The sequence below is a fragment of the Lacticaseibacillus parakribbianus genome, assembly GCF_025490915.1.
GTDB classification, from domain to species: Bacteria; Bacillota; Bacilli; order Lactobacillales; family Lactobacillaceae; genus Lacticaseibacillus; species Lacticaseibacillus parakribbianus.
Genome location: NZ_JANQBA010000001.1, coordinates 114,537 through 171,841 on the forward strand (window position 1 = coordinate 114,537; position 57,305 = coordinate 171,841).

Below are 57,305 nucleotides of genomic sequence, written 5' to 3' on the forward strand. Positions count from 1 at the left end.
GCCGTGCGAACCTGTTCTGCGGGGTTGCCGAATCCGTAGTAGGCGGCGAGTGGCCGGTTCGGCTGGGCGACTAGCGTGTATGGGGTGGTTCCAGACAGAACGCGAATTTCCGGCGGCAGACCATCTTTGATCAGCGGCCAAAACTTCTCGCACTCAACCTGGAGTTGCTGATTGCAGACTTGATGATAGATAGTGCCTGCCCAGTACTTGGTTTCGAGTATGAACACCCCACGGTGACTGGTGATGAGGTGATCGACCTGGCGGACAGTTGCTTGGCCGACTGGATTGAAGAAAAGATTGGCAAAAATGGTGAGCTTGTCTTCGGGATGGGTGAGCGACAGCTGCTTGAGGCACTGATAGGTGAGGTATTCACCGCGGTTCGTGTAGGGACGTTCCGCCATCAACCTTGACCTCCTTTCGCGTTGCAGTGCTGGCAACGCTGACCCTATTCAGCCTTCAGCTTGGCAGGTCCCTGACCGTCGCCGTACCAGGTGACGCTGGCCGTGTCTGGTGTCAGATCAGCCAGCTTTTGGGCAAGCGAGTCGAAGTCGACAGTGACCGTATCCCCTGCGCGGAAATCCAGCTTCTCGCGCCGGACGTCCCACAGCGCGTTCACATCACCTGGCCTGACGGTTGTGCCAATCAGGCTGGAAATCTTTGCCGAGGTTTCCTGATCGATGTAGACACCCTTAATCGTATCTTCCGTGTTCTCCCAGCCGGTCATGTGTACGTAGAGGTGGTCCTTGAGCAGCGCTTTGACGTTCAGTTCTTGTGCTTTGGGCATGCTATCGAAGTTCTTTTCGAGTGTGACGCCGAATCCGGTTTCATCGGTAACTACTAAGTCGACTTGGTATCCGTCCTCGCTATACCCGAGGTCTTGTTTGCTCGCCGCCGACGAGTCCACGGTGAGATTATCTAGGTCGTTGGCGACCTGGTCCAAGGCTCCTTTTTGTTCACCACTCAGTGAGACTCCCGAGTCGTAGTACTTGGCAAACATATCCGGAAAGTGCAACTCTCGGAAAGAGGGCTCCATCTCTGTCATTTTTTCGTTAGGAATTTTCTGGGCGGTCACTTTCACGTTGATGACCTTCAGAACCGTCGCAGGGTCAGCGCCGGACTGAGTTGAAAGGTAGGTCGCGATGTTAGTGAGAAGCTGCTGTTTGTTCCAGCCTGCCATAGGGCGGCTCTCTGTTCCTGTGATTGAAAGGGTAATGCCTTTGAAGATGGCCTCTTTTTTCTTTTTTCTTGCCTCTTCTTCAGCGGTTAGCTTTTTAGGCTTTTCACTCACCGTTTTGGCTTTCTTTGAATGTGATTTTGCCTTGATGCTGCTTGCCTTGACGCTAGTGCTGGATTTTGATGCAGTGCTGGTCTTGTCCTTGCTTGCGCAGCCGCTCATTAGCAAGGCGACGACGAGGCACGCCACCGCGCCGATGATTCGACGCCAACTGTTGCGTTTCATAGAGTTTCTCGCTTTCTGAGACGTGATGGGATCAGATGATTGATGTGGGGACTTGGGTAGTCAAACAAACAGTGATGCCACCGAGCCAATCTGCGAATCGGCAAGCTGGCGTCAAGCCTGACCGCCTACTGCACGTCGCTCATGTCCTCGTCGTTAAGCCGCTTCATGTACAGGCTGTTGTCGGTCTTGTCCGCATTGGCCTCAAGCGCCTGCTCGATGACCTGTTGAACTGCGATGATATCGGCTTTGTTGAAGAACGGAACGCTCAAGGCGTACGCCGTGCCGCTTTTTTCGATGAATAGCTTGGTCAAAATGCCGTTGGCGAACATGACGGCGCCGACGACGGCGAGGATGATGCCGAGCAGGGGCGAAGACGGCAGCGTGAACAGGCCGACCAGGGCGATGATGAAGCCCCAAAAGAAGCGGCTGGCCTTGTAGGCGGTGGAGATTGAGGCGCCTGAGATGTTGTTCAGCGGAATGGTCTGCTTGTTTTGCCCGGCGGGGATGACCCCGAGCATGGTGTTTTGCTCCGTGATGTGAACCCCGCGGTAGTCCACGGAAATGTGTCCCTTGATGAAGAACAGGAACACGCTGGCGGCAAAATCCTTATCGATCCATGAGCCTTTGCGACTCTTCTTGACGTTAACGACGGTCTCGCCGTTCTGGTTGATTTCTGGCATGATTGCTTCCTCCAAGTAGGTATGAGTGATGAAAATTAGGCAACAAAAAACCGGCCGATTAACAAGATTCCTAGAGGTCGAACAGGCGTCCGTTACGAATATGCAACTCCTGCTTGAATCTATTTATCTTAGTAGCCGGCCGGCTATCTTTTTTTAAAGGTATATAAACCTATTGATATATCGTGCTAATCTTACTACATAACGGCGGCCAGCGGAAGCCCTTTACAAAAGACTTTTTTCAATAATCTGAAGCCGCAATTGTTGCCAAGTTGCTGACGCGGTGGGGGTGGGACGCGGTCGAATGGCGGGTGCAGGCGACCGAGTCGCGAGTACCGACTCGGCGTGGCGGCTTGCCGAGGCATCAGGCCACAACCGTTGCACGAGCATGCTCTGGCTGCGCGTTAGGTGGAACAATGCCCATACCCCAAGCGAGTCGAACCGCCGCGTTGACCTGTTGCGCGGCAACCATCGCCAACTGCCGACGGCTGCAGCCGAAGTTCATGCCAGGCTCGCCTCAGGCCACGCTGTTGCGGCACCGCATCGCGGCCCTGCAGGTCGTTGCGGCACTGGTTGGCGAGGGCGAACCCGAACTGCCTGCGTCCCGACTTGAGGCCAGTCTGGCGCTGATTCAATCGCTTATTCACCAAACCACGGTGGCGTGGGCGAAGCATACAACAGACTCCGCCATGTATCGGCGGCTCACCCCGATGATTGACGCGATGACCCTTGGCCTGAACACGCTGCAAGCGGCAATCGATGCAGACGCCAGGCGAGCGCGGTCGAAGAGGGGCGATGGCCAAGCCTCAAGTCCTCGGCGGCATTGGCATCTCGGCAGTGTCTACGTTATAATGGGACCATGCACAGCGCCGCGAGTCGGCGCTGTTTTCATGAGCGTTGCCAGGCGCGATCGGCGCCTTGGCAAGTAACGAGCCGCATTAGGAACACGCTGCGGCCGTCTTATCTGCACACCCAGCGAAAGGAATACATTATGTCAACTATCAATTGGTTTCCCGGCCACATGGCAAAGGCCCGCAACCAAGTCCAGAAAAAACTCAAGCAGGTCGACCTCGTACTTGAAATCGTCGACGCCCGAATTCCAGAGGCCAGCCGCAACCCGATGATGAATCAGATTATCGGCCAAAAGCCGCGCATTATGGTTCTCAACAAGCAGGACCTGGCTGATCCCCAAGCGACCGCGCGGTGGCTGCGTTACTACCAAGACCTCGGCTTTGCCGCGCTTGCGATCGACGCGCAACACGCCAAGCGGCTGACCCAGATTTCGGCCCTGGCGCGGCAGCTGATGGCGGCCAAGCTGGCCAAGCAAAAGGCGCGGGGCATCCGCAACCCAAGCCTTCGCGCGATGTGCATCGGCATCCCCAACGTCGGCAAGTCCACGGTGCTCAATCGCCTGGTCAAAAAAAACATCGCGGTGGTCGGCAATCGCCCCGGGGTCACTAAGAACCAGCAGTGGCTCAAGGTTGATGACAGCCTGGCACTGCTGGACACCCCCGGCATCTTGTGGCCGAAGTTCGATGACCAGCTGATTGGCCAAAAGCTCGCGCTGACCGGCGCCATCGCCGACTCGGTTTTCCAAGAGGACACGGTGGGGTTGTACGGCCTTGAGTTCTTCCAGTCGCATTACCCGGCCCAGCTGCGTCGCGCCTACCAACTGACGGCGGACGACATGACGCTGGCGGCGCCTGATCTGATGGTGCTTTTGGCCAAGAAGCTGGGCTTTGGCGAGAACTACAACCGCGCGGCCGAACGGGTGATTTTCGACGCGCGACAGGGCAAGTTCGGTCCGTTCACGCTGGAGGTGCCCGATGACAACGCTGAAGGCCTATAAGGACCTGCTGGCGGCAACGCCGGTTGACGACGCGGTGCTGGCGGCACTGGCCGCGGATCCGCGAGCCGGTGCCCAGCAGCTGTTGGTCCAGTACCACAGGCGGCAAGCCAAGGCGCAAGAGCAGGCGCAGGCCTTGCACAATCGCAGTCGCTTTGAGCGCGAACTTTGGCCGCGCTACCCGCACATCGCCGGCATCGACGAGGTCGGCCGCGGCCCCTTGGCTGGGCCGGTGGTCACCGCCGCGGTGATTCTGCCGCACGATTTTGCGCTGCCGGTCAACGACTCCAAGCAGCTGACCGCGCATGAACGCGCCGTGCTTTTTCCGCAAATTGTCTCGCAGGCGGTGGCCGTGAGCCTCGGCGTGGCGGATGCCCCGCGCATTGACCGCGAAAACATTTACCACGCCACTGAGCTCATCATGGGCGAGGCGGCGGCCAGCCTGCGGGTGCGACCGGATTACCTGCTAGTCGACGCGATGACCGTGCCGGGCGGCTGGCGTCAGCGCAAGTTGATCAAGGGGGATGCCAACTCCATCAGCATTGCCGCCGCCAGCATCGTCGCCAAGGTGGTGCGAGACCGCCTGATGCACATGTACGACGCCATCTACCCCGGCTACGACCTGATTCACAACGACGGTTACGGCACTGCCAAGCACCTCGCCGCGCTGGCGACGCTCGGCGTAACGCCGATTCACCGGCGCAGCTTCGCCCCGGTTCGCGACCAGGTCAAACGCCTTGGACTGCTGTAGCCGAACCGTTGCAAGCATGACTTGAACCGCCGCTTACCGGCGGTTTTTTCGCGTTTTGGCGTAATCTCCCGGTAAAGGGGGAAGGACGATGAACATTCGAGAACTGCTGGTTCACTGGCACCTGGCGATGCACACCAAGGCGTGGGCCAGCGAGCAGGTACTGTGGGAGGCCATTGCGGACAGGGGACTGACCGCGCTTGACGATGCGCGACAGCTGGCGGATGTGGCGGCGCTGGCGCCGCTGCAGCAGGCCTGGGCGGATCACGCGTGGCGTAACCAGGCCGCCACGCTCTACCGCACCCAACCGATGGTCACGCGCCTGGATGCGGCCTACCCGCCGCGACTGGCCGAAAGCAATCAGCCGCCTGCGGTCTTGTTTTACCAAGGCGACTGGGCGGTGCTGGCGCGGCTGAGCCTGGCGGTGGTCGGCTCCCGCCAGGCCGGCCGCTACACCCGCCAGGCCCTAGTTGAGCTGGGCCGGGAGCTGCCGGCGTTGACCGTTATCTCGGGCTTGGCCGCCGGGGCCGACAGCTTCGCTCACGAGTACGCTTTGAGCCGCGGCTGGCCGACGGTAGCGGTGGTAGCTAACGGGCTGGATCAGGTTTACCCGGCGGCCAATCGCAGCCTGCAGGCCGCGATCGCCCAGGCGGGACTTCTGGTCTCCGAATACCCGCTTGGCGTGTTGCCGGCGCCGTTTCGCTTCGTCGCGCGTAATCGCATCATTGCCGGGCTGGCCCATGGGGTGCTGGTCACCGAGGCGGCCGCCCATTCCGGCAGCCTGATCACTGCCAATTACGCGCTGCAAAACAATCGCGAGGTCTTTGCACTGCCCAACCGCGTCGGCGAGGCGCAAGGCGTGGGTACCAATGCGCTGATTCAGGCCGGGGCGAAGCTGGTTCAAACCGGCGCCGATTTGCTCGAGGAGTTGCAATTTTACCCTTAACATAGGTAGAAAAGCGGCCAATTGATTTGACAAAGTCCGAACGGATAGAATATGATAGCCTGTGTTTTTGAGCGGTCGAAAGCCGCGGGTGTTCAAACACGCCGGGTGCGAAAGCGCCGAAGCCTTGAGCAGTTTGCGAGCAGCTCGCTCACTGAAAGGAGGGCACACATGGCCACCAAGAATTTGGTCATTGTGGAATCGCCAGCAAAAGCTAAGACGATCGAGAAGTACCTCGGTCGCAATTACAAGGTCGTCGCCTCACTCGGGCACATTCGGGACCTGCCGAAAAGCCAGATGGGCATCGATTTTGATCACGACTACGAACCCAAATACATCTCCATTCGCGGCAAGGGTGATGTGATTAAGAACCTCAAGAAAGCCGCCAAGGGCGCCGACCACGTCTACCTCGCGGCCGATCCGGACCGTGAAGGTGAGGCCATCGCCTGGCACGTCAGCCACATTTTGGGGCTTGATCCGGCCGGCAACAACCGCGTGGTCTTCAACGAAATCACTAAGGACGCGGTCAAAAACGCATTCAAAACGCCGCGGGCCATCGACATGAACCTGGTCGACGCCCAGCAGGCGCGGCGCGTCTTGGATCGGTTGGTCGGCTACTCGATCAGCCCGCTTCTGTGGAAGAAGGTCAAGAAGGGCCTGAGCGCCGGTCGGGTGCAATCCGTCGCGCTGAAGCTGATCATCGATCGCGAAAACGAGATTCGCGCCTTCACCCCAGAGGAGTACTGGAGCCTCGATGCCGAGTTCAAGAAGGGTGCTAGCAAGAAGTTCGCCGCCAGCTTTTACGGCCTGAACGGCAAGAAGACGGCCCTGCCGAACAACGCTGCGGTGCAAGACGTACTGCAACAGATCGACAAGGCCAAGCCTTTTGCCATCACCAACGTGGTCAAGAAGGAACGCAAGCGCTTTCCGGCGCCGCCGTTCACCACCAGCTCGCTGCAGCAGGAGGCCAACCGCAAGCTGGGCTTCCCGGCGCGTAAGACCATGATGCTGGCCCAGCAGCTGTACGAAGGGATTAACCTCGGCGGCAAGCTCGGCACGGTCGGGCTCATCACCTACATGCGTACCGACTCGACGCGGGTCTCAAGCGTCGCCAAGACCGAGACCTCGCACTTCATCCACGAGCAGTACGGTGAGGCCTACGCGGCGGTCAAAATCCGCCAGGGCAAACTGCAAGAAGGCGCCCAAGACGCCCACGAGGCGATTCGCCCGACCAGCACCAACCGGACGCCTAAGAGCCTCGAGCCGGTGCTCGACAAGGACCAGATGCGGCTTTACAGCCTGATTTGGAGCCGCTTTGTCGCAAGCGAAATGACCCCGGCGGTGATCGACACCGTTCAAGTCACGCTGCAGCAAGGCGCCGCCACCTTCCGCGCCAACGGCAGCCAGACCAAGTTCGAGGGCTTCACCAAACTGTACGTCTCCAGCCGCGACGCCGACACCAAGGACAACCTGCTGCCGGAGCTTGAGGTGGGGGATGCGGCGACGTTGGTCAAAACCGACCCGGCGCAGCACTTCACCCAGCCGCCAGCGCGGTTCTCCGAGGCCAACCTGGTCAAGGCGCTTGAAGAAAACGGCGTCGGGCGGCCGAGTACCTACGCCCCGACCATCGAAACCATCAAGAAGCGCTACTACGTCAAGATCACGGCCAAGCGCTTCGAGCCGACCGAGCTTGGCGAAATCGTCAACGACCTGATCACCAAGTTCTTCCCGGACATCGTCGACATCAAGTTCACCGCCAAGGTCGAAGGCGAGCTCGACAGCATCGAAACCGGCAAGGTCGCCTGGGTCCCGGTCATCGACCAGTTCTACAAGCCATTCGCCAAGGAAGTTGCCCATGCCGAGGAAGGCATCAAGAAGATTCAGATCAAAGACGAACCCGCCGGTTTTGACTGCGACATCTGCGGGGCCCCGATGGTGATCAAGCTCGGTCGCTTCGGCAAGTTCTACGCCTGCTCCCGCTTCCCGGATTGCCGCAACACCAAGGCCATCGTCAAGGAAATCGGCGTGGTCTGCCCGAAGTGCGGCAAGGGTCAGATCGTCGAGCGCAAGTCCAAGCGCAACCGCGTCTTTTACGGCTGTGACCGCTACCCGGACTGCGACTTCGTGTCCTGGGACAAGCCGGCCGGGCGCGATTGCCCGGTTTGCGGCCACTACCTGGTCGAAAAGAAGCTGCGCGGCGGCCGCCAGATCGTCTGCCCGAACAACGACTACAAAGAAGCCGTTCAAAAGTAGGCCGCACCGGCCATCACAGCGACTCGCCTGACGAGTCGATTGGAGGAAATCATGCCAAAAGTCAACGTCATCGGCGCCGGGCTTGCCGGCAGTGAGGCCGCGTGGCAAATCGCCAACGCCGGCGTCGACGTCACGCTTTACGAGATGCGCCCGGTCAAGTCGACGCCGGCGCATCACACCGCCAACTTTGCGGAGCTGGTTTGCACCAACTCCCTACGCGCCAACGGCCTGGAAAACGCCGTCGGGTTGCTCAAAGAGGAGATGCGGCGCCTGAATTCCGTCATCATGCAGGCCGCCGATGCGACCGCGGTGCCGGCCGGCGGCGCTTTGGCCGTCGACCGCGAGCCGTTTGCCGAGTTGGTGACGGCCAAGCTGCGGCAGCATCCCCGCATCACCGTGGTGGCCGAAGAGCTCACGGATTTTCCGGCCGGCATCACGGTGGTCGCGACCGGACCGCTGACGGCCGACGCTTTGGCCGAGCGCATTCAGGCACTGAACGGGGCGGAGGGGCTGCACTTCTTCGACGCCGCGGCGCCGATTCTTGACGCCAACTCGATTGACATGACCAAGGTCTACAAGAAGTCGCGCTACGATCGCGGCGAGGCGGCTTACCTGAACTGCCCGATGACGCGCGACGAGTTCTACGCCTTCCAGGAGGCCTTGGTCACCGCCGAGGCCGCCACTGGCCACGGCTTCGAGGACCTCACCGTGTTTGAGGGGTGCATGCCCATCGAGGTGATGGCCCAGCGTGGGCCTCGGACCATGCTCTTTGGGCCGCTCAAGCCGGTGGGGCTCGCCGATCCCAAGACCGGGCGCGATCCCTATGCCGTGGTGCAGCTGCGCCAGGACAACGCGGCGGCCAGCCTGTACAACATCGTGGGCTTTCAGACGCACCTCAAGTGGGGCGAGCAAAAGCGTGTGTTTCGCATGATTCCGGGACTTGAAAACGCCGAGATCGTGCGGTACGGCGTCATGCACCGCAACACGTACATGAACTCGCCTGAGGTGCTACGCGCGACCTACGAAAGCACTAAGCAGGCCGGACTGTTCTTTGCCGGCCAGATGACCGGGGTTGAAGGCTACGTCGAATCCGCCGCGAGCGGTCTGTTGGCCGGCCAAAACGCGGCGCGGCTGGCGCTTGGCCTGACTCCGCGGGTGTTCCCCGAAACCACGGCGATCGGTTCGATGGCCCATTACATCACCCACACAAGCGCCGCTCACTTCCAGCCGATGAACGCGAACTTCGGCATCATGCCGCCGCTTGCCACGCGCATCAAGGACAAGCGTGAGCGCAACCGGACGCTGGCCAACCGCGCGTTGGCCGACTTGGCCGCGTTCACGGAATAACGGATTGACGGGGCCAAGCAACTGCTTGGTCCCGTCGTTGCGTTGACCCGATTGTTGCGTTGACCTGAAAGGAGGGGTTCGATGGATCAGATCAAGCAATTCATGCAGTACCTTTTGGTCGAGCGACAGTACTCCGCGGAGACCAAGAAGGCCTACGAGGAAGACATCACCGATTTTCAAGAATTTCTGCAGGCTAACGGCGGCTTCACCAACTTCAACGCCGTCGACGAGCTGGATGTGCAGACCTACCTCGGCAGCCTCGCCGAGCGCGACTTGGCCCGGGCCAGCGTGGCCCGGAAGCTGTCATCCCTGCGCAGTTTTTACCGCTACTTGATTCGGGTGGGTGAGGCCAAGGTCGACCCCTTCGAGGCGGTGGAAACGCGCAAGAGCCACCACCACCTGCCCGATTTCTTCTACGAGGCGGAGATTCAGGAGCTGTTCGCCGCGGTAGCCGGGCCGACGCCGCTGGATCAGCGCAATCAGGCGCTGCTCGAGGTGCTGTACGGCACCGGCATCCGGGTCAGCGAATGCGCCAACCTCACGCTGGATCAGCTGGACTTTGACCTTGAGCTGATGCTGGTTCACGGCAAGGGGAACAAGGACCGCTACGTGCCCTTCGGCGGCTACTGCAAAAAGGCCTTGCTGCGCTACCTGGACGACGGCCGGCCGACGCTCATGGCCAAGCTCGACCGGGTTCACGACCGCGTGTTCGTCAGCCAGCACGGCCGCCCGATCACGTCTCGGGGCATCGAGTACGTGCTGGATCAGGTGGTCCAAAAAACCAGCCTGACCGGCGGCATTCACCCGCACATGCTGCGGCACAGTTTTGCCACCCACATGCTCGACCACGGCGCCGACCTGCGAACCGTCCAGGAGCTTTTGGGTCACGCCAGCCTTTCCACCACGCAGATTTACACGCACATGACCACTGCCCACCTCAAGGCGGATTACCTGAAGCACTTTACCGAGCATAATTAGGGCCAGGGGCTGAGGTACAACCCGTGCCGGCCTGCTAAACTAGGCATTAGTCAAATTTGGTCAAAAAGGAGTCTAAACATGACAACAATCGCAGCAGTACGCAAGAACGGCCACACCGCCATCGCCGGTGATGGTCAGGTCACCCTCGGCGAGAAGGTGATTATGAAGGGCAACGCGCAGAAGGTTCGGCGCATTTATGACGGCAAAGTTGTGATTGGGTTTGCCGGCGGCGTCGCCGATGCCTTCACCCTGCAGGAGTGGTTCGAAAAAAAGCTGGAGAACCACGCCGGCAACCTGCGCCGCGCGGCAGTCGCTCTGGCCCAGGACTGGCGCAAGGACCCGACGCTTCAAAAGCTTGAGGCGATGATGATCGTGATGGATGAGTCCGACCTGCTTTTGGTCTCCGGCTCCGGCGAGGTGATCGATCCCGATGATGACGTCGTCGCAATCGGCTCCGGTGGTAACTACGCCCAGGCCGCGGCGATGGCCATGATTCAGCACACCGACATGGCCGCCGCCGACATCGCCAAGGCCGCCATCGACATCGCGGGGTCGATTGACATTTTCACCAACCACAACATCCGCGTCGAATCCTTCTAGGAGGCCCTTATGACTAAAACACCCAAGCAGATTGTCGAAGCACTCGATCAGTACGTCATCGGGCAAAGCGAGGCCAAACGCGCCGTCGCCGTGGCGCTGTACAACCGCTACCGGCGCATGCAGCTTTCGGCCCAGATGCAACAAGACATCACCCCGAAGAACCTGCTGATGATCGGCCCCACCGGGGTCGGTAAAACCGAAATCGCCCGGCGGTTGGCCAAAATTGTCAACGCGCCGTTCGTCAAGGTCGAGGCCACCAAGTTCACCGAGGTCGGCTACGTCGGCCGCGACGTGGAGTCGATGGTGCGTGACCTCGCCGATGTCGCGGTGGCGATGCAGGAGCAGGCCGCCTTCAGCAAGGTTCGCGGCCGCGCCGAGCGCGAGGCAAACAAGCGGCTGGTGCGGCTGTTGGTGCCGGCCATCAAGAAGGAAAAGAAGTCGACCAACCCGATGGCCGACATGATGAGCATGCTCCAAAACCTTCAAAGCGGCGCGGATCCACAGCCGCAGGCGCCGCAAGAGGAGCTAACCGACGAGATTCGCAACCAGCGCCTGACCGTCGCCGAGCAGCTCGACCGGGGGCTGCTTGAAGACCGCGAGCTGACCGTCGCCGTCGCCGATGAGAAAAAACCCAACGGCGGCAACGACATGTACGGCCAGATGGGTATCGACCTCAGCGAGACGCTGGGCGCGATGATGCCCAAAAAGCGCGTCGAACGCACGATGACCGTCAAGGAGGCGCGTGAGGTCTTCATCCGCGAGGAAAGCGATAAGCTGGTTAACCACGCAGACATTTACCACGACGCGATTGAGGCGGCGGAGAACAACGGCATCATCTTCATCGACGAAATCGATAAGATCGCCGCCGGCGACAAGCACAACTCCGGTGAGGTCTCGCGCGAAGGCGTTCAGCGCGACATTTTGCCGATTGTCGAAGGCTCTCAGGTGTCGACCAAGTACGGTCCGCTGAACACGGACCACGTGCTGTTCATCGGCTCCGGGGCCTTTGCCACCGCCAAGCCTTCCGACCTGATTGCCGAGCTGCAGGGCCGCTTTCCAATTCGCGTCGAGCTCAAGGACCTGACGCAAGACGATTTTGTTCGCATTCTCACCGAGCCGGACAACGCCTTGGTCAAGCAGTACATCGCGTTGATTCGCACCGATGGGGTGAAGCTGACCTTCACCAAGGAGGCGATCGAGCGCATCGCCGCCATTGCGATTCGCGTCAACCACGACACTGACAACATCGGGGCCCGGCGGCTGGCCACCATCCTCGAGAAGCTGCTCGAAGACGTGCTGTACGAGGGTCCGGACATGCAGATGGGGGACATCACCGTGACGGAGAAGTACGTCAACGACAAGGTCGGCAACATTGCGGCCGACAAGGACATGACCCGCTTCATCCTGTAAGCCAGAACCGTCGCCTTCGGGTGGCGGTTTTTTGGTGCCTGAGGCCGCCCGGTTGAATGAAAAGCGCTGTCATGGTATAAAAGAGAGGCACGGCCGCCCGGTTCGCCTGGAGGCTTAGACCTACACACAAAGGAAGATATCATCATGGTAACCTTAACGAACGATTTTTTGACCGCTACGCTTGATCCGCACGGGGCGGAGCTGGTGAGCCTGGTCGATAACCACGCCAAGCACGAGTACATCTGGCAGGCCGACCCGGCCGTGTGGCAGCGCCACGCCCCGGTGCTTTTTCCCATTGTCGGGGCCTTGAAGGACAAGACCTATCGCTACGCCGGCCAGGAATACCACATGGGGCAGCACGGCTTTGCGCGTGATCTGACCTTCGCCGTCGTGGCCCAGACCGAAACAAGGGTCACCTTTGAGCTGACCGACACGGCAACGACACGCGCCATCTACCCGTTTGCCTTCAAGTTTCAGATCACCTTCACGCTTGAAAACAACACGCTGAGCGTGGCCTATCACGTCCAAAACCCGGCCCAAGACGCACCGCTGTACTTCTCCGTCGGCGGTCACCCGGGTTTTGTGGTGCCGATGACCGAAGACACCGCCTTCACCGATTACTACCTGTCCTTTGCCCCACGCAAGTCCCGGGTTCAGATTCCGCTGGCCGGCGGCGCCATCGATTACGCCCACCGGACGCTGGCTGCCACGGACACCAACCTGCAGCTGGACCGCGAGTTCTTCAAGAACGACGCGGCGATTTACCAGCTGACCGGTAAGAACACCTTCTCGATTCGCTCCGAGAAAACCACGCGCGGGGTTGACCTGACCGTCACCGACGCCCAGTTCATGGGGGTGTGGAGCCCGTACACCGACGCCGCAACCTTTGTGTGTCTCGAGCCTTGGTGGGGCATTGCTGACACCACCGACACGAATCAGGAGCTGACCGACAAGCTGGGCATCAACCGCCTGGCGCCGGGCGAGACCTTCGACCACGGCTACGACATCACGATTCACTGAACAAAAAAATCACCCCGCGGGGTGATTTTTTAGTGGCTGGGTTATTTGGCCTGACGCCTGCGTCGCAGGATCTGACCGAGGCCGAAGGGCACCATGTTCTCCTTGCCGGCCTTGATTCGCGCGAAATTGTCCTTGTGACGAATCATGAACAGCACCCAGATGCCAAAGCAGACCACCGTCAGCGGCCAGTCATGCATGAACAAGGAGCCGATGGTGACGATGGCCATACCCAGCGTCGAGGCGATGCTGACCATCGAGGTGAGCAGCACCAGTGAGATGAACACGACGCAGGCAAAGGCGAAAAACAGCGGCGAGTAGGCCAGGCAGATGCCGGCTGAGGTGGCCACGGCTTTGCCGCCCTTGAAGCCGATGAAAATCGAAAACGCGTGGCCGAATACCGCGGCCAGCCCGACGAGCAGCACCCACCAATGCGGTGTGATGCCAAACAGCGCCGGTAGGCTGGCCCCAAGCGTCCCCTTCAGGATGTCCATTGCCAAGACCACCGTCCCCCCGATTGGTCCAAGCACTCGGTAGGCGTTAGTGGTGCCGATGTTGTGCGACCCGCTGGCGCGAATATCCTTGTGGAAGAAGCCGCGCCCAATCCACACGCCGCTTGGAATCGAGCCAATCAGGTAGGCGAGGACAAAACAGATTGCAAGTTTCATGATTCAGGTCCTTTCTGGTGGAACACGGCCGCGTCAAGCCGCATTGTGATGCTGGCCCGGGGGTGGCCATCGAGCATCAGGTCGCCTTCGATGCGCCCGGTGTCGACAAAGCCCAGCTTGTGGTAGACGTGCTGGGCTCGGGGGTTGAAGTCAAAGGCGTCAAGCGTCAGAGCGGCCAACCCAAGCGGTCCAAAGGCGTAAGCACAGGCCAGGTGCAGCGCCTCATAGCCACTGCCTTGTCCGGTGGCGTCATCGGCGATCAGCACACGCAGGTTGCAGCTGTTGGCCGCCGCGTCGTACTGGTTAAGGACCACCTCACCGATCACTTGCGCGTCAAGGACGACCGCCCAGTCGAGGCGACCGTCTGCCTGGCTGCGGGTGGCGTACCAGTCGGTGATGCGCCGCCGCTCCTCGGTACTCGCCACGAAGCGTTCGGCGGCTTTGGGCCAGTGACTCAAGGCGCCGGTGTAAAGGTTGACCATGGGCTGGCTCAGAATCTCAAGCATTCGCGGTGCATCGGCCGCGGTGAAGGCTCGAAGCGAGAGCCGCGGTCCCCCAAGTGTCGGTTTGATGAGGAAGTTAGCCATCGGGGTACTCCTTTCGTCTCAGTTCCTCCAGTTTACCATTTTTTGACGGATGGCGAAATGACGCGTAGAATAGATGCCTTGAACAGGCGTTCGGGTTACGACCACCGGCCACTGGCGGCAAAAAAGCTTTCATTCCGGCGGTTGGCTGGTGTATTGTAGTGAGAGTTAGATTCAAAAAGGAGCACATCATGGCGAAAGCAAGTGACACTTACACAGATTCATCGATCCAGGTGCTGCACGGCCTGGAAGCCGTGCGTAAGCGGCCGGGGATGTACATCGGCTCAACCGACGCACGGGGCCTTCACCACCTGGTATACGAAATCGTCGACAATGCCGTCGACGAGGCGCTGGCAGGCTTTGGGGACATCATCAAGGTCACCATCCACCAAGACAATTCGATTACCGTCGTCGACCACGGGCGGGGCATGCCGACGGGGATGCACGCATCGGGCAAGCCGACTATTGAGGTGATCTTGACGGTGCTGCACGCCGGTGGGAAGTTCGATCAGAATTCCTACAAGACCTCCGGTGGCCTGCACGGGGTCGGTTCAAGCGTGGTTAACGCGCTGAGCGAGCGGCTGACTGTGCGGGTGGTCCGCGACAAGCAGGCCTTTGTCGAGCACTTCATCAACGGCGGCCATCCCGACGGTGGGTTGGAGAAGCTAGGGAAGGTCAACGAGCCCAACGGCACGACCGTCACCTTCAAGCCCGACCCGACCATTTTCACCACCACGACCTACTCGTTCGACACGCTGGCAGAGCGGCTGCGCGAGTCGGCCTTTTTGCTCAAAAATATTGCGATTACGCTGGCCGATGAACGCACCGGTCGCGTCGAGACCTACCACTACCCGGACGGGCTGGTCAGCTTCGTCAAGTACCTCAACGAGGACCGCGACACCGTCTCGCCGGTGTTCAACTTCGAGGGCGAAAAAGACGGTGTGGTGGTCGATTTTGCCGGCCAGTATAACGACGGCTACTCGGAAAACACCATCAGCTTCGTCAACAACGTGCGAACCGGCGACGGCGGCACCCATGAGGCGGGGATGCGCAGCGCCTTGACCAAGGCCTTCAATGACTTCGCGCGGAAGGTGAACCTGCTCAAGGACAAGGACAAAAACCTCGAGGGCTCCGACGTGCGAGAGGGGCTGGCCGCGGTGCTGGCGGTTCGGATTCCGGAAGAGATTCTGCAGTTCGAGGGTCAAACCAAGGGCAAGCTCGGGACCCCTCAGGCTCGCGCGGTGGTCGACGCCGTGATCTACGAGAAAATGAGTTTCTGGCTGATGGAAGGCGGCGAGGCCGCCCAGGAACTGGTGCGCAAGGCAATCAAGGCCAGAGAGGCCAGAGAGGCCGCGCGGAAGGCCCGAGACGATTCCCGCACCGGCAAGCGCAAGAAGAAGGACCAGGGGCTTTTGTCCGGCAAGCTAACCCCGGCGCAAAGCAAGAACGCCAAGAAAAACGAGCTGTACCTCGTCGAGGGGGATTCCGCCGGCGGCTCCGCCAAGCAAGGCCGCGACCGTAAGTTCCAGGCCATCCTACCGCTGCGGGGGAAAGTACTGAACACTCAAAAGGCCAAGCTGGCCGACATCGTGAAGAACGAGGAGATCAACACGATGATTTACACCATCGGCGCCGGCGTCGGCGCCGAGTTCGACCTGGCCGCCGCCAACTACGACAAGGTCATCATCATGACCGATGCCGATACCGACGGGGCCCACATCCAGATTCTGCTGCTGACCTTCTTTTACCGCTACATGCGCCCCTTGATGGATGCCGGCAAGGTCTACATCGCCTTGCCACCTTTGTACCGGCTGCAAAAAGGCAAGGGCGCAGGCGTCAAGATTGCCTACGCCTGGACCGATGAGGAGCTGGAAAAAGAAACCAAGAAGATGGGCAAGGGTTACACTCTGACGCGCTTCAAGGGGCTGGGCGAGATGAACGCCGATCAGCTGTGGGAAACCACGATGAACCCGGAGACGCGCACCCTGATTCGGGTGCGGGTCGAAGACGGCGCCTTGGCCGAGCGGCGCGTCACCACCCTGATGGGCGATCGCGTCGAGCCGCGGCGCGACTGGATTGAGGCCAACGTCGATTTTGACATGGACGATGACGGGTCAATCATGGAGACTAAGACCGCCGATCACACCGACATGCAGTTCGGGGTCAAGCAGATCAAATCGCAGCTGTCGAAGAAAGGAAAGTGAGCATGGCTAACCAGATTCAAGACATGACGCTTGAAGACGTCATGGGCGAACGCTTCGGCCGCTATTCGAAGTACATCATCCAAGAACGCGCGTTGCCCGATGTGCGAGACGGCCTCAAGCCCGTGCAGCGGCGCATTCTTTACGCGATGAACCAGGATGGCAACACCTTTGACAAGGGGTTTCGCAAGTCGGCCAAGTCCGTCGGGAACGTCATGGGTAACTTTCACCCGCACGGCGACTCGTCGATTTACGAGGCGATGGTGCGGCTGTCTCAGGACTGGAAGCTGCGCGAACCGCTGATTGAGATGCACGGCAACAACGGCTCAATGGATGGTGATCCACCGGCCGCCATGCGTTACACTGAAGCCCGGCTGTCCAAAATCGCCGGTGAGCTGCTCAAAGACATCGACAAGGGCACCGTCGACATGGTACTGAACTTCGATGACACAACCGAGGAGCCGACGGTGCTCCCAGCGGCCTTTCCCAACCTGCTGGTCAACGGTGCGACCGGGATCTCGGCCGGCTACGCGACGGAGATTCCGCCGCACAACCTGCGCGAGGTGATCAACGCCTTGTTGTACCTGATGAAGCACCCAGACGCCGCTCTCACTGACCTGATGAAATTCGTTCAGGGCCCGGATTTTCCCACCGGCGGCATCATCCAGGGCGTGGCCGGCATTCGCCAGGCCTATGAAACCGGCCGCGGCAAGATTGTGGTTCGGGCCCGGACGCACATCGAGGACCTGCGCGGCGGCAAGCAGCAGATTGTCATCACCGAGCTGCCTTACGAGGTCAACAAGGCGCTGCTGGTCAAGAAAATCGACGAGCTGCGCCTCAACAAAAAGGTCGACGGCATCGCCGAGGTCCGAGACGAATCCGACCGCTTCGGGCTCTCCGTTGTGATTGAGCTGAAGAAGGAGGCCAATGCCGACGGGATTTTGACCTACCTGTTCAAAAACACCGACCTGCAGATCAACTACTCCTTCAACATGGTCGCCATCGCCGACATGAAGCCTCGCCAGCTGGGGCTGGCACCGATGCTTGAGGCTTACCTCAAGCACCGCCGCGAGGTGATCACCCGTCGCACCCAGTTCGACCTCCAAAAGGCCCAGGCCAGACAGCACATCGTGGCCGGCTTGATCAAGATGCTCTCGATTCTGGATCAGGTGATCCACACCATTCGCCACAGCGCCGACAAGGCCGACGCCAAAAAGAACTTGGTCGCCCAGTACGACTTTTCGGTGGCCCAGGCGGAAGCCATTGTGTCCCTGCAGCTTTACCGCCTGACCAACACGGACATCACGGCGCTTGAGGCGGAGGCCGCGGCCCTGGCCAAGTCAATCGCCGAGTACCAGGAAATCCTGGCCAACCCAACCGCCCGAGACGCCGTCATCGAACAGGAGCTCGCCGCCATCGCCAAGACTTACGGCAACGACCGCAGCTCGAGCATCGAATCGGAAATCGAAACCCTCGAGGTCGACACCACCGTGGTGGTCGCAGACGAGCGCGTGATGGTGCTGGTGTCGCGCGACGGCTACTTGAAGCGCAGCTCGCTGCGCAGCTTCCAGGCGGTGGCCGCGGCCGACAACGGACTCAAGGCCAACGACTTTTCGCTATTCGAACAGGAAATGAGCACCTTGGATCACCTGTACATTTTCACCAGCGCCGGCAACGTCGTCTACCGCCCGGTTCACGAAATCGCCGACCAGCGCTGGAAAGACGCCGGCGAGCACCTGAGTCAAACCGTCGGCATTGACCCCAATGAGCACGTGGTGGCCGCCTTTGGCCTCCAGAGTCTGGACACACCGGGCAACTTCGTCTTGGGCTCAACCGACGGCTACATCAAGCAAGTGGCCCTGGCCGACCTGCAGCCGCAGCGCAACTACAAGAGCCGGCCGATGGTGGCCATGAAGCTCAAGGCCACGACCGCGACGGTGACAGATGTCTACTTCGTGGCGCCGGACAGCCAGCAGACCGTCTTTGTGGCGACCAATCGCGCCTACGGTCAGCAGTTCCCGCTGGCCGAGGTCAGCCTGATCGGGGCCCGGGCGACCGGTGTCAAGAGCATGGACCTCAAAGACGGCGACCAAGTCGTGAATTACATTTTAGCCAACGATCCCGAACAAACCGAGGTCGGCATCGTGACCCAGCGCGGCGCCTTCAAGAAGATGAAGCTCAAGGAGATGGGGTTGGGGACCCGGGCAAGGCGCGGCCTGATGATTCTGCGCGAGCTCAAGCGCGATCCGCACCGCATCGTCGCCATGCGTGAGGTGAAGCCGGACACGCTGCTACAGGTCCTGACCGCAACCGACCAAGTCTGTGAAATTCGCCCGGCCGATTATCCGGCAGGGGACCGTTACTCCAACGGTTCTTTTGTTATCGACACGGACGTTGATGGCAAGCCGGTCTATGTCCATCAAACCCAGGTACCGACCCCACCAACGGACTGAGCGGCGCCGCCGGTCTTTGTGAAAAACGTTTTCTGTTATATAACGAAATCGTCAAATCTGTACTATCACACAGTGTGCTCTCAACCGCTTACACGAGTGGCGAGGGGCACATCTTTTTTCGCTGAATTTGTGAACTATTTAGCGAACTATCGGGTCAACGTCTTGTGGCGAAAGCGATTCATGCCCCAAAAAGACGGGAAAGAAAGTGCTTGCATAAGACCTGTGACGTGTTATACTAAGAATGTAAAATCTGTGATATGAAATCAACATTAGGAGGCTACACAGATGAAGCAGTTAGACAAGACTGACATCAAGACCTACTGGGAAGGCTTTAACGGTGGGGACTGGCAGGACGAGATCAACGTTCGCGATTTCATCCAGCACAACCTGACCCAATACAACGGCGACGAATCATTCCTCGCCGGCCCAACCGAGGCAACGACGACCCTCAACAACCAGGTGCTGAACCTGAAGAAGAAGGAACGCGAAGTTGGCGGCGTGCTTGATGCCGACACCAACGTGGTTGCCACGATTACCAGCCACGGCCCTGGCTACCTGAACAAGGACCTCGAAACCATCGTGGGTCTGCAAACCGACAAGCCGCTCAAGCGTGCCTTCATGCCATTCGGTGGGATTCGCATGGCCGAAGATGCCCTTGAAGCTTACGGCTACAAGCCAGATCCTGAGATGCACAAGATCTTCACCGCCTACCACAAGACGCACAACCAAGGGGTCTTTGATGTTTACACCCCTGACATGCGTAAGGCGCGTCACTACAAGATCGTCACCGGTCTGCCGGATGCTTACGCGCGTGGCCGCATCGTTGCTGACTTCCCACGGATTGCCATCTACGGGATCGACAAGCTGATGGCCGAGAAGTTCAAGGACTTCAACAACACCGGCGACGGTGAGATGACCGATGATATCATTCGCCTGCGCGAACAGATCAACGATCAGTACAAGGCGCTGAATGACATCAAGAAGATGGCCGCAAGCTACGGCTACGACATCTCCAAGCCTGCGACCAACGCTCAGGAAGCCATCCAGTGGATCTACTTCGGCTACCTGGCCGCCGTTAAGACCCAAAACGGTGCCGCGATGTCCGTCGGCCGCATCGATACCACCATCGATGCCTTCATCGAACGCGACATGAAGCGCGGTCTGCTGACCGAAGAGAAGGCGCAAGAATTCATCGACCACTTGGTCATGAAGCTGCGCATGGTTCGCTTCATCCGCACCGAAGAGTACAACTCCCTGTTCTCCGGCGACCCAATCTGGGCAACGCTGTCCCTGGGCGGTGTTGGCTTTGACGGTCGTCACCACATCACGAAGACTGCGTTCCGCTTCCTGAAGACGCTTGACAACATGGGCGCCGCCCCGGAACCGAACATCACGTTGCTTTGGTCCGACCTGCTGCCGGCCGGCTTCAAGCGTTACGCGACCGAGGTTTCGATCACGAGCTCCACGATCCAGTACGAAAACGATGACCTGATGCGCAACGAATGGGGAACGGACTACTACGGCATCGCTTGCTGTGTCTCCGCTCAGCCTATCGCCGGGGGCGTTCAGTTCTTCGGTGCCCGTGCTAACCTGGCCAAGGCCATCCTTTACGCCATCAACGGCGGGATGGATGAAATCGGCGAGACCCAAGTTGGTCCTGAAACCGAGCCAATCAGCTCCGACGTGATCGACTACGACGAATTCATGAAGAAGTTCGACATTCAGGCCGGCTGGCTGGCTGACGTTTACGTCAACGCCCTGAACGCGATTCAGTACATGCACGACAAGTACTACTACGAATCCGCTCAGCTCGCCCTGAAGAACACGCGCCTCGACTACACCTTCGCCACCGGGATCTCCGGCTTCTCCCACGCCGTTGACTCCATCTCCGCGATCAAGTACGGTAAGGTTCACCCAATCCGTGACGAAAAGGGCGTTGCCGTCGACTTCGAAGTTGAAAACGACGACTACCCACGCTACGGTAACAACGACGACCGTGCCGACAACATCGCCAAGTGGCTAATCAAGTACTTCTACAACAAGATGAACACGCACCACCTGTACCACGGTGCTAAGCTGTCCACCTCTGTTTTGACCATCACTTCCAACGTGGTTTACGGCAAGAACACCGGGACGACCCCTAACGGCCGCAAGCGCGGCCTGCCGTTCTCGCCTGGTGCCAACCCGGCTTACGGTGCTGAAAAGAACGGTGCCTTGGCTTCCCTGATGTCCACTGCGAAGATTCCGTACCACTACGCAACCGATGGGATCTCCAACACGTTCGGTGTGACCCCGAACACGCTGGGCCACGACGACGAGACGCGCAAGACCAACTTGGTCAACATGATCGACGGCTACATGGCCAACAACGGCATGCACCTGAACATCAACGTCTTCAACAAGGAAACCTTGATCGATGCCCAGAAGCACCCAGAAGAATACCCAACCTTGACCGTTCGGGTGTCCGGCTACTGCGTCTACTTCGCAGACCTGACCAAGGAACAGCAAGACGACGTTATCTCCCGGACCTTCTTCGAAGAGATGTAGTCAGCGGTTACAGTCATGCACTAGCGAAACGGGAGCCCATGGCTCCCGTTTTGTCCAGAGGCGGCAAAGCCTTGCCGCTTGTGGTCAAAACCGGCCGCCGCCGCGGCAACCAGAAATGGAGGACAAACGATGAAATTAGTCGATAACAGCAATCCGCTGAACATTTTGGATCAGGTGGGACTTGAACCGGAGGGGCCGGTCAAGGGGTACGTTCACTCCGTCGAAAGCTTCGGTTCCGTCGATGGCCCTGGCATTCGCTTTGTCATCTTCTTGCAAGGGTGCCGGATGCGCTGCCAGTACTGCCACAATCCCGACACTTGGAACATCGGTGTCGGCGACGAAATGACCGCCGACGAGCTCTTGGACGACTGCCAGCGCTACCGCGCGTTTTGGGGTGAAGACGGCGGGTTGACCTGTTCTGGCGGTGAGTCCTTGGTTCAGATTGATTTTCTGCTCGATCTGTTCACCAAGGCCAAGGCGCGTGGTATCAGTACGTGTCTCGACACCTCGGGCAACCCGTTCACGCGCAGTGAGCCGTGGTTCTCAAAGTTCAAGCAGCTGATGGCCGTCACCGACATTTCATTGGTCGACATCAAGCACATCAACTCGGCCGAGCACAAGAAGCTGACCGGCTTTGGCAACGAGAACATTCTGGATATGATTCAGTGGATGTCGGCTAACCACTGCGACATGTGGATTCGCCACGTTCTGGTGCCGGAACGCACCGACGACGATCACTACCTCGCCGAGCTTGGGGACTACATCAAGACGCTAAATAATATTCAAAAAGTTGAGGTGCTCCCGTACCACACGCTCGGGGTCAAGAAGTACCACGAGCTGGGCATCACGTACCCGCTTGAGGGCATCGAGCCACCGACTGCGGCGCGGATTAAGAACGCCGAGGCGCTGCTTCACACCGCCGACTACACCGCCTGGAAGAGCTGGCGTCCAGCAAAGTAAGCCCATCCAACTTTTAGAAATGATAAGGAGACGCAAATTTAGGTTGCGTCTCCTTTTTAGTTATCTTATTATTAAGTGAGAAGTTTCATTTAATAAAAGCGCGAGAACCGCGCAAGAAGAGGGCCCAATGATGAAGACTAAGCAGGACAGCATTTTTTCTTCCAAGACATTGTCGTATTTCCTCCAGCTTGCCGAAACCATGAATTACACGCAGGCGGCGCAGCTCCTTGGCATCACCCAGCCGGCATTGACACAGCAGATCAAGAAGCTGGAGCGAACCGTTGGGGCACCGCTTTTCTACTCTGTCGGCAAGAAGCTGCACCTCAGCGACGCCGGCCGCACAATGCTTGCGGCCACGCACAACATTTACGATGTGCTCAACCGGGCGACCGACGAGATTCAGCAGGCCAGCAACGCCAACACGGGGGTGATTCGCGTCGGACTTTTGGCTTCCGTCGAAGACTCCGCGTTCACCGGGTTCATCTCCGATTACTACCTGGACAACCCCGAGGTGCAGGTGGTATTGCTCAACATGACCCGCCACGAAATTTGGGAACACCTCAAAAATAATCAAATCGACCTGGCCATCATGTACCTGCCAGATGACACCATCAAAAACTGGAAGCCTTACGAGTCGCGGCGCATCGTTGAGGAGCAGCTGCTGTTTTTGCACCACAGCGAGAAGCTGGCCAAGCGCAAGCGGGTCCACTTCAACGACACCATCGAGAACCCGTGGGTGACGTACCCGGAGTCCTACTTCCTCAGCCACATTCTCAAGGAAGCTTACAAGAATCAGATGGTCGACTACCCACAGTGCGTCGCCCAGTTCACCACGCCGTACCAGATCACGCAGTTTCTTAACCGCACCGGGGTCAACACGGCACTGCCAAACTCCTTTTACCAGGCGCATCAGGAGCAGATTCACGCCTACGCGGTTGCCTTTGATCCGGCAATCAGCTTCGAGCTAGCCTTCGTCTACCGCAAGGGCAAGGACGAAATCCCGCGGGTTGCCCAGTTTTTGGAGGGCTTTGACCGCTACTTGGAGACCAAAGATTACCTGTCGCGGGTGGCCGAGAACCGTGTTAAACTGAATGAGTAAGAACTGACAATTACAAGGGAGATCGAAACATGACGACATTGATTTTTGGCCACCAAAACCCCGACACCGACGCGTTGACGAGTGCCATCAGCTTTGCTGAATTCCAGCGTCAGCTCGGTAACACCGACGTCGAGGCGGTGGCACTGGGCGAACCGAACGACGAGACGAAATTCGTCCTGGACTACTTCAAACAGACGGCACCGCGCGTGATCAAAACCGCGGCGAACGAAACCGACACCGTGATGCTGGTGGATCACAACGAGCCTCAGCAAAGCGTCGCCGACATCAAGGATGTGACCGTTGCGGCCGTGGTTGACCACCACCGCATCGCCGGTTTCGAAACCGCGGCACCGCTGTACTACCGGGCGGAACCCGTTGGCAGCACCAACTCGATTATCTACGAGCTGTTCCAAGAGAAGCACTTCACCATTGCGACGCAGCTGGCAGGGCTGATGGCCAGCGGTATCATCTCAGACACCTTGCTGTTGAAGAGCCCAACCACCACGAAGCTTGAACGGCAGATTCTGCCAGAGCTGGCCAAGATTGCCGGTATCGACCTGCAGACGTACGGGTTGGCGATGCTCAAGGCCGGCACGAACCTGGCCGCTAAGTCCGACCTAGACATTGTCGAAGGTGACGCCAAGAGCTTCACGATGGCGGGCAAAACGGTTCGCATCGGCCAGGTCAACGTGGTTGATCTCACTGAAATCGAGGCACGTCAAGGAGCCATTGAAGCCACGATGAAGGCCGAGGCCGAAAAGAACGGCTACGACACTTTTGTTCTGATTGCCACGGACATTTTGAACTCCAACTCCCTTGGGCTGGCGTTTGGGGCGGATCTCGACAAGCTGGAGGCGGCCTTTGACGTCAAGTTCGACGCCGCTCACCGCCTGGCGCTGCCGGGCGTTGTATCCCGCAAGAAGCAAGTGGTGCCACCACTGCAGAAGGCCTACGAAGCGTAGACGCACCGAAAGCCCGGAAACGGGCTTTTTTGGCCAATAGAAGGAGAAATTGACGATGGAAACCACCAAGCAGATTCAATTAATTCAGGACCTGTCCAATGCGTTCGGCCCCTCCGGCTTCGAACAGCCGGTCATTCGTCTGTACCGCGACGCCGTGGCCGATTACGGGGACACGACGATTGATGGCATGTTCAACGCAATCACCCGGCGCCACGGCAACACCGGCAAGCGACCAGTGATTCAGCTGGATGCCCATGCCGATGAGGTCGGCCTGCTGGTTCAGGCGGTGCGGCCGAGCGGTCTCTTGAAGTTCGTCACGCTCGGGGGTTTCGTGCCGACCAACGTGCCAGCGATGAGTGTCTTGGTTCGCAACAAGCGGGGCGAGTACATCCCCGGGGTGGTGGCGACCAAGCCACCGCACTTCATGACCGCCGCAGAACGCAACGCGGTACCGCAGATTGCCGAGATGTCCGTCGACATCGGCAGCACCAGCCGCGAGGAAACCATCAACGATTTCGGTGTTGATACCGGCTGCCCAATCGTCCCGGCGGTGGATTGCCAGTTTGACGCCGCTCACGGGATGTTTTTCGGCAAGGCATTCGATGATCGCATCGGAACGGCGGCCATGATCGACACCCTGGCGACGCTGGATGGTGAGACCTTGAACGTGGACGTCGTCGCGGGGCTTTCAACGCAAGAGGAAGTCGGGCTGCGCGGCGCTTACGTGACGGCCCGGAAGGTTGAGGCCGACCTCGCCATTGTCTATGAAGGCGTTCCGGCGGATGACACGTTCGAGCCCGACTGGCTGAGCCAGACGCGGATGAAGGGCGGTCCGATGCTGCGCGACTTGGACACCACTTACATCGCCAATCCACAGTTCCAGCAGTTCACCGCCGACCTGGCCGACGAGCTGCACCTGCCATACACGCGGGCGGTTCGCACCGGTGGGGGACAGGATGGGGCAGCCATTGGTTACTGGAAAGGGATTCCGACCATCGTCGTCGGGATTCCGGTTCGCTACGAGCACACGGCCTTCAATTACACGGCCCTGAGTGACTTCCAGGCTGCCACCCAGCTGGTCAACGAGCTGCTTCGACGCCTGGATGCAGACACGATTGCCAGCTTCTCATCCGTCGACTAGGCAACCCGCGCTTGGTTGAGGCCAGGCTGCGAACGTTTGTTCATAATCGAGTATTTGCGATGACATGCTAACACGTCGGCAGATTCACAGATTCTACATCAGCAAAACACGGTCCGAATGCGATGAGCGTTCGGACCGTGTTTTGCTGATGTGAGCTTGCTGAGCTGATGTGAGCTTGCTGAGCTGATGTGAGCTTGCTGAGCTGATGTGAGCTTGCTGAGCTGATGTGAGCTTGCTGAGCTGATGTGAGCTTGCTGAGCTGATGTGAGCTTGTTGATATGTGATCAGCTTAGCATAAAAAGTCCAAAATAATTGAACTCAACAAAGAACTCAACACACGAGGTGAAGCCGCCATCGAACCAAAGATTGTCGATCAGCTACTTGAGAATTGCTCAGGCGTGGAGGTCATGCAGAGCATGAGTTATTGTCATGCTTTGGCCGGAAAACGCAGGGTTGTGCAGTCGGCGGATTTGAATTCGGCGGCGAAGCCCCTTTTAATTCGTCCGATTACGTTACTTCGCATAATATGTATTATGTTAACTAGAAAGAGAGCAAAAAAGCAGCGCCGAATGCACACCCTCTCCCGTCGCTCTCGATCCCCTTAGTACCGAGCTGGCGCGACCCGGCTTGCACCCTGGCACATTGTTGAATCGTAACGGAACGATGCCGTTTGCGAAGTCCGCCGCCAGTTGCTGATTTTCACACTTGGGGCGGCCTCGCCGGGCCGCGCATTTCGATGAACTTGTAGTGGCCGCCGTTGGTCAGCTGGTCGTGCGTTCTCACAGCGACGAAGCCGGCCTTCTGGTACACTTTTTGGGCGCGAATGTTAAACGCCGCAACATCCAGCAGCACGGTCTGTGCGTTCGTGAGCGCCTGGACCGCCGTTAAAACCTGCCTCAAAAAGTCCTGACCGCCACCGTGGCCGGTCAGGTTCGGTGCCATGCCTAACCCAAGTTCGGTGACAGTTGGGTCGTCCGTTGCCGCCAGCGCAAAAAAGCCTATCAGCCGCGTGTCCGCATCGGTGACCTGGAAATACTGATCCCCACGTGCCACGGGATCAATCAACTCGGCGTAATCCTCGGCGTCGGCCGCGGCGTCGTAAAAATCGTAAGGGGCTGGGTAATGCCACTCATTGGCGATGCGCAGTGCGTTGGCCTGCGTCAGCGGGGCGATGGTGAGGGTCACGGTTTGTCCTCCTGTGCGGCCACGGGATAACCGCTGGCCTTAAAGTAATGGCGAATCAGCGGGGTGACCTGCGCCTGCAAGTTGCCGCTGGTGAAAAATAGCGTCTGTAAGATGCGTTTCCACGCAGACAGTTGGTAGTAGGCCGTCGGTGTCTCGGTTTTGGCCGCCATGGCCTCCCACCGCCGGGCATCGGTTTTGGCTAAATACTGTGCCACTACCTCGGGATAGTGGGCGTTGACCTGCACGACAATCATCGCCAAGCGTTCCTCCTCGTCGGCCGCAAATGGCACGACCAGGCGGTCCAGCACGTCGTTGATGGCCAACAGCGCGGCCTTAGCGTACGCCTCACCGCTGCTGGGAACCGCCACGGCGGCGGCCAGCAAGTCGCTGCCATGCGCGATGCCATGGGCCCAGCCGTGGCCTGGTACGAAGGCCCGCCAATCGCGCTCGGACCTGAGGTAGCGCAGCGCCCAGGTCAACCAGACTTCACGCTGCGCCGTGGTCAAAAAAGGCGCGGTGTGGTCTGCACTCAGCATCAGCTGGCCCAGCAGCGCGGTGAAGGTACGGGTGAACACGCGGGGGCCCCCTAACACATCAATGCCTTCAAACAGCCACGAGGAGGCAGTGGCCGTGGTCGCGATGGTCCTTTTTTGCTCCGGCGTGAAGCCGCCGGCATTGAAGCCTCGCGCCAGCAGCTGATACACCAAATCGTCGCGAATCGCGCCGTCGAGGTCCCCGATGTGTGCGAGAAGCCAGGCGACCTGCTTGTCTGTGAAATGCAAGGGATCCGGGCGACCGCTCAACCGCCGCAGATTCTTTTCAAGAATGTCCATCGTCTACCATCTCCTAAGGTTCATCCGCTGAGCGTCGTGGTTTGGGCAACCGCCTGCTTCTCAAAAGCACACTGCAGGGTCATGATAAATCCGCCAACTGGGATTTATCATGACCCTAATTGTATTATAATGTTAGCAAAATGGAAAGAAGGGACGCTTGTGAACGCTTTTCGAATTACCCCTGCCTGCCCCAGCGATGACTTCAAGGCCGTCGCGGCCGTATACTGGCGGACTTGGCGAACGAGCTATCGAAATTTGGTGCCGGCCGCCTACCTCGCCAGTCTGACGCCGGCGACCTGGCACCCTGAGACCCGGATTGAGACCACCCTGCTGGCCAAAACCGCAACCGGACGAATCGTTGGTGTTTGCGCATACGGCCCCGCTCGGCGGCCAGCGCGAGCCGGCCAGGGTGAGGTGTATTCCCTCTACGTGCTGCCCGAGTTTCAGGGCCAAGGGCTTGGCCGCCGGCTGCTGCAAGGTGCCTTGGCGCGGCTGACTCAGCCGACCTGTTACCTCGTGGTGTTGGCGGCCAACCACGGGGCCCAACACCTCTACGCCGACTGCGGTTTCGTACCAAGCGGTGAGCGGGTGACGTCCCCCACCCCGTTCGGAACACTGGTTGAGATGATCATGGAGCGACACGACGAAAAACCCGGCGCAGCGGCCGGGTTTCCAAGCGAGTCAGAATAGTAAGACGTACTTTGCCACTTCAGGACCCAATGGCTGACGCAGTAGCCGGGCTACCTGCACGGCCGCGGGATCGAGATCCGACACCGCGCCGGTCAGCCAAGTGAAGTGGCTGGCCAAGGTGCTCAGCGTTTGCTCAGCCAACGCAGTCAACTCCCGGGGCGTCTGGGCCCACACCAGGCCGAGCTTGGCAGTGGTGTCATTGACGGGATGGACTAGGCAAAACGCGCGGAGGTCGCCGTTGACATGCAACACAACCGGCACGTCGGCGACCAGGTCCGCAAGCTTTGGCGCTAAGGCAGCCACCGCAGCCGGATTGACCGGATCCAGCGGGTGTTGGGCCGCATAGGTGAGCTGGGCCTGGCTGCGTAGCGCGGCCTGCAGGACCTGGGCCTGCGCCAACCCCGCGGCGCTGAGCAGCTCGGCTCCTGCCGGCAGTGCGGTCTGCGGCACGGCAACGTTGGCCAGGCTCAGGCGCGGCTGGTAGATTGTGGCGATGCGCCGCAACCCGCGCGAGACCATGGCGGCTACCAGTGGCGTTGTGGCCGCCGTGGTCAAGAGCAGGCCCTTGGCGCGAACGGCCTTGGCCGCCTGAATCGCTGCCGTAACGACTGCATCGGCAATACGCGTCGGTGACCATTTTTCGCCGGCCGCGGTGCAGGCACAGGTGAAGCGCAACAGTGTTGGGTGACGACGCGAACGCCAGGTCACGACGACGGCCAGCGGCTGTGCGTCGGCGACGACGGCCGCGGCCGCCCCTTTTTTGCGCAGGGCCAAAGCCACCTCCTGCCCGGCGACCAGAGGTGGTAGTTGCTGTGTTGCGAATACGGTTAAGTCCCGCATGGTGACCTCCTACTTCATCAGCGTGGTGTCTGCGACGTTGGCGTCAATCAGATTGCGCAGCTGGGCAATCTGATCCGGCGTCAGCCCGGCCTTGGGCAGGATCTGGGCCAGCCGGTGGGCCACCAGAAACACGAACACGCGCTGGGTTTCGCCGACCTTCAGGTAGCCGGCCCAGTCGGTGTGGCTTTGGCCGTGCGGCGTCGTTAGCGTAATACCGGTGGCGTCGAGCACCATGTCTCGCGGTGCGAACATCTCGGCGTTTTTAGGCCGCTTGAACTCGTGTTTGGCCGTCCACTTCAGCACGAGGTGCAATCCGACCAGCAGCGAGGCGATGCCCAGCCCGGCGTAAAGTGCCGCCTCTTGGTAGCGCCGATTCCAAAGAAACAGCCCGGCAAACAGCAACAGTAAAACGCCCAGGTAGGGGCTGACGCGTTCCGACAGGCGAACGAGCCAGTTAGTGTTGTGCCGTAGCAGGTACTTGTTGTAGTCAAGATAATCGGCAAACGCGATGGTCACGTGAGAGAGTTCCATGGCAGCCTCCTAGGACTGGGCGGCGATGACTTGATCCAAGACCTTCAATACGCCGTAGTCATCGTTGCTGGCCGTGCGATACTTGGCAAAGCGTGACATGTCCGGATGGGCGTTAGCCACCAAGTAGCCGTATCCCACCGTCGACAACATCTCCGCATCGTTGAAAGTGTCACCGAACGCCATCATCTGACTCGGCGCAATCCCGAGCTTGGTCCCGATGGCCTGAATCGCCGTCCCCTTGTTGATGCCCTTCATCATGATGTCAATCCAGACCGGGCCCGATACCGCGGCCGAGAAGCGGCCACCGTAGCGCGGTGCGATCTGCTGGTCGAATGTCTCTCTGGCATCGCCGTTGGGCAGGTAAATGGTGACCTTGTCGGCCTCGCCCGTCCAGGCCGCCGTGTCCGGCACGAAGGCGAGGTTGTGGTAGAACTCTTGGTAGACGGTGGCGTATTGGCGGTCCTTCTCGTCTGCAATCGCCGCGTCGATACCGCACACCAATGGCCGGCCATCCGTGTGAGACTTGACGAAGGCGGCGATGTCTTGATAGTCGGCCTGGGGCATCAGCACCTTATCCAGGATGCGGCCGCGGTGACTGACCACCGCACCGTTGTCGCAGATCAGCGTCAACCGGTCTTTGTGGTCTGGAAACAGGTTTTGAAGCGTGTAAAGCGGTCGACCGGAAGCGATGGCAAACTGAATGCCCAGGGCCTCCAGGCGGTCCAGGTAGTCGCCAAAGTGCGGCGGTAATGTCCCGGCTTCGGTCAAGAGCGTGTGATCCATGTCGGTGGCGATGAACTTGATGTCTTTCAAGACGGTCTCCAATCTAGTCGTGGCGAATGAAAGCGAGGTAGTAACTCAGAGCGCTGACGCTTTGGGCGCTGGTGATCTGACCGGCTTGAACCGCTGCCTTGACTTCCTCAAGCGGCACCAAGGCACTTTGCACGAACTCGTCTTGGTCGAAGTGCTTGGCCGTGGTTTGCTCCGGGTCGATGGTCGCAAGCACCAAGTGAACGCGTTCGTCGGTCATGCCCTCGCTGGAATGCACGGCCACCAGCTCCGACAAGTCGAGCGCCTGATAACCGGTTTCCTCTTGCAGCTCGCGGCGAGCGGCCGCCAGCACCGTTTCCCCGGCATTGATCAGCCCCGCCGGCAGGGCGAAAGACTCGCGGTTGACGCCGACGCGATACTCGCGGTTGACCAAGACCCGGTCATCCGGCGTGATTGCGAGCATGGCGACGGCCTGGGCATGGCGAATCAGGTCGCGCGTCACACGCAGTCCATCCGGGGTGTCGATTGTCTGCTGCAGGACTGAAAAAATCGGTCCGGCGTATACCTCGCGGCTGGACAGAATCCGACCGCTCGGCTGCGGTGTCTCAATAAACATGGCAAAGCCTCCAACTCAAGCGTGGCGGCACACGTGCCGTCCGACACTACTATAACAAAAAGCTGACGATATAAGAACCGCTTTCTGATGGAGTTGGCCAATCTTGAGTGGTGGCCGTGCCAAAAAGCGGCCGGCCGCCTCAGCCGTCGCCGACCGAAGCTGCCGGCCGCCAGGCAGTCGCGATTAATTGTGTGGTGCCGCGTCGCGAATCCAGGCCAACGCGATCGCCTTTTCCCCCAGGTGGGTGCCGATCACCGGGCCGAAGTACGAGCGGCTCCAGTTCACGTCCGGGAACCGCGCCTGCATCTCGGCCAGCCAGGCCGCGCCGGCCTCCGGGTCGTTGGCGTCGATAATCCAGGCCTTGACCGGGTAATTCACCGTTTCAAGCGCGGCCGCAAACAAATCCTCGACGCGGCCGTAAGCCTTCTTGAGCGAGCGAATCTTCTCGAAGGCCACAATCTTGTGCGAATCGTCGTCGAAGGTCAAAAGCGGCTTGATCTTCAGCATCCCCCCGATGAAGCCGGCCGCGTTGCTCAGCCGACCGCCTCGCACCAGGTTCTGCAAGTCGTTGACGATGAAGTACTCGCCGATGGTGGCGCGAAGGTCGTCCAAGGCGGCCACGATGGTCGTGATGTCCGCCCCGGCCTTGGCCATGCGAGCGGCCGTCATCACCAGCTCACCCATCAAAATGACGGTGATCTGCGAGTCGTAAACCACCACGTTGGCGTTTTGAATCTCGCTGGCCGCGCCCTTGAGCGTGTTCACGAAGCCCGAGATGGTGCTGGCCAGGTGAATGCTCAAAATGGTGTCGTAGCCCTCGTTGGCGAGGTTTTGGTAGAGCTTGAGCATCTCACCCAGCGGCGGCTGCGAGGTGTTGGGGAAGGTTTTGGCGCTGCGCAGCTTTTCGTAGAACGCTGCGGTGGTGATGTCCTTGCCCTCATCGTATACATTGCCATCCAAGATGACCGGAATCGGGACGACGGTCACGCCCGACTCCTGGACCTGTGCCGGTGTCAGGTAGGCTGTGCTGTCCGTAACGACCGCGATTTTCATATCGTCTCACCCTTTTTTCGAAAATTACTGCTTTTACCATACCATGAAACGCCCTATTTTTGAATATTTTTCACCGCGAAGGCCGGCTGCAACCGGTGACTTTTGCGCCGCCACGGCAAAAACGTTACAATAATAGGCATGATGACGCCCCGCTTCGGGGCGATCCGAAGGAGGCAATTATGTCATTCGATGGGATGTTTACTCACGCGATGGCGCGTGAGCTCGCGGCCAAGTTGGTCGGCGGCCGCGTCAACAAAATCACCCAACCCTACGCCAACGAGGTGATTCTGGGCATTCGCGCGGAACGCAAGACCTGGCCGCTTTTGCTGTCGGCTCACCCGGAATACGCCAGGGTCCAGATCACTCAAATTCCCTACACCAATCCGGCGGTGCCGACCACCTTCACCATGACGCTGCGCAAGTACTTGGCCTCCGCCACCCTGAAGCGCCTGGCTCAGGTGGCTAACGATCGGGTGTTACAGCTGGACTTTGCCGCTCGTGACGAGCTGGGCGATGACCTGAGCTTGCGCCTGGTGATTGATCTGATGGGGCGACACTCCAACATCACGCTGGTGGACCTCAATGCCAACCGGATTTTGGACCTGATTCGCCACGTCAGTCCGGATCAAAACCGCTACCGTCTGCTGATGCCAGGGGCCCAGTACGTGGCACCACCGCGCCAGGACAAGGTCGATCCGTTCCAAGACATCAGTCGCGGCTACCGTGAGCTGATGAAGACTACCGACCTGCCGCTCGCCAAGCTGCTTCAGCGCCACTACCAGGGGCTGGCCGGCGATTCTGCGACAGAGTTGGCCGAACGCCTCACCCACCCCGCGACCGGGGATGTCGATGCGGCCTGGAATGATTTTCTGGCTGGCTTCGACAAGCCGACGCCGACAATCACCACTGGCGAGCGGGTCAACTTTACGGCCACCGCTTACCGGACGCTGGCCGGTACGGCGCGGTCGTACCCGACCCTGTCGGCGATGCTAGATCAATTCTACGTCCAAAAGGCGGAACACGATCGGGTCCACAACCAGGGCAGCAACATGATTCACGTGCTCAACAACGTGATTGACAAGGACCTGCGCAAGCAAAAAAAGCTGGCCAAGACGCTTGCCGAAAGTGCCAAGCAAGACGACTACCGCATCCGCGGCGAGGTGCTGACCACTTACCTGGCGCAGGTCACCCGCGGCATGACCGAGGTCACCCTGCCGAATTTCTATGACGACATGCAGCCTTTGACCATCACGTTGTCCAACCAGCTGTCGCCGTCTCAAAACGCGCAGAAGTACTTCGCCAAGTATCAGAAGTTGCGCAACGCCGTGGCCTTCGTCAATCAGCAGATGAAGGAGAACCAGGCCGAACTGGACTACTTGCAAGGCATCGCGGCCCAAATCGAGCTGGCCAGCCCCAAGGACCTTGATGACATTCGCCAGGAATTGCAGGACGGTGGCTACCTCAAGGTCCAAAAAAAGGGCAAGAAGCCGCTCAAGCACAAGGTCGCGGCCCCTGAGGAGTTTTACGCGCCGGATGGCACCAAGCTGTGGGTCGGCAAGAACAATTTGCAAAACGACCAGCTGACGCTGCGCAAGGCCAAGAAAACCGACATCTGGCTCCACGCCAAGGACGTGCCGGGCTCACACGTCATCATCGACTCGAGCGATCCGAGTGATGAGACGCTGATGGCCGCCGCCAACCTTGCCGCCTACTTCTCCAAGAGCCGCGCCAGCGCGAACGTGCCGGTTGACTGGATCGAGGTCAAAAAAATTCGCAAACCCAACGGGGCCAAGCCCGGCTTCGTGGTCTATGAAGGCCAACGCACGGTGGCGGTCACGCCGGACGCGGCGCTGGTCGACCGCTTACGACAGCGACCAGGGCAGAACTGATGACTTGCCCATCAAAAATCCCGCCTCACCTTTGTTGTGAGACGGGATTTTTGTGCTGGCGCTAGCGGCTGCCCCAGGCGGCCGGGTCCTCACGCCAGGCCTTCAGCAGTGCGAGCTCCGCATCGCTGATGTCGCCGGCGGCCTTGGCCGCGTGAATCAGGCTGGTGTAATTCGTCAGCGTGGTGAACGGGATGTTGGCCGCGGCGAAGTTCGTCGTGGCGGCCGGCAGTTGGTAGCTGAAAATCGCGACCACGCCGATCACCTTCGCCCCTTCCTTGGTCGCCGCCGCGGCGGCCTTCAGCACCGAACCACCGGTGCTCAGCAGGTCATCGATCAACACCAGCTTCTGGCCCGGGGTGAACGCCCCTTCGATCTGTTTGCCCTGGCCGTGGTCCTTGGGCTTGCTGCGCAGGTAAACCATCGGCAGGTTAAGCCGCTCTGCGACCAGCGCCGCATGGGGAATGCCGGCGGTGGCCACCCCGCCGATTACTGCCGCTTCGGGAAAGGCCGCCTGAATCGTCGCGGCGAGGCCGTCGGCGATGCGCGATCGCACTGCCGGGTAGGAAATGGTGATGCGATTGTCCGTGTAGATTGGGCTTTTGAGGCCGCTGGCCCAGGTGAACGGGGCGTTCGGCGAGAGTGTGACCGCCCCGATTTCAAGCAGATCCTTGGCAATTTGTGTTTCGTAATCCATCAGGCTTGACTCCATTCTTGATTGATCTGATTGTAGGCGGCCAGCGGGTCGGCCGCCTGGGTAATCGGGCGGCCGACAACAATCGCGCTGGCGCCAAGCGCTGCGGCCTGCCCCGGGGTGACCACCCGCACCTGATCGCCTTTGGCGGCGTTGGCCGGCCGAATACCCGGGGTGACGATGAGAAAGTCCGGGCCGGTGACCGCCCGGATCAGCGGCACCTCCTGGGCACTGGCGACCACCCCATCGGCACCGGCGGCCTGGGCAACCGCCGCCAGGTGCTGAACCGCATCGGGCAGCGGCACGGCGACCGACAGCTCGTTTGTGAGCATTGCCTGGCTGCTCGACGTCAGGTGAGTGATGGCCAACAGGCGCGGTGGCTTGACGCCGGCCGCTTCGGCGCCGGCCCTAAGCCCCGCCTTGGCCGCCGCAATCATGCGACTGCCACCGGCGGCGTGAACCGTGGTAATCGCCACGCCCAGGCGGCCAATTTGGGCCGCGGCCTTTTCCACGGTGTTCGGGATGTCGTGGAGCTTGAGGTCCAGGAAAATCTGCAGTGGCCGCTGGGCCTGCAGCTGGCGAATGATGGCCGGGCCGGCGGCGTAATACACCTCCATTCCGACCTTCACAAACAGCGGCGACGCGGCCGGAAACTGCGCCACGAAGGCGACAGCTTGGTCGGCGGTGGCAAAATCTAGCGCGATAATCGGTGGCATGAGAACTCCTTTCAAAGTGTCGGCACCGGCTACAACGCCTTGGTGGTGAAGGCGCGAGACTCCAGGACCCGCACGATGGCGCTGGCGGTGTCGAGGCTGGTCATCAGTGGCACCCCATGCGCGATGGCGGCCTGGCGAATGCGGTAGCCATCGCTGGTGGTGGCGCGATCCGCGCTGGTGGTGTTGATGACCAGCTGCAGCTTGTGGTCGGCAATCGCATCGAGAATCGCGTTCTTGCCGCTTTCGCCGAGCTTGGCGATGGTGGTGACCAGCACGCCGGCCTTTTCAAGGGCGGCGGCGGTGCCGCTGGTCGCGGTGATCTGGTAGCCGACCTCGCGGAAGCGCTTGGCCAGGGCCACTGCCTCGGGCTTGTCGGCATCGGCCACCGTGAACAGTGCGGTGCCGTAGCTCGGCAGGTGGGTGTTGCTGGCCTCAAAGGCCTTGTACAGCGCCTTTTCAAGCGTGGCATCCGAGCCCATCACTTCGCCGGTCGACTTCATCTCGGGGCCGAGCATCGAATCCACCGCGTTGAGCTTGGAGAAGCTGAAGACCGGCGCCTTGACGTGGACCCCGGGCCGCAGCGGCTGAATGCCGGACTTAAAGCCCAACGCCGCCAGTGACTGTCCCAAAATGGCCTGGGTTGCCAGCTGCGCCATCGAGATGCCGGTGACCTTGCTCAAAAATGGCACGGTGCGGCTGGCGCGTGGGTTGACCTCGATCACGTAGACCTTGCCCTGGTTGACGATGAACTGAATGTTCATGATGCCGATGCAGTGCAGCGCCTTGGCGAGGGCCAGCGTGGCCTTTTCGATCTGATCCAGGATGTCTTGGCCGAAGTCCTGTGGTGGGTAGACCGCCATCGAGTCGCCGGAGTGAACCCCGGCGCGTTCGATGTGCTCCATCACGCCGGGAATCACCACGGTGGTGCCATCGGTGATCGCGTCGACCTCGCATTCGGTGCCGACCAGGTACTGGTCGACCAGCACCGGGTGGTCGTTGGATACGGAGACGGCGCGGTCGATGTACCCGGCCAGCTCCGCTTCGCTATGCACGATTTCCATCGCCCGACCGCCGAGCACGTAGCTCGGCCGCACCAAAACGGGGTAACCGATGCGATTGCCGATGGCGATGGCCTCCGCCTTCGTGGTCGCCGTGGCGCCCACCGGCTGGGGAATCGCCAGCTCGCGAATGATGGCATCGAAGCGGTCGCGATCCTCGGCGGCATCGAGATCGTCCAGGCTGGTACCCAGGATTTTGACCCCGTGAGCGGCCAGCGGTGCCGCCAAGTTGATGGCGGTTTGGCCGCCGAACTGCACGATCACGCCTTGCGGCTGCTCGAGGTCGATCACGTTCAGCACATCCTCGAGGGTCAGCGGCTCAAAGTAGAGCTTGTCTGAAATCGAGAAGTCCGTCGAGACGGTCTCTGGGTTGGAGTTCATGATGATGGCCTCGAACCCGGCCTTTTGAATCGCCTTGACCGAATGCACCGTCGCGTAGTCGAACTCAACGCCTTGGCCGATGCGAATCGGGCCCGAGCCCAGGACTAAGACGCTCGGGCGACCGTCCTTGTGGGACTCGGTTTCGGATTCGTAGGTGCTGTAAAAGTACGGCGTCGCGCTTTCGAATTCCCCGGCGCAGGTGTCGACCATCTTGTAAACTGGCACCAGCCCGGCCTTCTTGCGGGTGGCGCGAACGGCATCCGCCGTGGTGTGCCACAGCGCCGCGATGGTTTGATCGGCAAAGCCGTTGGTCTTGGCCACCCGCAGCAGGGCCAAGTCGTCGGGGGTCTCACCCAGTTGGCGTTCAAGCTCGGTGATGTGCAGCAGCTTGTCCAAGAAGAACGGGTTGATGCCGGACAGCTCGCCGAGCTCTTCAATCGTGTAGCCGCGGCGGAAGGCCTCGGCCAGGTAGAAGAGCCGCTCGTCGTTGGGTGTGATGATTTTGGCGGTCAGGGCATCGTCCGTTAGCTCAGCATCCCCGGCTCGCCACAGGTGGACGGCCCCGACTTCTAGGCCCCGCACCGCCTTGAGCAGTGCCTCTTCGATGGTGCGGCCAATTGCCATCACCTCACCGGTCGCCTTCATCTGGGTGCCCAGGGTGCGGTCGCCGGATTCGAACTTGTCGAAGGGAAACCGCGGAATTTTGGCGACGACGTAATCGAGCATCGGTTCAAAGGCGGCAAAGGTGGCGTCGGTGATCGGGTTTTTGATCTCGTCAAGCGTCAGCCCCACCGCGATCTTGGCCGCCATCTTCGCAATCGGGTAACCGGTCGCCTTACTGGCCAGCGCGGAGGACCGCGACACCCGTGGGTTGACCTCGATCACGTAGTACTTGAAGGAATTGGGATCAAGCGCCAGCTGCACGTTGCAGCCGCCTTCGATCTTCAGGGCCCGGATGATGCGGAGGCTGGCGTCGCGTAGCATCTGCACCTCCTTATCGGTCAGCGTCTGCACCGGGGCGAACACCACGGAATCACCGGTGTGAACGCCGACCGGGTCGAAGTTTTCCATGTTGCAGACCACAATCGCGTTGTCGGCTGCGTCGCGCATCACCTCGAACTCGATTTCCTTGTAGCCGGCGATTGAGCGCTCGATCAGCACCTGGTGAACCGGACTCAGGGTCAGGCCATTGTCGCAGATGACCGCAAGCTCCGCCGCGGTCTTGGCGATGCCGCCGCCGGTGCCGCCCATCGTGAAGGCCGGCCGCACGATGACCGGGTAGCCGATTGACTCGGCGAAGGCCGCCGCCTCCTCATAGGAGTGGGCAATGGTGGATTCCGGAATCGGCTCGTGGAGCGACTGCATCAGGTTCTTGAACAGCTCGCGGTCCTCGGCCTGGTCGATAGCGGTCAGCTTCGTGCCCAAAAGCTCGATGTGCAGCTCGTCGAGAATGCCGGCGTTGGCCAGGCTCATCGCCAGGTTGAGGCCAATCTGGCCACCGATGGTCGGCAAAATCGCATCCGGTAGTTCCTTGCGCAGAATCTGACTGACAAATTCCACCGTCAGCGGCTCGATGTAGACCTTATCGGCGATTTCGGTGTCGGTCATGATGGTCGCAGGGTTGGAGTTGACCAGGACGACTTCGTAGCCCTCCTCCTTCAGCGCTAGGCAGGCCTGGGTGCCGGAGTAGTCGAACTCGGCGGCCTGACCGATGATGATTGGCCCGGACCCCAAAACGAGGATTTTCTTGATGTCTTGGCGTTTAGGCATGAGCGGCTCCCTTCCGTGCGTTTTCTTCCATCATTTCCATGAACTCGTCGAACAAGTGGTCGGCGTCGTGAGGCCCAGGCGCCGCATCCGGGTGAAACTGCACCGAAAAGGCCGGGTAAAGCCGGTGGCGCAGTCCCTCGACGGTGTGATCGTTGATCTCCTCGTGGGTGACCAGCAGCACATCCGGGTCGATGCTCGCGGGATCCACCGCATAGCCGTGGTTTTGGCTGGTGAAGTCGATGCGGCCGGTGGCGATTTCCCGCACCGGGTGGTTGAACCCGCGGTGGCCGTACTTCATCTTGAAGGTGTCGGCGCCGTTGGCCAGCGCAAACAACTGGTGGCCCAGGCAGATACCGAACAGCGGAATCTTGCCCTGAATGCCGCGAATCATGTCCAACGCCCCTGGCACGTCCTTCGGGTCGCCGGGGCCATTGGTCAGCATCACCCCATCTGGGTTCAGGTCCAAAATCTCCGCGGCCGTGATGGTCGGTGGCAGAATGGTCAGGTTGCACTCGCGACGCGACAGCTCGCGCAAGATGCTGTGCTTGAGGCCAAAGTCGATCACCGCCACGTTCTTGCCGGTGCCAGGCGCCGGAAAGGCCTTGGTCGTCGCGACCTGGGCCACCTGGTTCTTAGGCAGCACTAGGGCGCGAAGCTGATCGAAAGCGTGGTCGTCGGCCGCATCGACGATACTGGCCTTCATGGTCCCAGCCTCGCGCAGAATGCGGGTCAAGGCCCGAGTATCGATGCCTGCGATGCCGGGAATCTTCTTGCGGCGCAGGAAGTCGTCGAGGCTCATTTGGGAGCGCCAGTTGCCGGTCACCCGAGCGACCTCTCGCACCACCACGCCCTTGGTAGTTGGATTGATGCTTTCGTAGTCGTCGCGGTTGATGCCGGCGTTGCCGATCAGGGGGTAGGTGAAGGCGATGATCTGGCCGTTGTAGCTTTGATCGGTGATGGTTTCTTGGTAGCCGCTCATGCCGGTGTTGAACACGATTTCGCCAGTAGTCACGGTTGGGGCACCGAAGCCCTCACCCGCAAAGACGCTGCCGTCTTCAAGAATTAAGTAGCGTTTCACGCCTTGTCCTCCTTTTGGTAGGCCACGTCACCGTCAACCAGCGTCCACAGCACCGAGCCGTAAACCGTGCGACCGGCAAACGGTGTGTTGTGGCCCAGCGACAAGAACGCCGTCGGGTCAATCTGGTAGGCGGTATCCAGGTCCATGATGGTCAAATCGGCCGGGGCCCCGATGCTAATGCGCCCGGCGCTGAGCCCGAAGGCATCGGCCGGCTTGGTGCTCATCCAGCCGATCAGGTCCTTCAGGCTGCACCAGCCCGAGCGAACGAAGCTGGTGTAAAGCAGCGCAAAGGCGGTTTCCAGCCCCACGATGCCAAAGGCCGCGGTCAAAAACGAGCCGCTTTTCTCCGCCGCAGTGTGTGGCGCATGATCCGTGGCAATCATGTCGATGGTGCCATCGCGCAGCCCATCCATCAGCGCCAGCCGGTCGGCCTCGGACCGCAACGGCGGGTTCATTTTGAACATCGGGTCGTCGCCGGGAATGTGGCCGTCGTCCAGCAGCAAGTGGTGCGGGGTGGCCTCCGCGGTGACGTGAACGCCTCGCGCCTTGGCGTCGCGAATCAGCTCGACGCTTTGCTTGGTGGAGACGTGGCAGGCGTGGTAGTGAACGCCGGTGGCCTCGGCCAGCGTGAGGTCACGTGCCAGCTGGGCGGATTCGCTCACGTGGTTGATGCCGGGCAGACCCAGCGCCTTGGCCTTGGGCCCCTGATTGATCACCCCGTGGTTGGCCAGCCCGGCGTCTTCGATGTGCGCAACGATTGGGGCGTCAACCGCGGCGGCGCCTTTCATCGCCTGATACATCGTCGCCGCGTCTTGGACCCCCACGCCATCGTTGGAAAAGCCCAACGCACCAGCCTGGTGCATCGCGGCGTAATCCAGTAGGTCGGTGGATTTTAAGCCCTTGGTGATTGCGGCGAACTGCTGGACGTGAATGGCCGCGTCGCTGCGGTTCTTGGCGACCAGTTGGCTCAAGGTCGCGACGTTATCCGGGACCGGGTTCAGGTTGGGCATGGCGCAGACGGTGGTGAAGCCGCCGTGAGCAGCCGCGGCCGCCCCGGTGCGGATGGTTTCCTTGGCGGTGAAACCGGGTTCGCGGAAGTGTACATGCACATCCACCAGGCCGGGCATCACGGTGGCCCCGGCGGCGTCAATCACCTTGGCCCCGACCGGGGTCGGCAGGTGTTCGCCCAAGGCGGTGATGCGCCCATCCTGAATCAGGATGTCGCCCTTGAAAATGTGGCGGTCGGCCACAATCGCATTTTTGATTAACGTGTTCATGTGTTCTTCCTTTCTGCGTGACAAGTTAGTCGCCGGCGCAAACCAGCTCGAGCATGGCCATGCGCATGAAGACCCCGTTGTGCATCTGCGTGAAAATCCGGCTCTTGGGCGCCGTCACCAGGCTTGAGGCCAGCTCGACGCCGCGGTTGACCGGCGCCGGGTGCATGATGATCGCCTGGTCGCCGAGTTTCTGATACAGCGCCTCGGTGAGTCCGTACTGGGCGTGGTAGGCCGCGGGGGCAAAGCCGCTGCTCTCGGTCCCGCTCAGGCGTTCCAGCTGAACGCGCAGCAACATCAAGACGTCGACTTGCGGCACCAGCTCGGCCATACTGAGGTGCGGTCCCACCGCCGCAAACTCCGGGGTGTACCACTCGGCCGGGCCGCCGAACATGACAGTCGCGCCGAGCTTGGTCAGCATGGTCATATCGGAATGCGCGACGCGGGAATGGCTCAGGTCCCCCACGATGCCCACCTTCAGGCCGGCGAAGTGACCGAACTCGGCCTGAATGGTCATCAGGTCCAGCATCATCTGCGACGGGTGCTGACCGGCGCCGTCGCCGGCGTTGATTAGGTGCAGTGGCAGGTGTTCGGCCAAAAGCGGCGCGTAGTAGGCGTCTTCCGGGTGCCGCACGACCGCCACCTGAACGCCGATGGCGGCCAGGGTGCGAAGCGTGTCGCTCAGGGTCTCGCCCTTGGTGACCGAGCTTTGCTTGGGGTCGAAGGGCAAGGTGGTCATGCCGAGCCTGCGTTCGGCCATCTCAAAGCTCGTGTGGGTGCGGGTGCTGTTTTCAAAAAACAGGTTGGCCGCGTAGTACGGCGTGGTCAGGTGCGGCGTTGCGCCGGCCTCGAGCTCACGGGCCCGGCTGATCAGCGCCGCCGCCAGAACCGGGGTGACCTGATCGGCCGACACAAAATCGTGAAGTGTTGTCACGTTACGCCTCCTCGTTGGCCGCGTGTTCCGGCAGGACAAAGTTCAAGATGATGCCGATGACGGTGGCCAAGGCCAAGCCGCTGAAGGTGAACTTGCCGAGCTGAAGCGTCGCGTTGCCGATGCCGATGACCAAGATGGTGGCGCCGATCATCAGGTTGCGCTTCTTGCCGAAGTCGGTTTTGTTGTCAATCAGGACCTTCAGGCCGTTGGAGGCGATGACCCCGAACAGCAGGAAGGAAATGCCGCCGATCACCGGACTGGGGATGGTGTGAATCAGGGCCGACAACTTGCCGATGAAGGCGAACAGGATGGCGAAAAAGGCCGCCCCGCCCAGCACGTAGACGCTGTGAACGCGGGTCATCGCCATCACGCCGATGTTTTCGCCGTACGAGGTGACCGGGGGCCCCCCAACGAAGCCGGCGATGATCGACGCGGTCCCGTCCCCGGCCAGCGTGTGGTTGAGGCCCGGATCTTTGAAGAAGTTGCGGTGCGTCATCTCATCGAGGACCATGATGTGACCCATGTGTTCGGTCATGGTGACAAAGGCGATTGGCGCCATGGAAATGATTGCGCCCCAGTAGAATTGCGGGTGGTAGCTGATGAACGGAATCTGGAAGGCCGGCAGTGAGAACCAGGCGGCGTTGGCCACCGGGGTGAAGTCGACCAGGCCAAAGGCGATGGCGACCAGGTAGCCAGTGACCAGCCCCAGAAGGATCGGCAGCAGGCTGATGAACTTCTTGAGGTACATGTTGTAGATGATGGTGGCGGCCAGCGTGATGATTGCGACGGCGAAGTGGCGCAGGTCGTAGACGCTCTTGGTGGCGCTGACGGCACGCATGGTCGCGTCGGTGGCTGCGGTGCCGGCCAAGGACAGGCCGATCACCATGACGATTGGCCCGACGACGATGGGCGGCAGGGCCTTATCAATCCAGCCGGAGCCAGCAAAGTTGACAATCAGGGCGACCAGCAGGTAGACGCAGCCGACCGCGATGGTGCCTTGGGCGATGGCCGGGTAGCCGAAGCCCTTCATCAGCGACTGCATCACGATGATGAACGAGAAGCTAGAGCCCATGTAGGCCGGAATCTTACCGCGGGTGATCAGGATGTAGATCAGCGTCCCCACCCCGCTTGAAAACAGCGCGATGCTTGGGTCCAGGCCGACCAGGATCGGCACCAGCACCGTCGAGCCGAACATCGCAAACAGGTGCTGGATCGACAAGCCAACCCAGTGGCCGAAACTCGGCCGGTCGTGAATGTCTAAAACTGCGTCTTCATTGCGGTATGCCATGCTTAGTCCTCCAATTGACCGATGCTGATGCCGTCGTGGCCGTCGATTTCCTTGACCGCGACGTTGATTTCCTCGTGCCGTGACGTCGGGATGTTCTTCCCCACGAAGTCCGGGCGAATCGGCAGCTCGCGGTGGCCGCGGTCGACCAGCACCGCCAGGCTAATTTTCTGTGGGCGGCCCTGGTCCATCAAGGCGTCGAGGGCGGCGCGAATCGTGCGGCCGGTGAAAATCACGTCATCGACCAAAATCACGTGCTTGTCGGTGATCGAGACCGGCAGCTTGCTCCCCGTCACATCTGGCAGCTCGCGGTAATCCGCCTTGTGAACGTCGTCGCGGTACAGGCGGATGTCAAGCTCCCCCACCGGTACCTGCAGGCCCTCCAACTGGTTGAGCCGCGCCGCAATGCGGTTGGCCAGGTAAATCCCGCGGGTCTTGATGCCGACCAGCACCAAGGCGTCCAGCTGCTTGTTTTGTTCGATGATCTCGTAGGTGATGCGCGTCAAGGCGCGTTGCATGGTGACCTCATCTACCACTTGTTTTGCCATGTTGTCCATCCTTTCAAAAGCCCTCGCGGCGCAAAAAAAATCGCCTCCTGCATCCAGTATGGGTGTAGAAGGCGACCGTGAGTCGAAACCTAGTCTCCCGCCGCGGCGGGACCGTTACCTTCTAAGCCTCTCTGGACTTAGTTAAAGGTGCTTGTTAAGTTGGATTAACTTTAGCGTATCTTGGTGGTTTTGTCAATGCCTGCTCGCAGATCGGCCAGTGTTCGGGCAAAAAGCGGTGGCACTTCCTGGCTGAAGGTCATCAGCTTGCCGGTGACCGGATGCACAAACCCCAGCGTTCGGGCGTGAAGGAACTGCCCAGCCCCGGGCAGCGTCACCCGCGGCGCGTACAGCGGGTCGCCGGCCACCGGGTGGTTGATGTAGGCCATGTGAACGCGAATTTGGTGGGTGCGTCCGGTTTCAAGCACACACTTGATCAGCGCGTAACGCGCAAACTGCTCGAGAACCGTGAAGTGCGTGACCGCGTGACGGCCGTTGGCCACCACGGCCTGGCGCTTGCGGTCCTTGGGGTCGCGGCCAAGCGGCGCGTCGATGGTGCCGCTGGTTTCGGCGAAGCGGCCGTGAACAATCGCCCAGTACTCGCGAATCGTGGTCTTGGCCTTGAGCTGGCTACTCAGGGCCAGCTGAGCCTGCGGCGTTTTGGCGACCATCAAGAGCCCTGAGGTGTCTTTGTCGATGCGGTGAACGATGCCCGGGCGAATCACGTCGTTGATGGCGGAGAAATCCGCATGGGCCAGCAGGCCGTTGACCAGCGTGTGATCCGGATGGCCCGGCGCCGGGTGAACCACCAGCCCCTGCGGCTTGTTGACCACCAGCACCGTGTCGTCTTCGTAGACGATGTCCAAGGCCATCGTCTGGGCCACCGCCTCAAGCGGCACCGGCGTCGGTGGTGTGATGACCACCACATCGCCTGGGTGAACCTTGTACTTGGCGGGAACCACCTGGCCGTTGACCGTCACGTGACCTTGATCCAGCCACTTGGCGGCCTGCGAACGCGTCAGATCCGCCAGCTGCGTCGCGAGGACCTTATCCAGGCGGCCGCTTTGGTCCGTCACGGTGAAGGTCGTCATCGGCGCTGCCGCCCTTCAATGAACAACAGGTAGATCATCACCATGATCACACCGACGGTCAGGCAGGCGTCGGCGACGTTGAAAATCGCAAAGTTCATGAAGTCCAGCTGAAACATGTCGGTCACCTCCTGGAAGCGCAGGCGATCGATCACGTTGCCGATGGTTCCGGCCAAAATCAGCGCCAGCCCGATCTGGTAGAACTTGCTTCGGCCGGCATCCTTCCACAGGTACCAGACGATGCCCAAAGACACCACCGTGATCAGGTAGAAGAACCACTGCTGGCCCTCCAGAATCGAAAAGGCGGCCCCGGTGTTTTTGATGTGGGTCAACGACACCACCCCGGGGATGAAGCGAACCGTCTGATCAATGGCGAGGTGGGCGATCACCCAGGCCTTGACCCACTGGTCCAGGCCGACCATGACGGCGGCGAAAACAAGGTAAATAACGATCACAACGTTGCCTCCAGTAAGGGTTGCCGAAGCGCGACCAAGTCGGCCAGCGTTTCGGTCTGCGTCTGAGTGCGGTATAGCAAGGCGGCCGGATGGGCGACGACGCCAAAGCGACGGACCGGCCCGGCGACCAGTTGGCCGTCAACAATGCGGCTGAGCGAAGCGGTCAGCACGCGCCCATGCCAGTCGCTGACGCGGCCGTGATACAGCCGCCACAGCGCCGTGTTCCCCATCAACAGCACCGGCGGCTCGGGTAGCGCCGCCAGGTCCCAGTCCAACAGCGGATCGGCCAGCATTTCGGCCTTGGTCGGCGGCCGGTTGACCAGCTTGGCCCCCTTGAGTCGCACCGGCCGGCGGTGAAAGGTCATGGTGATGAAGACGTCTGCCCGGGTCAGGCCCAGCGCGGCCAGCATCAGGTCTAGCTTGGCGCCGGCCCGGCCGGTGAAGGGACGCCCGGATGCGACCTCGGTCTCTCCCGGGGCCTCACCGACCAGAATCAAGCGCGGTTGTTGGGGACCGCGGCCCGGCACGAAGCCCTGCGTGGCCGGGAACACTTGGGCGGCTGCCTGAGCCAGCGCGGCCTCAGAACAGGCCGGAAATAACGCCGTCATCGGACAGATCCATGCGCATGGCCGCCGGGACCTTGGGCAGTCCGGGCATCGTCAAGACGCTACCGGTCATCACCACCAGGAAGCCGGCGCCCAGGCGCGGCGTGATGTCACGCACATGAATGGTGAAGCCGCTCGGGGCCCCCAGGGCTTTGGGGTCGTCGGACAGCGAGTATTGGGTCTTGGCCATGCAGATCGGCAAGTTCGCCCAGCCGTTTTTGACGATGGTCTTGATCGCCAACTCCGCCTTGTGATCGTAGCTGACCGCCGCACCCCCGTAAATTTGGGTGACAATCGTCGCAATCTTGTCCTTCACCGCCGCGGCGGGATCGTAAAGCGGCGTGAAGGTCGCAGGCTCTCGTAGTGCCGTAGTCAGCGCATCGGCCAGGGCCAAGGCGCCTTGGCCACCTTGGCCCCAGACATCGGCCGAGACCGCCCGGACACCGAGCTGCTCGCACAGGGCCACTAGATCGGCCAGCTCCGCATCGGTGTCGGTGGCAAAGCGGTTGATGGCGACCAAAACGGGCACCTGGTAGCGCCTCATGTTGGCGACGTGCTTAGCCAAGTTGGCAAAGCCCGCCGCAAGCGCTGTGCGATTCTCTTCGGTCAGCGTCTTGAGCGGTTGGCCGCCGTTGTACTTGAGGGCGCGAACGGTGGCGACAATCACGATTGCATCCGGGGTTTTGCCCAGCACCGGCACCTTGATGTCCAGGAACTTCTCGGCCCCAAGGTCGGCGCCGAACCCGGCCTCGGTCAGCGCGATGTCGCCGAGCTCAAGCGCGGTGCGGGTGGCCAAAACAGAGTTGCAGCCGTGCGCAATGTTCGCAAAGGGTCCGCCGTGGATCAAAGTCGGCGTGTGAGCTAGCGTCTGCACGAGGTTTGGCTTGATCGCGTCTTTGAGCAGCATCGCAATCGCGCCGGTGACGTTGAGGTCAGCGACGGTCACCGGGGTGCGATCGTAGGTGTAGCCGATCACGATGCGGCCGATTCGCGCCTTGAGGTCCTTGATGTCTTCGGCCAAGCAGAGAACGGCCATCAGCTCGCTGGCGACGGTGATGTCAAACTCGGTTTCGCGCGGCACCCCGTTGGTTGGGCCCCCCTGGCCGATGGTGACGTGGCGCAAGGCGCGGTCGTTGATGTCAAGCACCCGGCGCCAGGTGATGCGGCGCGGGTCGAGGTTCAAGGCGTTGCCCTGTTGCAGGTGGTTATCGATCAAGGCGGCGAGCGTGTCGACCGCAGTGGTCAGGGCATGCATGTCGCCGGTGAAGTGCAGGTTGATGTCCTCCATCGGCACCACCTGCGAGTACCCGCCACCGGTCGCGCCGCCCTTCATACCCATCACCGGTCCGAGCGACGGTTCGCGCAGCGCAATCACCGTCTTTTGGCCGCGCAGGTTCAAGGCGTCGCCCAGCCCGATGGTGACGGTAGACTTGCCTTCCCCGGCCGGCGTCGGGTTGATTGAGGTCACCAAGACCAGCTTGCCCAGCGGTTGGTTGCGCAGCCGCCGCAGGGCCGCCAGGCTGAGCTTGGCCTTGGCCCGGCCGTACGGTTCCAGCTCGTCGGGCTGTAGGCCAACTGCCGCCCCGATTTCTTGAATCGGCCGCATGGTGGTGCGTTCGTTCTCCTGTGCAATCTCAATGTCAGACATGTGAGGCTCCTTTCCGCGGGCTGACCCCGCCCAGCGCTGATTCAAGTGCCGCCTCAAGCGGCGCCACCCGTCCCAGTCGCACCAGCTTGATGCAGCCGTACTGCCGCGTGGTCAGGCTGATCGTGTTGCGCGTGGTCGTGACCGCCTGCAGATCCGCCGGGGCGAAGTGCAGCGTGTTGGCCGGCGACAGCCGCCGCACGGTGATGCGGTCGGGCCCGACAATTAACCGGGCTCGTTGCAGCTGCGCGACGGCCAGCACCAACACCAGCACCAGCATGACGGTCGGCAACGGGTGCGGAATGCCGTAGCCGACAATCTCCATTTGGACGATCACCGCCAACGCGACGCCGCTGACAATCAGCGCCCAAAAAATGCTGAAGTCCAGCCAATCCGGCTGGACACAAAAACGTTTTTCGCTCACACGAACACTTCCTTGGCCACTTGTTTGATTATATAGTAACACGCGCCATCGCCCTTCGCCACCGCCGTCAGCGTTCGGAATTGGCGCAGTCAGGCCGATTGGCCGCCGCCTCCCACACTGGCGTATAATGAGGGCAAGGAAGGTGTCTTATGCTCAAACTCTACACAGATGCGGCGACCAAGGGCAATCCCGGTCCCAGTGGCATTGGCATTCTCGCCGTTGTCAACGGCCAGGCAACCCAGTACCACGCGGCCATCGGCGTGATGTCCAACCACGAGGCGGAATTTTGCGCCGCCATCACCGGGCTGACCCAGCTGATTGAAACCGGTCAAACCGGGGCGGTGACGCTGTACAGCGACGCCAAAATCGTGATCGATGCGCTAGACAAGCGCTACGCCAAGCACTACGGGGCGGCCGTAGCCCAGCTTGAGGCTCTGGTGCCGCGCTTTGACCTGCTGCTGTGGCAGTGGGTTCCAGACCGGCAAAACCACGCGCATGCCCTGGCCCAGCAAGGGCTGCGCCAAGCAGAGCGTGATTTGTAGCTGAACCGCAAAAAAAGCCGCGCGGCAGCGCGGCCTAAGCATTACTTCAAAACCTTGAACTGATCGGCCTTGGCCATCGTGTCCTTGTCGCCGGCCGGGGCCTCGATGGAGCCGAACGGCATTTCGGCCCGCAGCTGCCAGGTGGCCGGAATGTCGAAGGCCTCTTGAACCAGCGTGTCGATCAGCGGGTTGTAGTGCTGAAGCGAGGCGCCGATGCCGTGGTTGGCCAACCCCGTCCAGACGTTCAGTTGGCTGGACCCCTGTGCTTGCTCCGCCCAGGTGGCGAAGTTGTCGGCGTAAAGGGTGAAGTCTTGCTCCAGCTGGTGAACCTTGGCGGTGTCGGTGAAGTACAAGATTGTCCCATGTCCGGCCTTGAAGCTGTTGATCTTCTTCTTGGTGTTCTCGTAGGCGGCCTCGGTCGGCACTTCCGACTTCAGGCGCTTGATCACGATGTCCCACAGCTGGTCGTGCTTGGCGCCGAACAGGAAGACGGCACGAACCGTCTGCGAGTTGAAGGCGGATGGCGTCGCCTGAATCAGGTCGGTGGCCAGAGTCACGATTTCGTCGTCGGCGAGGGTGACGTCCTTGCCCAGGGCGTAGATGGTGCGGCGTTGGTTCAGTAAGGTCAACAGGTCGTTAGTCATAATGAGAGCTCCTTTTTTTCGAATGACCTTAGTGTATCAGCTAACAAATAGTAAGTAAAGACCTTTTTCGCGAAAATGGGAGGAACTCATGTCGATTATTTCAACGCTTGTCGTCGCCGTCTTGGTGCTGAACACGGCCGGCGCGATTTTCACAGTGCTACGCGAGGTGCGCGACATTTCGACCACTTGGGCCTGGCTATTGGTGCTCATCTTCTTGCCGGTGCTTGGGTTTGGCATCTACCTCTTCGCCGGTCGCGGCTTGTCCGCCCGCAAGATGCAGGCGATCCAAGCCGAGTACCGCAAAGGGATCGACGCCTTCGTCCAGCTGCAAAAGCGCGAGAACGACAAAAATCAGCTCCTGCCACCCGCCGCTTTGTCGCAGGCGTCCAAAGAGCTGACCACGCTGTTTCTCAACACGGACGGGGCGCCGTTGCTCAGCGACAACGCCGTAGGGATCTACACCGATGGGGCGGCCAAGTTCGCCGCCTTGTTCCAAGACATTGAGGCCGCCACCGACCACGTCTTTGTCGAGTACTACACCATTTACAACGACGAACTGGGCAACGCGCTGCAGCGCCTGCTGGTCCGAAAGGCACAGCAAGGCGTCAAGGTGCTGGTGCTGTACGACGCCTGGGGCAGCCAAGGCGCCAGCGCCAAGTGGTGGCGGCCACTCACCGAGGCCGGCGGCCAGGTGGAAACCTACTTTTCCTCCCGTCACCTGTTCTTGGACTTTCGCCTGAATTACCGGTTGCACCGCAAAATCGTGGTGGTGGATGATCGCATCGGCTACATCGGCGGGTTCAACGTCGGCGACCAGTACGTCTCACGCAAGCCGAAGTTCGGCTTTTGGCGCGACACGCACCTGCGCGTCAGCGGCAACACCGTTTTGGCGCTGAAGGTGCAGTTTTTGATGGACTGGAACGCCACGGTTGACCACGCCCGGGAGGAGCCCTACAACCTGGTGGCGCCGGCCAGCGACGCGGCCGCCCCCGGCAAGGTGGCGATGCAGATTGTCGCCAGCGGCCCGGAGAGCAAGGGGCAGCAGATCAAGTACGGTTACGTCAAGATGATTACAAGCGCCGCCAAGTCGGTGTGGATCCAGACCCCCTACCTGATTCCCGACGACACGGTGATCGATGCCTTAATCACCGCCGCCTTGGCCGGCATCGACGTGCGAGTGATGATTCCGGACATGCCCGATCACCCCTTCATTTTCCGGGCGACGCAATACTACGCCAACTACCTCAGCCGCTTCGGGGTCCGCATCTACCACTACCAAAAAGGCTTTCTTCACGCCAAAACCGTGGTGGTCGACGGCAAAATCGCCAGTGTCGGCAGTGCGAACTTCGACATTCGCAGCTTCAAGCTCAACTTCGAGGCCAACGCCTTCATCTACGACCGCGGCGTGGCCGGTCAGCTCACCCGCATCTTTGAGGCCGACTTGGCCAACTCGGTTCGCCTGACCCCGGCCATGATTGCTGCGCAAGGCCACTGGCTGCGCTTCAAGCAGTATGGCTCACGGCTACTGTCGCCGATTCTTTAACGCTGCCAGTTGTCCAGCTGTGCGGTGTGTTGACCCAGGTAGCCAACCGCCGCCTCGATCAGCTTCTTGTGGGCCGCCTCCAGCTCGCTGCCGGCCAGGTGGTAGCGGTCAACCAAGTAGCCTTGGGCGACGTCTTCGTATATCTTGCGGCCGACCCCACCGTCCTTGAGCAAGGCGTCAAGCCCCGTCAGCGCCGGTGTGGCCGCCTGAGCGAGGGCCTGGGCCAGATCCGGTACCGCCAGCCCGTGCTTACCTGCGTAATCCACCAGCTGCTCGTTCATATCGATGATTGCTTCTTGATCCATGTGCTTGTCTGCCTTCATGAACGCTTCCTCCTTTTTGTGTGGCGATTGGGCCACCTCTAGTATAGCGGTTTGGCCGGGCGCCGCGTGTTTTTTTGCCTCCGTCGCCGTCACCCCAAGATATTGGGGCATGGGATTGACAGCCGCCACCAGGCGTTGTATGCTTGGGCTACTAGAAAAAGCGAAAAGAGTGACCCGCATGTCCAACATTACCGTATTCACCAAGAACGGCTGCCCCCAGTGCCGCATGACCAAGAACTACCTGAAGACGCACAACATTCCGTTCACGGAACACAACATCAACGACGAGCCGGAGTACATCAGCTACCTGAAGGGCCAGGGTTTCCAGGCCGTGCCGGTGCTTGAGGCCCCAGGCATTGAACCGATCGCAGGCTTTCGACCAGAGGCCCTGAAGCAGCTGGCCGTCTGAACCCTGGTGCCGCCCTTGTGGCGGCTTTTTTTGTTTTACGGGCCAAAAAACGGCCGCCTTCCGAAGAAGACGGCCGTTTGCGTTGTCGTGGTTTACCAAATTGTGATGCGCTTGTCCGGCGCCAGGTACATGCCGTCCCCTGGCTTCACATCGAAGGCCTGGTACCAGGCCTCGAGGTTTTGCGGCTGCACGTTGGCACGGAGCTTGGCCGGGGCGTGAACGTCGACGGCCAAGAACATCTTTTGCAACTCCAGGCGAGCCTTTTGCCGCCAGATGCGGGACCAATTGATGAAGAAGGCCTGCAGATCGCAGTCCTCCAGCCCCTGCGCCGTTTCCAGTGCCGCGGCCAGGCCGCCGGCATCCGCGATGTTTTCGGACACGATCAGCTTACCGTTCGCCTTGCCGGCCTCAGTTTCCAGGCCATCGAATTCGTCGATCATCGCTTGGGTCAGGTCCTTAAAGTGGGCGTAATCGGCCGGCTGCCACCAGTCCTTGAGGTTACCGAACTCGTCGAACTGGGCCCCGTTGTTGTCGAAGCCGTGCGAGATCTCATGCGCAATCACCGCGCCGATGCCGCCGAGGTTCTGGCTGGCAGTTTGGTCAAGTGAGTAGAACGGCGCCTGCAAAATCGCGGCCGGGAACGTGATGTCGTTGCGCGACGGATCGTAGCAGGCGTTGACCAAGTGCCCTGGCATCACCCAAATCGTGCGGTCGACCGGTTGGGTCAGCTGATCGAGGTTGTATTGGTTGCGGGTTGTCGAAAGTCCGATGGCGGTGCTGAGCAGATCGCCATCGCCGACCTTCAGCAGGTCGTAAACCGCCTGCACCTTGTCCGGGTATCCCATTTTAAGCACCATGGTGTCGAGCTTCACCACGGCCTTGGCCTTGGTGGAGTCAGACAACCAGCTGGAGTTGGTCAAGCGGCGCTTGTAGGTTGCAATCATCTTCTCGACCAGCGCAATCACGTCCGCCTTGGCGGTTTCGCCGAAGTAAGTCTGACCGTAGTAAATCCCGATTGGCTCGGAGAAGAAGCGGTTGGCCAGGCGGTAGGCGTGCTTAATCTGGCTCGGCTCCTCTGGGCTACCGGACAGCGCCCGGCCGAAGGTACCGCCGAGCTGCCGCAGGTCCTCGCTCAGGTAGCCGGTCAGGCTGATCAGCTCGGTGACATAAGCCCAGTGCTTGTACTGATCAAAGGTCGCCGCGGAGAAAAGCTGCGTGAACTCCTTCAGGAAGCGCGGGTCTTGAACGATGATGGTCTCGGGCTTTGCCGGCAGCACCTCTTCGACAAACGCAGCGAAGTCGAAGGCGCCGAACTGCGCGGCCACCGCCGAGAAGGACTGCGGGTTGTAGGCCTTTGGGTAATCCGCCCACTCCTCGGAGCTCTTGACGTGCTTGGCGATTTCGCGGTCGAAGCTCAGCGCGTCTTTCAGGTAGGTCGCCTGATCGGCCGCGCTGAGGTCGGTTTGGGCCAGCACCTGTTGGCTCATGTCCGTCCAGGTCTTCAGCAGGGCTTGGCCCTGCTCGTTGCCTTCCGCGTAGTAGGTCGTATCCGGCAAGATGGTGCTGGGGCCGGAAATCTGATACAAATTGCGGCTGGTGTCCTTCATGTCGGGCTCAACGCCGCCGGAAAACGGCAGCGGGAACAAGCTGAGCTCCAAGTCACCGGCCTTGGCGTTGAACGCGGCCAGGTCGCTGGTGGCGTTCAACACCGCGAGGCGATCCAGCGCCGGCTTGATGCCAGCGGCGTCTCGGGTCGTGAAGTCCAAGGCTTTTTGGTACAGCTTGACCGCCTGAGCAAAGTACGGATCAGGTGCCGGTTTGCTACCATCGGCCACGGCCTTGAAGTCGGCCATCAGCTGGTCTTCAACCCCATCGGCCAGGTCGCTGAAGCCCCCGGTGCGGGACTTGTCCGGGGCGATGACCGCCGTTTTCTCCCACTCGCCGTTGACGGCTTCGTACAGATCATCTTGGTAACGCGGTGTGTCTTGTGCCATAATGAACCCCTTTCGCTGATTCTCACCAGCATTTAATATACTCATCATTGTAGCGCAACGCCTGGGCTTTTGCACCACAAAAACGGCGGGTGACCCCGCCGCGGTGTGCTTATTCAACTGTGGTCATGCCCACGCAATCTTGGTGATTGCGTATTCCTGAACGCGCTTGGCGCCCTTTTGTGTGTCGATCAAAACGGTGCTGCGCTCGGCGTACGGCTTGACCGTGCCCGGGGTGATCGCCTGAATCACCCCGTGAAGCGTCCGCTTGTCCATCGTGTGGATTTTGACCGGCCGCTTGGTCAGTAACGCATCCTCCAGTAAGCCGAAAATCTCAGTGGTGTGTTGCCCCATGAGCATGAACCTCCTTTTGTTTGCTGAAACCGATTACACCTCCAGTATAACGAAGCCGCGGCGAAAAATCAGCCCTTCTTGTCACTGCGAGATGATTCTTAACATTTGACGCCGCGACAGAGTCAAAAAAACCGCCGCAACGCGTTGGTTGCGGCGGCCGCGCCGAAGCCAGCGGAGACGCAACCCCGCCGGCCTTGGCCTTTTTGCTGTGTGTGATGCCATCGTTCAGTCACCCTGCCGCGGCGTTGGTTGCGGCGCAGGCGTTTTGGTACAAGCCACCGGTCAATGCGCCGCCGCAGCTACCTCGCAAGCGAGTAGGCAGTACACTAAACAGCCGGTGGGTGGAGGTCCAACCCTGGTATTCGGGCCCGCAGGTGGGCGCCGTTACGCGAAAACACGTGTGTTGAAAGCCAGATTCGGCTTGGTATGAGCGGGGTACTGGGAATGCTTATGTCCCGGACCGTTCCCCATGGGCAGTGGGCGTGCTGTGACCAAGGCCTTTGGTCGCCCCCCTGTCCTAGAATAATCATCCAAAGCCAGTGTAAGCCTCGCCAGCTCAGCCGTCAATTTATAAGCACCGACCTAATCCGAGGCTATGTCTCGGCACGCCGGTCTAAGATCGTGCCGGTCGCTTCCCCCAGTACTGGAAGTAATCGGTTCGCAGGCTGCCGTTGTACAGCTTGCGGCGCTTTGTCGCCTTGTTGCCGTATGCCTTTTCAAAGCCCAGGTCGGCGGTCAGGATGTACTTGCTCCAGCCGTCGAGGCGACGGTAGGCATCGCCCATCTCGCCGTACAGCCGCCGGGCGGCTTCGAGCTCGCCCATGCGCTTACCGTAAGGCGGGTTGGCGACAATCACGCCGCGGGGCTTGTCGGTCTTGAAGTCCTTGACCGCCAGCTGTTTGAACACGACGCGGTGGCCGAGTCCGGCCTCGTGGGCGTTCAGCCGCGCAATCTCAATCATCTCCTGGTTGATGTCGTAGCCGGTGATGTCCAGCTCGCGGTCCATGTCGGCGGCCGCCAACGCGGCGGCTTTGACGCTGGCCAGCGCGTCTGGATCAAAGAAGGCGAAGTCCTCGAAGGCAAAGCGGCGGTGGAGGCCCGGGGCGAGGTTCAGCCCAATCAAGGCGGCCTCGATTGGAATGGTGCCGGAACCGGTGGTCGGATCGACGAACGGCATATCCGGGCGCCAGTTCGTCAGCATCACCAGCGCCGCCGCGAAGTTTTCCTTCAGTGGCGCCTCGCCCTTGGCCACGCGGTAGCCGCGCTTGAAGAGGGATGGGCCAGTGGTGTCGATGGTCAACGTCGCGACGTCCTTGAGGATTGAGACCTCCAGTGGGTACAGGTTGCCGGTTTCCGGCAGGCGACCGCGGCGGTGGTAGACTTCGGCGAGCTTGTTGACAATCGCCTTTTTGGTGATGGCCTGCACGTCGGGTTCGGAGTGCAGCGTCGACCGAACGCTGCGCCCGGCCACCGGAAACTCGGCGTCAAGTGGCAGGTAGCGGTCCCAAGGCAAGGCCCGCACGCCTTCGAACAGGTCGTCGAACGTCGTGGCCTTGAACTGGCCGACGATAATCTTGATGCGGTCGGCCGTGCGAAGCCAGACGTTGGCGGTGGCGATGGCGCGGTCGTCACCCTCGAAAAAGACCTTGCCGTTATCGGTTGTGGTTGCAAAACCCAGGTCTTGCAGCTCACGGGCGGTCAGGCTCTCAAGCCCGGCCGCCATTGTTGCCATCAGTTTGTGTTGCATAATCGGCTCCTTTTAATTTGCTGAGTTCATTGTACCAACACCCGGTCTCGGGAACCACCCCGGCGTAAAAAAACAGCCCGGGAAACCCGGACTGTGCCTGCTTGCAGACCCCTATAAGCCATGTTTTGTTCCAGCACCTTGTCAGGCCAAGGCGCCTTCAGTAATCATCTATCTCAGCTTTCGCTGGAAGGCCGTCGGTTCAATTCCCATGGCCTACCGCCCCTACCAAAGTTTGGGTTACTCGCTCGCGGGGTTTACCCGTTCCAGTCCGTCTGTTTCCAGGCGGCATCGTCTCTGTGGCACTTTCAGGTGCAGGTGCATGGCCGAAGCTTTAGCACTGAACACCGCCGTTACCGGTTTGACCCGGTACCCAGGCTTATTGGGCCTGGCACGAACACTACAAGCATCGCAGCTTGTGCGGGCATGGACTTTCCTCACCGGGCATACACCCGGCGCGATTACTCGTGATCTGCAAAGGGTTGACGTGAATTAGTAGCGATCGATGCCGCTGGCGTCGGTCGGCTTGGTGCCGCCGTCGGCCAACTTGCTCCCGAAGACGTGGCGCTCCAAGTTAGAGAGCCGCTTCAGGATGTCGTAGTTGGTCACGGTCGCGTTCGGCTGCTGCGGCGTGGCCGCAGCGACTTTGGACGACACGTTCAGCTGCTTGGTCAGCTCGTCGACGCGACTGCGCAACCGCGCGTTGTCCGCCTCCAAGCGGTCGACGTCGCCTTGGTAGGCCTCGTAGTCCTTGATCACTTGATCCAGGAACTCGTCGACCTCGGCGGCGTCGTAGCCGCGCATCTTGGTTTTGAAGCTCTTCTCCAGAATGGCTTGCGGGTCGAGCTGGACGTCGCGCGTTGCCTCGTTGTTGTTATCCATAACCGAACACCTCGTTGATTCCTTAACACAGGATGAGTTCATCATAACATACCAAGGGGACTTTGAAAATGCCAAAATGCGTCAGATGGGCATTGCCGTGCTTTCTTCACGAATCGAATGGGTCGTGTTCGGCCGCCTGCTGTTCACCGTATGCCCGGGCGGCCTCCTCCAAATCGGGCATGTTGATCAGCTGCACCGGGTAGGGCCGCCGCCGGTCCTCGCCTTGGGCGGCCCGGTAAGCAAACGCCGGCTTGCCGTCAAAGTCCGGGTCGAACACCAAAAGCGCGGCGTCGGTGTGCTGAGCCATGAAGCGCGTGTAGCCGGACAGCTGCTTGGGCGATTGGTACGGTAGGCTGGAGACGCTGGCGGAGAAATCGACCTGCTGAACCAGCGTGGCCAGCGCCGCTTGGTTCTCTTCCTTCCACTGGTGACCAAAATCCGCAAACGGCAGCATCACCGCGACCTTGAGCTCCGGATAGTCCTTTTTAAGGCCGACGGCGACTTGAGCACCCCACTGCTCGACGCCTTGCTCGCCACCGGTGATCACCCACTCCAGGCCGTCGTCCAGGGCCGCCTTGAGCTGGTTTCTTAAGGCAAGTTTAATCACCGTAATTTTGGGGTCG

General features: G+C 60.4%; 53 protein-coding genes and 1 other RNA gene (2 of these 54 cut by a window edge). 21 read left to right on the forward strand and 33 right to left on the reverse strand.

The window, feature by feature from the left end; translation table 11 throughout:
• From NUH19_RS00540 to NUH19_RS00550, 3 genes are all read right to left on the reverse strand, one after another.
• A protein-coding gene (locus NUH19_RS00540) for a nuclease-related domain-containing protein (RefSeq protein WP_262314608.1) crosses the window boundary here: on the reverse strand, positions 1-401 show its 5' portion. Its footprint begins 274 nt before the window's first position; the window shows 401 of its 675 coding nt (coding positions 1-401); the start codon lies at positions 399-401; the stop codon falls past the left edge of the window.
• 44 nt (positions 402-445) lie between these two features.
• Positions 446-1,459 (reverse strand): hypothetical protein, encoded by a 1,014-nt coding sequence (locus NUH19_RS00545; RefSeq protein ID WP_262314609.1) that lies wholly within the window; start codon positions 1,457-1,459, stop codon positions 446-448.
• A 125-nt stretch (positions 1,460-1,584) separates the two neighbouring features.
• Positions 1,585-2,139: a hypothetical protein gene (locus NUH19_RS00550; RefSeq protein ID WP_262314610.1), complete on the reverse strand. Its 555-nt coding sequence runs from the start codon at positions 2,137-2,139 to the stop codon at positions 1,585-1,587.
• Between the two features lie 988 nt (positions 2,140-3,127).
• Between NUH19_RS00550 and ylqF the strand changes: the two genes are divergently transcribed.
• The 9 genes from ylqF (at position 3,128) to NUH19_RS00595 (ending at position 13,281) form a co-directional block, all read left to right on the forward strand.
• Positions 3,128-3,985 carry a ribosome biogenesis GTPase YlqF gene (gene ylqF / locus NUH19_RS00555; RefSeq protein WP_262314611.1) on the forward strand — a complete coding sequence of 286 codons (858 nt, stop codon included), beginning with the start codon at positions 3,128-3,130 and terminating at the stop codon, positions 3,983-3,985.
• A complete protein-coding gene (locus NUH19_RS00560; RefSeq protein ID WP_262314612.1) occupies positions 3,963-4,733 on the forward strand; it encodes a ribonuclease HII in 771 nt (256 codons plus the stop codon). The genes ylqF and NUH19_RS00560 overlap by 23 nt, the downstream gene beginning before the upstream one ends.
• An 88-nt stretch (positions 4,734-4,821) precedes the next feature.
• A complete protein-coding gene (gene dprA, locus NUH19_RS00565) occupies positions 4,822-5,676 on the forward strand; it encodes a DNA-processing protein DprA (RefSeq protein ID WP_262314613.1) in 855 nt (284 codons plus the stop codon).
• A gap of 168 nt (positions 5,677-5,844) precedes the next feature.
• Positions 5,845-7,926, forward strand: a complete 2,082-nt coding sequence (gene topA / locus NUH19_RS00570) for a type I DNA topoisomerase (RefSeq protein WP_262314614.1) — start codon at positions 5,845-5,847, stop codon at positions 7,924-7,926.
• A 51-nt stretch (positions 7,927-7,977) separates the two neighbouring features.
• Complete coding sequence (trmFO, locus tag NUH19_RS00575) at positions 7,978-9,273, forward strand: methylenetetrahydrofolate--tRNA-(uracil(54)-C(5))-methyltransferase (FADH(2)-oxidizing) TrmFO (protein WP_262314615.1); 1,296 nt, start codon at positions 7,978-7,980, stop codon at positions 9,271-9,273.
• Positions 9,274-9,354: 81 nt separating this feature from the next.
• Positions 9,355-10,251, forward strand: coding sequence for a tyrosine recombinase XerC (gene xerC / locus NUH19_RS00580; protein ID WP_262314616.1), 897 nt, complete (start codon positions 9,355-9,357; stop codon positions 10,249-10,251).
• Between the two features lie 78 nt (positions 10,252-10,329).
• Positions 10,330-10,851 (forward strand): ATP-dependent protease subunit HslV, encoded by a 522-nt coding sequence (gene hslV, locus NUH19_RS00585; protein WP_262314617.1) that lies wholly within the window; start codon positions 10,330-10,332, stop codon positions 10,849-10,851.
• Between the two features lie 9 nt (positions 10,852-10,860).
• The gene (hslU, locus tag NUH19_RS00590) at positions 10,861-12,261 is read left to right on the forward strand and encodes an ATP-dependent protease ATPase subunit HslU (RefSeq protein ID WP_262314618.1); all 1,401 of its coding nucleotides are present in this window, start codon (positions 10,861-10,863) and stop codon (positions 12,259-12,261) included.
• 144 nt (positions 12,262-12,405) lie between these two features.
• On the forward strand, positions 12,406-13,281 hold the full coding sequence (locus tag NUH19_RS00595; protein WP_262314619.1) for an aldose 1-epimerase family protein: 876 nt from the start codon (positions 12,406-12,408) through the stop codon (positions 13,279-13,281).
• Between the two features lie 41 nt (positions 13,282-13,322).
• Here NUH19_RS00595 and plsY read toward each other — a convergent pair whose 3' ends face one another.
• Both plsY and NUH19_RS00605 read right to left on the reverse strand, forming a co-directional pair.
• Complete coding sequence (plsY, locus tag NUH19_RS00600) at positions 13,323-13,946, reverse strand: glycerol-3-phosphate 1-O-acyltransferase PlsY (RefSeq protein WP_262314620.1); 624 nt, start codon at positions 13,944-13,946, stop codon at positions 13,323-13,325.
• The gene (locus tag NUH19_RS00605; protein ID WP_262314621.1) at positions 13,943-14,533 is read right to left on the reverse strand and encodes a GNAT family N-acetyltransferase; all 591 of its coding nucleotides are present in this window, start codon (positions 14,531-14,533) and stop codon (positions 13,943-13,945) included. Before NUH19_RS00605 ends, plsY begins: the two co-directional genes overlap by 4 nt.
• Before the next feature lie 188 nt (positions 14,534-14,721).
• Here NUH19_RS00605 and parE point away from each other — a divergent pair, with 188 nt between their 5' ends.
• The 7 genes from parE (at position 14,722) to NUH19_RS00640 (ending at position 25,893) form a co-directional block, all read left to right on the forward strand.
• Positions 14,722-16,734, forward strand: coding sequence for a DNA topoisomerase IV subunit B (gene parE / locus NUH19_RS00610; protein WP_262314622.1), 2,013 nt, complete (start codon positions 14,722-14,724; stop codon positions 16,732-16,734).
• 2 nt (positions 16,735-16,736) lie between these two features.
• Positions 16,737-19,184: a DNA topoisomerase IV subunit A gene (gene parC, locus NUH19_RS00615; protein WP_262314623.1), complete on the forward strand. Its 2,448-nt coding sequence runs from the start codon at positions 16,737-16,739 to the stop codon at positions 19,182-19,184.
• Between the two features lie 285 nt (positions 19,185-19,469).
• Positions 19,470-21,731, forward strand: coding sequence for a formate C-acetyltransferase (gene pflB / locus NUH19_RS00620; protein ID WP_262314624.1), 2,262 nt, complete (start codon positions 19,470-19,472; stop codon positions 21,729-21,731).
• Between the two features lie 129 nt (positions 21,732-21,860).
• Positions 21,861-22,691 (forward strand): pyruvate formate-lyase-activating protein, encoded by an 831-nt coding sequence (gene pflA, locus NUH19_RS00625; RefSeq protein ID WP_262314625.1) that lies wholly within the window; start codon positions 21,861-21,863, stop codon positions 22,689-22,691.
• 130 nt (positions 22,692-22,821) lie between these two features.
• Complete coding sequence (locus NUH19_RS00630; protein WP_262314893.1) at positions 22,822-23,790, forward strand: LysR family transcriptional regulator; 969 nt, start codon at positions 22,822-22,824, stop codon at positions 23,788-23,790.
• A 29-nt stretch (positions 23,791-23,819) separates the two neighbouring features.
• Positions 23,820-24,752, forward strand: coding sequence for a manganese-dependent inorganic pyrophosphatase (locus NUH19_RS00635; RefSeq protein WP_262314626.1), 933 nt, complete (start codon positions 23,820-23,822; stop codon positions 24,750-24,752).
• A 55-nt stretch (positions 24,753-24,807) separates the two neighbouring features.
• Complete coding sequence (locus NUH19_RS00640) at positions 24,808-25,893, forward strand: M42 family metallopeptidase (RefSeq protein WP_262314627.1); 1,086 nt, start codon at positions 24,808-24,810, stop codon at positions 25,891-25,893.
• A gap of 699 nt (positions 25,894-26,592) precedes the next feature.
• Here NUH19_RS00640 and NUH19_RS00645 read toward each other — a convergent pair.
• Positions 26,593-27,078: a GNAT family N-acetyltransferase gene (locus tag NUH19_RS00645; protein WP_262314628.1), complete on the reverse strand. Its 486-nt coding sequence runs from the start codon at positions 27,076-27,078 to the stop codon at positions 26,593-26,595.
• Positions 27,075-27,911: a DUF2785 domain-containing protein gene (locus NUH19_RS00650; protein WP_262314629.1), complete on the reverse strand. Its 837-nt coding sequence runs from the start codon at positions 27,909-27,911 to the stop codon at positions 27,075-27,077. The genes NUH19_RS00645 and NUH19_RS00650 overlap by 4 nt, the downstream gene beginning before the upstream one ends.
• 159 nt (positions 27,912-28,070) lie before the next feature.
• Here NUH19_RS00650 and NUH19_RS00655 point away from each other — a divergent pair, with 159 nt between their 5' ends.
• Positions 28,071-28,601: a GNAT family N-acetyltransferase gene (locus tag NUH19_RS00655; protein WP_262314630.1), complete on the forward strand. Its 531-nt coding sequence runs from the start codon at positions 28,071-28,073 to the stop codon at positions 28,599-28,601.
• On the opposite strand, the gene NUH19_RS00660 is transcribed toward NUH19_RS00655, so the two are convergent.
• From NUH19_RS00660 to NUH19_RS00680, 5 genes are all read right to left on the reverse strand, one after another.
• A complete protein-coding gene (locus tag NUH19_RS00660; RefSeq protein ID WP_262314631.1) occupies positions 28,593-29,441 on the reverse strand; it encodes a hypothetical protein in 849 nt (282 codons plus the stop codon). The genes NUH19_RS00655 and NUH19_RS00660 overlap by 9 nt on opposite strands.
• Before the next feature lie 9 nt (positions 29,442-29,450).
• Positions 29,451-29,972: a YcxB family protein gene (locus NUH19_RS00665; protein WP_262314632.1), complete on the reverse strand. Its 522-nt coding sequence runs from the start codon at positions 29,970-29,972 to the stop codon at positions 29,451-29,453.
• A 9-nt stretch (positions 29,973-29,981) separates the two neighbouring features.
• Positions 29,982-30,785: a Cof-type HAD-IIB family hydrolase gene (locus NUH19_RS00670; protein WP_262314633.1), complete on the reverse strand. Its 804-nt coding sequence runs from the start codon at positions 30,783-30,785 to the stop codon at positions 29,982-29,984.
• Between the two features lie 13 nt (positions 30,786-30,798).
• A complete protein-coding gene (locus NUH19_RS00675; protein ID WP_262314634.1) occupies positions 30,799-31,359 on the reverse strand; it encodes an NUDIX hydrolase in 561 nt (186 codons plus the stop codon).
• 183 nt (positions 31,360-31,542) lie between these two features.
• The gene (locus tag NUH19_RS00680) at positions 31,543-32,412 is read right to left on the reverse strand and encodes a DegV family protein (protein WP_262314635.1); all 870 of its coding nucleotides are present in this window, start codon (positions 32,410-32,412) and stop codon (positions 31,543-31,545) included.
• Positions 32,413-32,591: 179 nt separating this feature from the next.
• On the opposite strand from NUH19_RS00680, the gene NUH19_RS00685 reads away from it, so the two are divergent.
• Entirely contained in the window at positions 32,592-34,301 is a 1,710-nt protein-coding gene (locus NUH19_RS00685; protein ID WP_262314636.1) for an NFACT RNA binding domain-containing protein, read from the forward strand.
• Positions 34,302-34,362: 61 nt separating this feature from the next.
• Here the strand turns inward: NUH19_RS00685 and pyrE are convergent, their stop codons facing one another.
• The 13 genes from pyrE to NUH19_RS00750 form a co-directional block, all read right to left on the reverse strand.
• Positions 34,363-34,998, reverse strand: coding sequence for an orotate phosphoribosyltransferase (pyrE, locus tag NUH19_RS00690; protein ID WP_262314894.1), 636 nt, complete (start codon positions 34,996-34,998; stop codon positions 34,363-34,365).
• Positions 34,995-35,708: an orotidine-5'-phosphate decarboxylase gene (gene pyrF, locus NUH19_RS00695; protein WP_262314637.1), complete on the reverse strand. Its 714-nt coding sequence runs from the start codon at positions 35,706-35,708 to the stop codon at positions 34,995-34,997. Before pyrF ends, pyrE begins: the two co-directional genes overlap by 4 nt.
• Positions 35,709-35,737: 29 nt before the next feature.
• A complete protein-coding gene (gene carB / locus NUH19_RS00700; RefSeq protein WP_262314638.1) occupies positions 35,738-38,917 on the reverse strand; it encodes a carbamoyl-phosphate synthase large subunit in 3,180 nt (1,059 codons plus the stop codon).
• On the reverse strand, positions 38,910-39,995 hold the full coding sequence (locus tag NUH19_RS00705; protein WP_262314639.1) for a carbamoyl phosphate synthase small subunit: 1,086 nt from the start codon (positions 39,993-39,995) through the stop codon (positions 38,910-38,912). The genes carB and NUH19_RS00705 overlap by 8 nt, the downstream gene beginning before the upstream one ends.
• Positions 39,992-41,272, reverse strand: a complete 1,281-nt coding sequence (locus NUH19_RS00710) for a dihydroorotase (protein WP_262314640.1) — start codon at positions 41,270-41,272, stop codon at positions 39,992-39,994. The genes NUH19_RS00705 and NUH19_RS00710 overlap by 4 nt, the downstream gene beginning before the upstream one ends.
• 25 nt (positions 41,273-41,297) lie before the next feature.
• Complete coding sequence (locus NUH19_RS00715; protein WP_262314641.1) at positions 41,298-42,203, reverse strand: aspartate carbamoyltransferase catalytic subunit; 906 nt, start codon at positions 42,201-42,203, stop codon at positions 41,298-41,300.
• A 1-nt stretch (position 42,204) separates the two neighbouring features.
• Positions 42,205-43,491, reverse strand: a complete 1,287-nt coding sequence (locus NUH19_RS00720; protein WP_262314642.1) for a uracil-xanthine permease family protein — start codon at positions 43,489-43,491, stop codon at positions 42,205-42,207.
• Positions 43,492-43,493: 2 nt separating this feature from the next.
• The gene (pyrR, locus tag NUH19_RS00725) at positions 43,494-44,036 is read right to left on the reverse strand and encodes a bifunctional pyr operon transcriptional regulator/uracil phosphoribosyltransferase PyrR (RefSeq protein ID WP_262314643.1); all 543 of its coding nucleotides are present in this window, start codon (positions 44,034-44,036) and stop codon (positions 43,494-43,496) included.
• Between the two features lie 170 nt (positions 44,037-44,206).
• Positions 44,207-45,124: an RluA family pseudouridine synthase gene (locus NUH19_RS00730; RefSeq protein WP_262314644.1), complete on the reverse strand. Its 918-nt coding sequence runs from the start codon at positions 45,122-45,124 to the stop codon at positions 44,207-44,209.
• Entirely contained in the window at positions 45,121-45,573 is a 453-nt protein-coding gene (lspA, locus tag NUH19_RS00735; protein ID WP_262314895.1) for a signal peptidase II, read from the reverse strand. The genes NUH19_RS00730 and lspA overlap by 4 nt, the downstream gene beginning before the upstream one ends.
• Entirely contained in the window at positions 45,573-46,184 is a 612-nt protein-coding gene (locus NUH19_RS00740; RefSeq protein ID WP_262314645.1) for a uracil-DNA glycosylase, read from the reverse strand. Before NUH19_RS00740 ends, lspA begins: the two co-directional genes overlap by 1 nt.
• The gene (locus tag NUH19_RS00745; protein ID WP_262314646.1) at positions 46,156-47,829 is read right to left on the reverse strand and encodes a formate--tetrahydrofolate ligase; all 1,674 of its coding nucleotides are present in this window, start codon (positions 47,827-47,829) and stop codon (positions 46,156-46,158) included. The genes NUH19_RS00740 and NUH19_RS00745 overlap by 29 nt, the downstream gene beginning before the upstream one ends.
• Positions 47,822-48,250, reverse strand: a complete 429-nt coding sequence (locus tag NUH19_RS00750; RefSeq protein WP_262314647.1) for an EbsA family protein — start codon at positions 48,248-48,250, stop codon at positions 47,822-47,824. Before NUH19_RS00750 ends, NUH19_RS00745 begins: the two co-directional genes overlap by 8 nt.
• Before the next feature lie 149 nt (positions 48,251-48,399).
• On the opposite strand from NUH19_RS00750, the gene NUH19_RS00755 reads away from it, so the two are divergent.
• Positions 48,400-48,792 carry a ribonuclease HI family protein gene (locus NUH19_RS00755; RefSeq protein WP_262314648.1) on the forward strand — a complete coding sequence of 131 codons (393 nt, stop codon included), beginning with the start codon at positions 48,400-48,402 and terminating at the stop codon, positions 48,790-48,792.
• A 41-nt stretch (positions 48,793-48,833) separates the two neighbouring features.
• Here NUH19_RS00755 and NUH19_RS00760 read toward each other — a convergent pair whose 3' ends face one another.
• Positions 48,834-49,436: a nitroreductase family protein gene (locus NUH19_RS00760; protein ID WP_262314649.1), complete on the reverse strand. Its 603-nt coding sequence runs from the start codon at positions 49,434-49,436 to the stop codon at positions 48,834-48,836.
• Between the two features lie 88 nt (positions 49,437-49,524).
• On the opposite strand from NUH19_RS00760, the gene cls reads away from it, so the two are divergent.
• Positions 49,525-50,979 carry a cardiolipin synthase gene (cls, locus tag NUH19_RS00765; protein ID WP_262314650.1) on the forward strand — a complete coding sequence of 485 codons (1,455 nt, stop codon included), beginning with the start codon at positions 49,525-49,527 and terminating at the stop codon, positions 50,977-50,979.
• On the opposite strand, the gene NUH19_RS00770 is transcribed toward cls, so the two are convergent.
• Entirely contained in the window at positions 50,976-51,302 is a 327-nt protein-coding gene (locus NUH19_RS00770; protein WP_262314651.1) for a hypothetical protein, read from the reverse strand. The genes cls and NUH19_RS00770 overlap by 4 nt on opposite strands.
• A gap of 178 nt (positions 51,303-51,480) precedes the next feature.
• On the opposite strand from NUH19_RS00770, the gene nrdH reads away from it, so the two are divergent.
• Complete coding sequence (gene nrdH, locus NUH19_RS00775) at positions 51,481-51,711, forward strand: glutaredoxin-like protein NrdH (RefSeq protein ID WP_262314652.1); 231 nt, start codon at positions 51,481-51,483, stop codon at positions 51,709-51,711.
• A 92-nt stretch (positions 51,712-51,803) separates the two neighbouring features.
• Here the strand turns inward: nrdH and NUH19_RS00780 are convergent, their stop codons facing one another.
• From NUH19_RS00780 to NUH19_RS00805, 6 genes are all read right to left on the reverse strand, one after another.
• On the reverse strand, positions 51,804-53,705 hold the full coding sequence (locus tag NUH19_RS00780; RefSeq protein ID WP_262314653.1) for a M13 family metallopeptidase: 1,902 nt from the start codon (positions 53,703-53,705) through the stop codon (positions 51,804-51,806).
• Positions 53,706-53,828: 123 nt separating this feature from the next.
• Positions 53,829-54,056, reverse strand: coding sequence for a hypothetical protein (locus NUH19_RS00785; protein ID WP_262314654.1), 228 nt, complete (start codon positions 54,054-54,056; stop codon positions 53,829-53,831).
• A 613-nt stretch (positions 54,057-54,669) separates the two neighbouring features.
• Positions 54,670-55,803: a THUMP domain-containing class I SAM-dependent RNA methyltransferase gene (locus NUH19_RS00790; RefSeq protein ID WP_262314655.1), complete on the reverse strand. Its 1,134-nt coding sequence runs from the start codon at positions 55,801-55,803 to the stop codon at positions 54,670-54,672.
• A gap of 109 nt (positions 55,804-55,912) precedes the next feature.
• Positions 55,913-56,273, reverse strand: an RNA gene (gene rnpB / locus NUH19_RS00795) — RNase P RNA component class B.
• A gap of 19 nt (positions 56,274-56,292) precedes the next feature.
• Positions 56,293-56,682, reverse strand: a complete 390-nt coding sequence (gpsB, locus tag NUH19_RS00800) for a cell division regulator GpsB (RefSeq protein WP_262314656.1) — start codon at positions 56,680-56,682, stop codon at positions 56,293-56,295.
• Positions 56,683-56,788: 106 nt separating this feature from the next.
• Positions 56,789-57,305: the 3' portion of an SLOG family protein gene (locus NUH19_RS00805; RefSeq protein ID WP_262314657.1), read on the reverse strand. The gene runs 62 nt beyond the window's last position; 517 of the gene's 579 nt are visible here — the last part of the coding sequence; the start codon falls outside the window, past its right edge; its stop codon occupies positions 56,789-56,791.

Excerpts from the sequence above, each read along its gene's own strand:
- NUH19_RS00545 (WP_262314609.1), bottom strand. The coding sequence starts at position 1,459 with ATGAAACGCAACAGTTGGCGTCGAATCATCGGCGCGGTGGCGTGCCTC.
- NUH19_RS00550 (WP_262314610.1), bottom strand. The coding sequence starts at position 2,139 with ATGCCAGAAATCAACCAGAACGGCGAGACCGTCGTTAACGTCAAGAAG.
- ylqF (WP_262314611.1), top strand. The coding sequence starts at position 3,128 with ATGTCAACTATCAATTGGTTTCCCGGCCACATGGCAAAGGCCCGCAAC.
- NUH19_RS00560 (WP_262314612.1), top strand. The coding sequence starts at position 3,963 with ATGACAACGCTGAAGGCCTATAAGGACCTGCTGGCGGCAACGCCGGTT.
- dprA (WP_262314613.1), top strand. The coding sequence starts at position 4,822 with ATGAACATTCGAGAACTGCTGGTTCACTGGCACCTGGCGATGCACACC.
- topA (WP_262314614.1), top strand. The coding sequence starts at position 5,845 with ATGGCCACCAAGAATTTGGTCATTGTGGAATCGCCAGCAAAAGCTAAG.
- trmFO (WP_262314615.1), top strand. The coding sequence starts at position 7,978 with ATGCCAAAAGTCAACGTCATCGGCGCCGGGCTTGCCGGCAGTGAGGCC.
- xerC (WP_262314616.1), top strand. The coding sequence starts at position 9,355 with ATGGATCAGATCAAGCAATTCATGCAGTACCTTTTGGTCGAGCGACAG.
- hslV (WP_262314617.1), top strand. The coding sequence starts at position 10,330 with ATGACAACAATCGCAGCAGTACGCAAGAACGGCCACACCGCCATCGCC.
- hslU (WP_262314618.1), top strand. The coding sequence starts at position 10,861 with ATGACTAAAACACCCAAGCAGATTGTCGAAGCACTCGATCAGTACGTC.
- NUH19_RS00595 (WP_262314619.1), top strand. The coding sequence starts at position 12,406 with ATGGTAACCTTAACGAACGATTTTTTGACCGCTACGCTTGATCCGCAC.
- plsY (WP_262314620.1), bottom strand. The coding sequence starts at position 13,946 with ATGAAACTTGCAATCTGTTTTGTCCTCGCCTACCTGATTGGCTCGATT.
- NUH19_RS00605 (WP_262314621.1), bottom strand. The coding sequence starts at position 14,533 with ATGGCTAACTTCCTCATCAAACCGACACTTGGGGGACCGCGGCTCTCG.
- parE (WP_262314622.1), top strand. The coding sequence starts at position 14,722 with ATGGCGAAAGCAAGTGACACTTACACAGATTCATCGATCCAGGTGCTG.
- parC (WP_262314623.1), top strand. The coding sequence starts at position 16,737 with ATGGCTAACCAGATTCAAGACATGACGCTTGAAGACGTCATGGGCGAA.
- pflB (WP_262314624.1), top strand. The coding sequence starts at position 19,470 with ATGAAGCAGTTAGACAAGACTGACATCAAGACCTACTGGGAAGGCTTT.
- pflA (WP_262314625.1), top strand. The coding sequence starts at position 21,861 with ATGAAATTAGTCGATAACAGCAATCCGCTGAACATTTTGGATCAGGTG.
- NUH19_RS00630 (WP_262314893.1), top strand. The coding sequence starts at position 22,822 with ATGAAGACTAAGCAGGACAGCATTTTTTCTTCCAAGACATTGTCGTAT.
- NUH19_RS00635 (WP_262314626.1), top strand. The coding sequence starts at position 23,820 with ATGACGACATTGATTTTTGGCCACCAAAACCCCGACACCGACGCGTTG.
- NUH19_RS00640 (WP_262314627.1), top strand. The coding sequence starts at position 24,808 with ATGGAAACCACCAAGCAGATTCAATTAATTCAGGACCTGTCCAATGCG.
- NUH19_RS00650 (WP_262314629.1), bottom strand. The coding sequence starts at position 27,911 with ATGGACATTCTTGAAAAGAATCTGCGGCGGTTGAGCGGTCGCCCGGAT.
- NUH19_RS00660 (WP_262314631.1), bottom strand. The coding sequence starts at position 29,441 with ATGCGGGACTTAACCGTATTCGCAACACAGCAACTACCACCTCTGGTC.
- NUH19_RS00665 (WP_262314632.1), bottom strand. The coding sequence starts at position 29,972 with ATGGAACTCTCTCACGTGACCATCGCGTTTGCCGATTATCTTGACTAC.
- NUH19_RS00675 (WP_262314634.1), bottom strand. The coding sequence starts at position 31,359 with ATGTTTATTGAGACACCGCAGCCGAGCGGTCGGATTCTGTCCAGCCGC.
- NUH19_RS00680 (WP_262314635.1), bottom strand. The coding sequence starts at position 32,412 with ATGAAAATCGCGGTCGTTACGGACAGCACAGCCTACCTGACACCGGCA.
- NUH19_RS00685 (WP_262314636.1), top strand. The coding sequence starts at position 32,592 with ATGTCATTCGATGGGATGTTTACTCACGCGATGGCGCGTGAGCTCGCG.
- pyrF (WP_262314637.1), bottom strand. The coding sequence starts at position 35,708 with ATGCCACCGATTATCGCGCTAGATTTTGCCACCGCCGACCAAGCTGTC.
- carB (WP_262314638.1), bottom strand. The coding sequence starts at position 38,917 with ATGCCTAAACGCCAAGACATCAAGAAAATCCTCGTTTTGGGGTCCGGG.
- NUH19_RS00710 (WP_262314640.1), bottom strand. The coding sequence starts at position 41,272 with ATGAACACGTTAATCAAAAATGCGATTGTGGCCGACCGCCACATTTTC.
- NUH19_RS00720 (WP_262314642.1), bottom strand. The coding sequence starts at position 43,491 with ATGGCATACCGCAATGAAGACGCAGTTTTAGACATTCACGACCGGCCG.
- pyrR (WP_262314643.1), bottom strand. The coding sequence starts at position 44,036 with ATGGCAAAACAAGTGGTAGATGAGGTCACCATGCAACGCGCCTTGACG.
- NUH19_RS00730 (WP_262314644.1), bottom strand. The coding sequence starts at position 45,124 with ATGACGACCTTCACCGTGACGGACCAAAGCGGCCGCCTGGATAAGGTC.
- NUH19_RS00740 (WP_262314645.1), bottom strand. The coding sequence starts at position 46,184 with ATGACGGCGTTATTTCCGGCCTGTTCTGAGGCCGCGCTGGCTCAGGCA.
- NUH19_RS00745 (WP_262314646.1), bottom strand. The coding sequence starts at position 47,829 with ATGTCTGACATTGAGATTGCACAGGAGAACGAACGCACCACCATGCGG.
- NUH19_RS00755 (WP_262314648.1), top strand. The coding sequence starts at position 48,400 with ATGCTCAAACTCTACACAGATGCGGCGACCAAGGGCAATCCCGGTCCC.
- NUH19_RS00760 (WP_262314649.1), bottom strand. The coding sequence starts at position 49,436 with ATGACTAACGACCTGTTGACCTTACTGAACCAACGCCGCACCATCTAC.
- cls (WP_262314650.1), top strand. The coding sequence starts at position 49,525 with ATGTCGATTATTTCAACGCTTGTCGTCGCCGTCTTGGTGCTGAACACG.
- NUH19_RS00770 (WP_262314651.1), bottom strand. The coding sequence starts at position 51,302 with ATGAAGGCAGACAAGCACATGGATCAAGAAGCAATCATCGATATGAAC.
- nrdH (WP_262314652.1), top strand. The coding sequence starts at position 51,481 with ATGTCCAACATTACCGTATTCACCAAGAACGGCTGCCCCCAGTGCCGC.
- NUH19_RS00780 (WP_262314653.1), bottom strand. The coding sequence starts at position 53,705 with ATGGCACAAGACACACCGCGTTACCAAGATGATCTGTACGAAGCCGTC.
- NUH19_RS00785 (WP_262314654.1), bottom strand. The coding sequence starts at position 54,056 with ATGGGGCAACACACCACTGAGATTTTCGGCTTACTGGAGGATGCGTTA.
- NUH19_RS00790 (WP_262314655.1), bottom strand. The coding sequence starts at position 55,803 with ATGCAACACAAACTGATGGCAACAATGGCGGCCGGGCTTGAGAGCCTG.
- gpsB (WP_262314656.1), bottom strand. The coding sequence starts at position 56,682 with ATGGATAACAACAACGAGGCAACGCGCGACGTCCAGCTCGACCCGCAA.